At 67.4% G+C, this 57,671-nt stretch carries 46 protein-coding genes and 1 pseudogene (2 of these 47 running past the window's edge); 19 read left to right on the forward strand and 28 right to left on the reverse strand.

What is annotated here, in order from left to right:
• Positions 1–817: the 5' portion of a phosphoenolpyruvate carboxykinase (GTP) gene (locus VVS03_RS05885; protein ID WP_368534167.1), read on the reverse strand. 1,013 nt of this gene lie to the left of the window's left edge; the window shows 817 of its 1,830 coding nt (coding positions 1–817); the start codon lies at positions 815–817; the stop codon falls past the left edge of the window.
• A 439-nt stretch (positions 818–1,256) separates the two neighbouring features.
• Between VVS03_RS05885 and trmB the strand changes: the two genes are divergently transcribed.
• Genes trmB through VVS03_RS05910 form a run of 5 tightly spaced genes read left to right on the forward strand, consistent with a single transcriptional unit; the run spans position 1,257 to position 6,444 of the window.
• Entirely contained in the window at positions 1,257–2,024 is a 768-nt protein-coding gene (gene trmB / locus VVS03_RS05890) for a tRNA (guanosine(46)-N7)-methyltransferase TrmB (protein ID WP_368519985.1), read from the forward strand.
• On the forward strand, positions 2,024–2,623 hold the full coding sequence (locus tag VVS03_RS05895; RefSeq protein WP_368519986.1) for an NYN domain-containing protein: 600 nt from the start codon (positions 2,024–2,026) through the stop codon (positions 2,621–2,623). Before trmB ends, VVS03_RS05895 begins: the two co-directional genes overlap by 1 nt.
• Positions 2,624–2,630: 7 nt before the next feature.
• Positions 2,631–5,006, forward strand: coding sequence for an MMPL family transporter (locus VVS03_RS05900; RefSeq protein ID WP_368534166.1), 2,376 nt, complete (start codon positions 2,631–2,633; stop codon positions 5,004–5,006).
• A gap of 3 nt (positions 5,007–5,009) precedes the next feature.
• On the forward strand, positions 5,010–6,047 hold the full coding sequence (locus tag VVS03_RS05905; protein ID WP_368534165.1) for a YbhN family protein: 1,038 nt from the start codon (positions 5,010–5,012) through the stop codon (positions 6,045–6,047).
• On the forward strand, positions 6,025–6,444 hold the full coding sequence (locus VVS03_RS05910) for a DUF3054 domain-containing protein (RefSeq protein ID WP_368534164.1): 420 nt from the start codon (positions 6,025–6,027) through the stop codon (positions 6,442–6,444). Before VVS03_RS05905 ends, VVS03_RS05910 begins: the two co-directional genes overlap by 23 nt.
• 253 nt (positions 6,445–6,697) lie before the next feature.
• Here the strand turns inward: VVS03_RS05910 and VVS03_RS05915 are convergent, their stop codons facing one another.
• The 14 genes from VVS03_RS05915 to VVS03_RS05980 all read right to left on the reverse strand — a co-directional run bounded on the left by VVS03_RS05915 (position 6,698) and on the right by VVS03_RS05980 (position 29,669).
• Positions 6,698–8,245 (reverse strand): acyl-CoA carboxylase subunit beta, encoded by a 1,548-nt coding sequence (locus VVS03_RS05915; RefSeq protein WP_368534163.1) that lies wholly within the window; start codon positions 8,243–8,245, stop codon positions 6,698–6,700.
• Positions 8,229–13,028 (reverse strand): polyketide synthase Pks13, encoded by a 4,800-nt coding sequence (gene pks13, locus VVS03_RS05920; protein WP_368534162.1) that lies wholly within the window; start codon positions 13,026–13,028, stop codon positions 8,229–8,231. The genes VVS03_RS05915 and pks13 overlap by 17 nt, the downstream gene beginning before the upstream one ends.
• Positions 13,029–13,190: 162 nt before the next feature.
• On the reverse strand, positions 13,191–15,047 hold the full coding sequence (locus VVS03_RS05925) for a FadD32-like long-chain-fatty-acid--AMP ligase (protein ID WP_368534161.1): 1,857 nt from the start codon (positions 15,045–15,047) through the stop codon (positions 13,191–13,193).
• Positions 15,048–15,166: 119 nt separating this feature from the next.
• A complete protein-coding gene (locus tag VVS03_RS05930) occupies positions 15,167–16,096 on the reverse strand; it encodes a cutinase family protein (protein WP_368521311.1) in 930 nt (309 codons plus the stop codon).
• A gap of 18 nt (positions 16,097–16,114) precedes the next feature.
• Positions 16,115–16,612, reverse strand: coding sequence for a hypothetical protein (locus VVS03_RS05935; RefSeq protein ID WP_368534160.1), 498 nt, complete (start codon positions 16,610–16,612; stop codon positions 16,115–16,117).
• A gap of 30 nt (positions 16,613–16,642) precedes the next feature.
• Positions 16,643–18,613, reverse strand: a complete 1,971-nt coding sequence (locus VVS03_RS05940; RefSeq protein ID WP_368521313.1) for an alpha/beta hydrolase-fold protein — start codon at positions 18,611–18,613, stop codon at positions 16,643–16,645.
• Between the two features lie 297 nt (positions 18,614–18,910).
• Positions 18,911–19,939 (reverse strand): alpha/beta hydrolase, encoded by a 1,029-nt coding sequence (locus tag VVS03_RS05945; RefSeq protein ID WP_368519996.1) that lies wholly within the window; start codon positions 19,937–19,939, stop codon positions 18,911–18,913.
• A 165-nt stretch (positions 19,940–20,104) separates the two neighbouring features.
• The gene (gene zomB, locus VVS03_RS05950; protein WP_368519997.1) at positions 20,105–21,841 is read right to left on the reverse strand and encodes a flagellar motor control protein ZomB; all 1,737 of its coding nucleotides are present in this window, start codon (positions 21,839–21,841) and stop codon (positions 20,105–20,107) included.
• Positions 21,842–21,871: 30 nt separating this feature from the next.
• A complete protein-coding gene (locus tag VVS03_RS05955) occupies positions 21,872–22,867 on the reverse strand; it encodes a decaprenyl-phosphate phosphoribosyltransferase (RefSeq protein ID WP_296203425.1) in 996 nt (331 codons plus the stop codon).
• Positions 22,864–23,388: a phosphatase PAP2 family protein gene (locus VVS03_RS05960; RefSeq protein ID WP_368519998.1), complete on the reverse strand. Its 525-nt coding sequence runs from the start codon at positions 23,386–23,388 to the stop codon at positions 22,864–22,866. Before VVS03_RS05960 ends, VVS03_RS05955 begins: the two co-directional genes overlap by 4 nt.
• Positions 23,381–25,321 carry a glycosyltransferase gene (locus VVS03_RS05965; protein ID WP_368519999.1) on the reverse strand — a complete coding sequence of 647 codons (1,941 nt, stop codon included), beginning with the start codon at positions 25,319–25,321 and terminating at the stop codon, positions 23,381–23,383. Before VVS03_RS05965 ends, VVS03_RS05960 begins: the two co-directional genes overlap by 8 nt.
• 201 nt (positions 25,322–25,522) lie before the next feature.
• Complete coding sequence (locus VVS03_RS05970; RefSeq protein ID WP_368534247.1) at positions 25,523–26,125, reverse strand: three-helix bundle dimerization domain-containing protein; 603 nt, start codon at positions 26,123–26,125, stop codon at positions 25,523–25,525.
• 223 nt (positions 26,126–26,348) lie between these two features.
• The gene (gene ppsA / locus VVS03_RS05975) at positions 26,349–28,715 is read right to left on the reverse strand and encodes a phosphoenolpyruvate synthase (RefSeq protein ID WP_368520000.1); all 2,367 of its coding nucleotides are present in this window, start codon (positions 28,713–28,715) and stop codon (positions 26,349–26,351) included.
• A gap of 99 nt (positions 28,716–28,814) precedes the next feature.
• On the reverse strand, positions 28,815–29,669 hold the full coding sequence (locus VVS03_RS05980) for a pyruvate, water dikinase regulatory protein (protein ID WP_368534159.1): 855 nt from the start codon (positions 29,667–29,669) through the stop codon (positions 28,815–28,817).
• Between the two features lie 54 nt (positions 29,670–29,723).
• Between VVS03_RS05980 and VVS03_RS05985 the strand changes: the two genes are divergently transcribed.
• Entirely contained in the window at positions 29,724–31,130 is a 1,407-nt protein-coding gene (locus VVS03_RS05985) for an NAD-dependent succinate-semialdehyde dehydrogenase (protein WP_368534158.1), read from the forward strand.
• A 14-nt stretch (positions 31,131–31,144) separates the two neighbouring features.
• Here the strand turns inward: VVS03_RS05985 and glf are convergent, their stop codons facing one another.
• Positions 31,145–32,341: a UDP-galactopyranose mutase gene (gene glf / locus VVS03_RS05990; RefSeq protein WP_368520003.1), complete on the reverse strand. Its 1,197-nt coding sequence runs from the start codon at positions 32,339–32,341 to the stop codon at positions 31,145–31,147.
• 279 nt (positions 32,342–32,620) lie between these two features.
• Between glf and VVS03_RS05995 the strand changes: the two genes are divergently transcribed.
• Entirely contained in the window at positions 32,621–34,576 is a 1,956-nt protein-coding gene (locus VVS03_RS05995) for an N-acetylmuramoyl-L-alanine amidase (protein WP_368534157.1), read from the forward strand.
• A gap of 122 nt (positions 34,577–34,698) precedes the next feature.
• Here VVS03_RS05995 and VVS03_RS06000 read toward each other — a convergent pair whose 3' ends face one another.
• From VVS03_RS06000 to serS, 5 genes are all read right to left on the reverse strand, one after another.
• Positions 34,699–35,703: an HNH endonuclease signature motif containing protein gene (locus tag VVS03_RS06000; RefSeq protein ID WP_368520005.1), complete on the reverse strand. Its 1,005-nt coding sequence runs from the start codon at positions 35,701–35,703 to the stop codon at positions 34,699–34,701.
• Between the two features lie 84 nt (positions 35,704–35,787).
• Positions 35,788–37,254: a glycerol kinase GlpK gene (gene glpK / locus VVS03_RS06005; RefSeq protein WP_368520006.1), complete on the reverse strand. Its 1,467-nt coding sequence runs from the start codon at positions 37,252–37,254 to the stop codon at positions 35,788–35,790.
• A 3-nt stretch (positions 37,255–37,257) separates the two neighbouring features.
• Positions 37,258–38,076 (reverse strand): HAD family hydrolase, encoded by an 819-nt coding sequence (locus VVS03_RS06010; protein ID WP_368534156.1) that lies wholly within the window; start codon positions 38,074–38,076, stop codon positions 37,258–37,260.
• Between the two features lie 2 nt (positions 38,077–38,078).
• The gene (locus tag VVS03_RS06015; protein WP_368534155.1) at positions 38,079–39,026 is read right to left on the reverse strand and encodes a lysophospholipid acyltransferase family protein; all 948 of its coding nucleotides are present in this window, start codon (positions 39,024–39,026) and stop codon (positions 38,079–38,081) included.
• Positions 39,027–39,048: 22 nt separating this feature from the next.
• Positions 39,049–40,308 (reverse strand): serine--tRNA ligase, encoded by a 1,260-nt coding sequence (gene serS, locus VVS03_RS06020; protein WP_368520009.1) that lies wholly within the window; start codon positions 40,306–40,308, stop codon positions 39,049–39,051.
• 102 nt (positions 40,309–40,410) lie between these two features.
• Here serS and VVS03_RS06025 point away from each other — a divergent pair, with 102 nt between their 5' ends.
• From VVS03_RS06025 to VVS03_RS06035, 3 genes are read left to right on the forward strand one after another with little or no spacing between them, the layout of a single operon-like run.
• Positions 40,411–41,163 carry a GntR family transcriptional regulator gene (locus tag VVS03_RS06025; RefSeq protein ID WP_368520010.1) on the forward strand — a complete coding sequence of 251 codons (753 nt, stop codon included), beginning with the start codon at positions 40,411–40,413 and terminating at the stop codon, positions 41,161–41,163.
• A gap of 24 nt (positions 41,164–41,187) precedes the next feature.
• Positions 41,188–42,243, forward strand: coding sequence for a septum formation family protein (locus VVS03_RS06030; protein WP_368534154.1), 1,056 nt, complete (start codon positions 41,188–41,190; stop codon positions 42,241–42,243).
• Between the two features lie 11 nt (positions 42,244–42,254).
• Positions 42,255–42,602 (forward strand): metallopeptidase family protein, encoded by a 348-nt coding sequence (locus VVS03_RS06035; protein ID WP_368520012.1) that lies wholly within the window; start codon positions 42,255–42,257, stop codon positions 42,600–42,602.
• Here the strand turns inward: VVS03_RS06035 and VVS03_RS06040 are convergent.
• Together VVS03_RS06040 and pheA are read right to left on the reverse strand one after the other, a co-directional pair.
• On the reverse strand, positions 42,599–43,276 hold the full coding sequence (locus VVS03_RS06040) for a histidine phosphatase family protein (protein ID WP_368520013.1): 678 nt from the start codon (positions 43,274–43,276) through the stop codon (positions 42,599–42,601). The genes VVS03_RS06035 and VVS03_RS06040 overlap by 4 nt on opposite strands.
• A 19-nt stretch (positions 43,277–43,295) precedes the next feature.
• The gene (pheA, locus tag VVS03_RS06045; protein WP_368520014.1) at positions 43,296–44,201 is read right to left on the reverse strand and encodes a prephenate dehydratase; all 906 of its coding nucleotides are present in this window, start codon (positions 44,199–44,201) and stop codon (positions 43,296–43,298) included.
• Between the two features lie 33 nt (positions 44,202–44,234).
• Here pheA and VVS03_RS06050 point away from each other — a divergent pair, with 33 nt between their 5' ends.
• From VVS03_RS06050 to VVS03_RS06060, 3 genes are read left to right on the forward strand one after another with little or no spacing between them, the layout of a single operon-like run.
• The gene (locus VVS03_RS06050; RefSeq protein WP_368520015.1) at positions 44,235–45,386 is read left to right on the forward strand and encodes an amidase; all 1,152 of its coding nucleotides are present in this window, start codon (positions 44,235–44,237) and stop codon (positions 45,384–45,386) included.
• Positions 45,383–46,153 carry a CPBP family intramembrane glutamic endopeptidase gene (locus VVS03_RS06055; RefSeq protein WP_368520016.1) on the forward strand — a complete coding sequence of 257 codons (771 nt, stop codon included), beginning with the start codon at positions 45,383–45,385 and terminating at the stop codon, positions 46,151–46,153. The genes VVS03_RS06050 and VVS03_RS06055 overlap by 4 nt, the downstream gene beginning before the upstream one ends.
• 33 nt (positions 46,154–46,186) lie before the next feature.
• Positions 46,187–47,500 (forward strand): LCP family protein, encoded by a 1,314-nt coding sequence (locus tag VVS03_RS06060; RefSeq protein WP_368520017.1) that lies wholly within the window; start codon positions 46,187–46,189, stop codon positions 47,498–47,500.
• On the opposite strand, the gene VVS03_RS06065 is transcribed toward VVS03_RS06060, so the two are convergent.
• Together VVS03_RS06065 and VVS03_RS06070 are read right to left on the reverse strand one after the other, a co-directional pair.
• Positions 47,497–48,414, reverse strand: a complete 918-nt coding sequence (locus tag VVS03_RS06065) for a DUF5926 family protein (protein ID WP_368520018.1) — start codon at positions 48,412–48,414, stop codon at positions 47,497–47,499. The two genes, VVS03_RS06060 and VVS03_RS06065, sit on opposite strands and share 4 nt — an antisense overlap.
• 21 nt (positions 48,415–48,435) lie before the next feature.
• Positions 48,436–49,140, reverse strand: a complete 705-nt coding sequence (locus VVS03_RS06070; protein WP_368520019.1) for a glycerophosphodiester phosphodiesterase family protein — start codon at positions 49,138–49,140, stop codon at positions 48,436–48,438.
• A gap of 110 nt (positions 49,141–49,250) precedes the next feature.
• Here VVS03_RS06070 and VVS03_RS06075 point away from each other — a divergent pair, with 110 nt between their 5' ends.
• A complete protein-coding gene (locus VVS03_RS06075; RefSeq protein ID WP_368520020.1) occupies positions 49,251–51,050 on the forward strand; it encodes an alpha/beta-hydrolase family protein in 1,800 nt (599 codons plus the stop codon).
• 14 nt (positions 51,051–51,064) lie between these two features.
• On the opposite strand, the gene msrA is transcribed toward VVS03_RS06075, so the two are convergent.
• Positions 51,065–51,718, reverse strand: a complete 654-nt coding sequence (msrA, locus tag VVS03_RS06080) for a peptide-methionine (S)-S-oxide reductase MsrA (protein WP_368520021.1) — start codon at positions 51,716–51,718, stop codon at positions 51,065–51,067.
• Between the two features lie 151 nt (positions 51,719–51,869).
• Between msrA and VVS03_RS06085 the strand changes: the two genes are divergently transcribed.
• The 3 genes from VVS03_RS06085 to VVS03_RS06095 all read left to right on the forward strand — a co-directional run bounded on the left by VVS03_RS06085 (position 51,870) and on the right by VVS03_RS06095 (position 53,438).
• The gene (locus VVS03_RS06085) at positions 51,870–52,472 is read left to right on the forward strand and encodes a superoxide dismutase (RefSeq protein ID WP_368520022.1); all 603 of its coding nucleotides are present in this window, start codon (positions 51,870–51,872) and stop codon (positions 52,470–52,472) included.
• A 310-nt stretch (positions 52,473–52,782) separates the two neighbouring features.
• On the forward strand, positions 52,783–53,241 hold the full coding sequence (locus VVS03_RS06090; protein ID WP_368520023.1) for a hypothetical protein: 459 nt from the start codon (positions 52,783–52,785) through the stop codon (positions 53,239–53,241).
• Positions 53,242–53,246: 5 nt separating this feature from the next.
• Complete coding sequence (locus VVS03_RS06095; protein WP_368520024.1) at positions 53,247–53,438, forward strand: helix-turn-helix transcriptional regulator; 192 nt, start codon at positions 53,247–53,249, stop codon at positions 53,436–53,438.
• A gap of 7 nt (positions 53,439–53,445) precedes the next feature.
• On the opposite strand, the pseudogene VVS03_RS06100 reads toward VVS03_RS06095, so the two are convergent.
• A pseudogene (locus VVS03_RS06100) lies at positions 53,446–54,353 on the reverse strand (LysR family transcriptional regulator).
• Between the two features lie 82 nt (positions 54,354–54,435).
• Between VVS03_RS06100 and VVS03_RS06105 the strand changes: the two are divergent.
• Together VVS03_RS06105 and VVS03_RS06110 are read left to right on the forward strand one after the other, a co-directional pair.
• Complete coding sequence (locus VVS03_RS06105; protein ID WP_368520025.1) at positions 54,436–55,593, forward strand: MFS transporter; 1,158 nt, start codon at positions 54,436–54,438, stop codon at positions 55,591–55,593.
• A 12-nt stretch (positions 55,594–55,605) separates the two neighbouring features.
• On the forward strand, positions 55,606–56,937 hold the full coding sequence (locus tag VVS03_RS06110) for a copper oxidase (RefSeq protein ID WP_368534153.1): 1,332 nt from the start codon (positions 55,606–55,608) through the stop codon (positions 56,935–56,937).
• On the opposite strand, the gene VVS03_RS06115 is transcribed toward VVS03_RS06110, so the two are convergent.
• Positions 56,882–57,671 carry the 3' portion of a TM0106 family RecB-like putative nuclease gene (locus VVS03_RS06115; protein ID WP_368520027.1) on the reverse strand. 695 nt of this gene lie beyond the right edge of the window, so only the last 790 of its 1,485 coding nucleotides appear in the window; its start codon lies off the right edge, out of view; the stop codon is at positions 56,882–56,884. The genes VVS03_RS06110 and VVS03_RS06115 overlap by 56 nt on opposite strands.

Below are 57,671 nucleotides of genomic sequence, written 5' to 3' on the forward strand. Positions count from 1 at the left end.
AGGCCGACGGGAAGGCGGCCGCGATGTGGTAGTTCTTGCCTTCCGGGTTGGTCAGCTTCAGGATGAGCATGTGCTCGGCCATCCAGCCCTCTTCGCGGGCCATGACGGAGGCGATACGCAGCGCGTAGCACTTCTTCGCCAGGATGGCGTTGCCGCCGTAGCCGGAGCCGTAGGACCAGATCTCCTTGGTCTCCGGGAAGTGGGTGATGTACTTGGTCTCGTTGCACGGCCAGGCGACGTCCTCCTCGCCCTCGGCCAGCGGGGCGCCGACGGAGTGCAGGGCCTGCACGAAGGCTCCATCGGTGCCGATCTTCTCCAGCGCTTCCGCGCCCATGCGGGTCATGATGCGCATGGACAGGACCACGTAGGCCGAGTCGGTCAGCTGCACGCCGAGCTTCGGGTCCGGGTCGCTAATGGGGCCCATGCAGAAAGGCACGACGTACATCGTGCGGCCGCGCATGGCGCCGCGGAAGGCGTCGGTCATCTCTTCCTTCATCGCGGCCGGCGGGGCCCAGTTGTTGGTCGGGCCGGCGTCTTCCTCGTTCTCCGAGCAGATGAAGGTGCGGGACTCGACGCGGGCGACGTCCGAGGGGTTGGAGCGGGCCAGGTAGGAGTTCGGGCGCTTTTCCTCGTTGAGCTTGAGCAGGGTCCCCTTCTCCACCAGCTCGCCGGCGAGCCGGTCGGCTTCTTCCTGAGAGCCGTCTACAAAGACCACTTGGTCCGGCTGAAAGAGCTCCACGTTCTCATTGATCCACGCGATAAGCTCCGGGTTGTCAGTCGGAAGTTGTCCAACAAGGCCTTTAATTTCGGCGGTCATCTAAAGTCTCCTGGGGTTATTTCTTCACGTTGTCAGACTTAAGCCATGACTTATGTCTTAGAGGGCATTCCACCTCCAGCGTAACGCGCCGGCCGGCGCAAGTACCGACAATTCGCCGGGCACTGGATATATCCACACTGTTTACCACAACTTAACCGAGGGTACGCCATACCGTCACCGGCAATCTCATAGTTTTCGTACCCCCGTCCGGGGGATCGACCCGGCGGGCCGAGCCGCCGCCCTACTCACGGCGCCACCCCCAAGCAGCCCGCCTTCGCCCGGCTGGTCATAACCGGCTCCCCTCCGCGCCCGGATCCGGCCGCAGCGTGCGGCCTATTCCTTATGTTCTTTCCCCACTGCCGGCTCTGGAGCCGGCATTGCCGCCGCCGGCGGCGCGGCAAATTGCCAACTGCGCTGGCTAAGTGAACAATAGACCACGATGGATAACTCTAGTAACACCCCTACCGCCGTGGGCGAGATGCCGCCGGGCCGCCCGCTGCAGACCGAGTTTAACGACGGGCTGGACTACCCGCGCCTGGGTAACGTGACCTTCCGTCGTGGCAGCCTGACCGACAACCAGCAGGCGCTTTTCGCCGAGCACTGGCCCCGCCTGGGCCGGGTGCTGGCCGACGAGCGGATCGATATAGAGGAATGGTTCGGGCGCAGCGGCGCCAAGACCGTGGTGGAGATCGGCTCGGGTACCGGCACCTCGACCGCGGCGATGGCCCCGTTGGAGCAGGACACCAACATCGTCGCCGTGGAGCTCTACAAGCCGGGCCTGGCCAAGTTGCTGGGCCAGGTGGTGCGCCAGGACATCGACAACATCCGCATGGTGCGCGGCGACGGCATCGAGGTGCTCGCCCGCATGTTCGCGCCGGAGTCCCTGGACGGCATCCGCGTCTTCTTCCCGGATCCGTGGCCCAAGGCCCGCCACCACAAGCGCCGGATCATCCAGTCCGGGCCGCTCAACCTGTTCGCCTCCCGCCTCAAGCCGGGCGGCGTGCTGCACGTGGCCACGGACCACGCCGGCTACGCCGAGTGGATCGACGAGCTCGTCGAGGTCGAGCCCATCCTGCGCTACCGCGGCTGGCCGTGGCCCGAATGCCCGCAGCTGACCGACCGCCAGGTCATCACCAAGTTCGAGGGCAAGGGCCTGGATAAGGACCACGTTATTAAGGAATACCTCTGGGAAAAGAGGCCGCAGTAATGACTACCCGCAAGCTGCTGCTCGTCTGGGACGCGCCCAACATGGACATGGGCCTGGGCGCCATCCTGGGCGGGCGCCCGACCGCCGCCTTCCGCCCGCGCTTCGACGCCATCGGCCGCTGGACCGTGCGCGAGGCCTGGGACCTAGACGCCCAGCCGCACGCCGCGGTCTTTACCAACGTCACCCCGGGCGGGGCGGACGTCATCCGCCCCTGGGTCGAGGCCATCCGCAACGTCGGTTTCGCCGTCTTCGCCAAGCCCAAGGTCCACGACGACACGGACGTGGACCCGGACATGCTCGACTACATCGCCGCAAACCGCGACGAGCTCGCCGGGCTGGTGGTCGCCTCCGCCGACGGCCAGAATTTCCAGGAGACCCTGGAGGAGCTGGCAAACGAGGGCGTGCCGGTCACGGTGGTTGGCTTCCAGGAGCACGCCTCCTGGGCCGTGACCCACCCGGTCATCGACTTCGTGGACTTGGAGGACATCGACGGCGTCTTCCGCGAGCCGCTGCCCCGAGTCAACCTGGACAACCTGCCCGACGGCGGCGCCTGGCTGCAGCCTTTCCGCCCGCTTTCTGCCTTGCTCGACGAACGCTAGGAGCCGCATGTTTTATAGCTGGGGCCGTTTTTCTTATGCCCACCGCAAGCTCATCCCCGTTATCCTGATCGCGCTGATCCTGGCTCTGTTCGCTATCTTCGGCACCCGCCTGGAAGACCGCATGAGCCAGGAAGGCTGGGAGGATCCGGGCGCGGCCTCCACCGTGGCCGCCGAGCTCGAGCAAACCACCTTCGGGCGCGACAACAACGGCGACGTCATCGTCATGGTGGAAAACCCGGACGAGAACTTCGACGCCGCCCAGCAGTACTTCGCCGACATCAAGGCGCAGTACCCGGACCAGATTTCCCACCTCAACGGCTACTTCGACAAGAAGAACCCGAATTTCATCAACGAGGACGGGACCTACGCCTTCACAGCCATCGGGCTCAAAGGCGACGCGGAGCAAACGCTCAAGGACTTCCGCACCATCGAGCCGGCGCTGCACGAAACCGACCTGCCCGTGCAGGTCGCCGGCGCGACCGCGGTGGCCGATGCCCTGGACGACGGCATGTCCAACGACATCTCCCGCGCGGAGAAGGCCGCCCTGCCGCTGGTCGGCCTGTTGCTGCTGGTGGTCTTCGGCTCCGTCGTGGCAGCGTTCATGCCGCTTATCGTCGGCGGCCTGTCCATCCTCGGCTCGCTGGGCATTTTGTCGATCCTGGCCGGTTTCCTGCAGGTCAACGTCTTCGCCCAGGCCGTCGTCACGCTGCTGGGCCTGGGCCTGGCCATCGACTACGGCCTGTTTATGGTCTCCCGCTTCCGCGAGGAGCTCGACCGCGGCCGCAGCACCCAAGACGCCGTGGCGATTACCACCGCCACCGCCGGCCAGACGGTGGTCTTCTCCGCGGCCATGGTGGCCGTGGCCCTGTCCGGCCTCTTCATCTTCCCGCAGGCCTTCCTGAAATCCGTGGCCTACGGCTCGATTTCCGCCGTGGGCCTGGCCGCGCTGCTGTCCGTGACCGTGCTGCCGTCGCTGTTCGGCCTGCTGGGCAAGAACATCGACAAGTGGTCCATCCGGCGCACCAAGCGCACCGCCCGCCGCCTGGAAGACACCTGGTGGTACAAGCTGCCGGCGTGGGCCATGGGCCGGGCCAAGCTGATGACCGTGGGTATCTGCGCCCTGCTCATCGCGCTGACCATCCCGCTGATCAACATCGCCTTCGGCGGCATCAACGAGACCTACCTGCCGCCCAGCCAGGACACCCGCGTCGCCCAGGACACCTTCAACGAGGAATTCCCCACCTTCCGCACCGAGCCGGTCAAGCTGGTGGTGGAGGGCGCCGATAACCAGCAGCTGGCCGACGTCTACCTCCAGGTGCGCGACATGGACGGCCTGACCGAGCCGATGAGCCCGTCCACGGCCACCAAGGACGGCATCACGGTGCTCTCCGCCGGCATCCAGGACCGCGACGACTATGCGGACATCGTCCACCAGCTCGAGGCCGTCGACGCCCCGGAGGGCGTGAACCTGTACGTCGGCGGCACACCGGCGATGGAGGTCGAGTCCCTCGACGCCCTCTTCGACAAGCTGCCGTGGATGGCCATCTACATCGTCGTGGCCACCTTCATCCTCATGGCGCTGGTCTTCGGCTCGGTGGTCCTGCCCGCCAAGGCCATCATCATGACGCTGCTGACCCTGGGCGCGACCCTGGGCATCCTGACGGCCATGTTCGTCAGCGGCGTCGGCGCGGACCTGCTCAACTTCACGCCGGGCCCGCTGATGAGCCCGATCCTGGTGCTCATCATCGCCATCATCTACGGCCTGTCCACCGACTACGAGGTCTTCCTGGTCTCCCGCATGGTCGAGGCCCGCAAGAAGGGCGCAACCACGGACGAGGCCATCTCCTACGGCACCGCGCACACCGGCGGCATCATCACCGCCGCCGCGCTGATCATGATCGTGGTGGCCGGCGCGTTCGGCTTCTCCGACATCGTGATGATGAAGTACATCGCCTTCGGCATGATCTTCGCCCTGTTCATCGACGCGACCATCGTGCGCATGCTCCTGGTGCCGGCCGTCATGCACCTGCTGCGCGAGGACAACTGGTGGGCCCCGCAGTTCATCCACCGCGCCTACGAGAAGCTCGGCCACGACAAGGAGCCGGCCGCTGCACCCGCAGCTGCCCCGCAGCGCACCCCGCGGGAGGAAGGGCACTGGGAGGAGATGCCGGCCCAGTCCGAGGCCGTCCTGGCTACCGATGCCGATGATTCCACCGACTACGAGCGCGAATCCGCCCCGCAAGAGGAGCCCGCGGCCCAGCCGGTCGTGGAAGATGACCGCGATTATCCGGCGCGGGGCAACCGCAACACGTCCACCGATGATTCCCTGGTACCGTTTAGCGAGCTAATGAAAAGACTAAACAAGGACCAGGGAAGGGACTAGGCGTTGAAAAAATGGCTGCAGTGGGTCGCCGCGCTTGTGATTCTCGCGGTGCTCATCTGGGTCTTTCGCGATGAGCTGGACTTCCTCCAGGACGGTTTCCGGCGGCTGCGCACCGCCGACCCCTTTGCCGTGGGGCTGGTGGTAGTCGCCTCCCTCGGCGCCATCGTCGCCATGGCGGAGGTCATGCGCCTGCTCATCCGGGCCGGCGGCGTGCCCGTCCCGCTGAAGGAGACCACCGCCATCACGCTGGCCTCCAACGCCTGGTCCACTACCCTGCCGGCCGGGCCGGCGTTTTCCGCCATCCTCACCTTCCACGTCCAGCGCGGCTGGGGCGCCTCCGTCGCCCTGGCCGGCTGGTTCTTCGTGCTCTCCTCGGCCGTGTCCACCATGTGGCTGGTGCTCATCGGTCTGGGCGGGGTGGTCTTCCTCAACGCCCAGATGCAGGTGCTCTCCCTGCTGCTGACCCTCACCGCGGTGGTGGCGCTGTGCGGTCTAGTCTTCTGGGTATCCAACCACCCGCGCACGATTGAGCGCTGGCTGTCCCGGCAAAAACTCCTGCGCGGCGGCAAGCGCGACGCGCTCATCAAGCAGGTGCGCAATCTCTCCGAGGTCCACCTGAACCGCTGGCAGTTCGCGCAGGTCGCCGGTTATTCCCTGGCCAACCGGCTGCTGGACATGGCCTCCCTGTGGGCGTGCGTGTGGGCTATAACCGGGGACGTCCCAGCCCTGCACGCCGGGGAGGACCAGACCACCCTGGCCGGCGTCGCCCTGGCCTACCTGACCGCCAAGCTGGCCGGCTCCGCACAGGTCACCCCGGCCGGCCTTGGCACGGTCGAGGCCGCCATCATCGCCACGCTGGTGGCCACCGGCATGACGGCTATCGATGCCACCGGCGCCGCCGTCGTCTACCGCCTGATTTCTTTTGCCCTCATCACCGTCATCGGCTGGATCGTCTACTTCTGGCACTATGCTCGAAATGGACTGACCTATGCCGCCCTCAACCGAAAGGATCACGCCGATGCGTCCCGCACCGCTGCTTGATATCGTCGCCATCATGCTCTTCGCGCTCTTCGCGCGAATCGCCCACCCGCCTTTCACCTTCACCGGGCTGCTGGCCGCCTTCTGGCCCTGGGCCGTGGGCGCGCTGCTGGGCTGGGTCTTCATCACCAGCATCAAGGCCTCACCCGGCCGTTGGGTCGAGGGTGCCATCGTGTGGTGCTCCACCATCGTCGGCGGCATGATCCTGTGGTCCATCGTCAACAGCCAGCTGCCGCACTACAGCTTCCTGCTGGTCGCCTCCATCATGTCCGCCCTGCTGATGTTCGGCTGGCGCGCCATCGCCGCCTTCCGCGCCCGCCGCGCCGAGGTCGCCGAGATCAACGCCCAGCGGGCACAGCGCGCCCGCACTCGGACCGCTACCCGCCCGCCGCGCCGCTAACCGGGCGTTAATACGAAAAATCGGCCGGCGCTGCGAACCCTGGGAAGGGCGCAGCGCCGGCCTTTGGCCTTTCGGCGGGAAATTAGCCGAAGATGTGTGCCAGCTGGTTGCCGATGGCAATGACCAGACCGACGATCTCGCTGACGATGTCCAAAGCGCTGCTCAGAAGCATGTTTCCTCCACTATTACTCGGCGAGCCGGCCACGGGTGCCGGAGATTACTTTAGACATATCGTCCCCGGCGCCCGGTTTCGTTACATCGGGGCGATGGTGTGCTTCTTCGGCAGGTCCCGCACGTCCTTGGTGGCCAGCTGGCGCAGGGCCTGGCGCAGGGCCAGCCGCGACTGGTTCGGCTGGATCATCGCGTCCAGGTAGCCGCGCTCGGCGGCCACGTAAGGCGCGGTCATGGTCTCGTCGTAGAAGTCCATGAACATCTTCTTGGTCATCGCGCGCTGCTCCGGGGTCTCGGCGGCCTCCAGCTGCTTGCCGGCGATCATGACCACGGCCGCGGCCGAACCCATCACGGCGATCTGCGCGGTCGGCCACGCCAGGTTGATATCGCCGGTCAGGTTCTTCGAGCCCATGACGGCGTAGGCGCCGCCGTAGGCCTTGCGGACAATCAGCGAGACCTTCGGGACGGTTGCCTCCACCACGGCGAAGGCGAACTTCGCGCCGCGGTGAATCAGGCCGGCCTTTTCCTGGTCCACGCCCGGCAGGTAGCCGGGGGTGTCGACCACGAAGACCAGCGGGATGTTGTAGGCGTCGCAGATGCGGATGAAACGCGCGCCCTTGTCCGCGGCATCGGCGTCGATGCAGCCGGCCAAGTGCATGGGGTTGTTCGCCACGAACCCGACGGCCTGGCCGTCGATCCGCCCGAAGGCGGTGATCATGTTCGGCGCGAAGTTCTCCTGCAGCTCGATGATCTCGTCATCGTCGCCCAGCTGGCGCAGGAGCTCCTCCATGTCGTAGCCGGCGTTCGTGTCATCGGGCATAAATGCGTTGAGCTCGTCGTCCTCGGCGACCTCCTCGTCGCTGGGGGCGGCGAAGACGGGCGCCGGGTCGTAGCAGGTCAGCGGCAGGTGGTCCAGCAGGTCGCGGACCAGGTCGAAGGCCTCGTCCTCCGACTCGACCACGGCGGAGACGTTGCCGTTTTGCTCCTGCTGGCGGGCGCTGCCCAGCTCCGCGGAGGTCACGTCCTCACCGGTGACCTCCCGGATGACGTTGGGGCCGGTGACATACATTTCCGCCTCGCCGTCGACGGCGATGACGAAGTCGGTGGTCACCGGGGCGTAGACCGCGCCGCCGGCGGACTTGCCCAGCATGATGGAGATTTGCGGGCTGCGGCCGGACAGCGGCAGCTGGCGGCGGGCGATCTCCGAGTACATGGCCAGGGAGGTCACCGCGTCCTGGATGCGGGCGCCGCCCGAGTCCTGGATGCCGATGACCGGGCAGCCGATCTTGATGGCCATGTCCATGACCTCGGTGACCTTCTTACCGAAGGTCACGCCCACCGAGCCGCCGTAGACGGTCTTGTCGTGCGCGTAGATGCACACCTGCCGGCCGTTGATGCGGCCGTAGCCGGTGACCACGCCGTCGGAGTAGATGGCCTTCGGATCCCCCGGGGTCTTGCCCAGGGCGCCGGTCTCCACGAAGGAGCCGTCGTCGAGCAGTTCCTCGATGCGCTGGCGCGGGGTGGTGCGGCCGGCCTCATCGCGGCGGGCGCGGGAGCGTTCGCTGCCCGGGTCCTGGGCCTTGTCCAGCCGGGCGCGCAGATCCGCGAGTTTCTCAGCGGTGGTTGCCACGAATCTTTACCTCGATCCAATCCTCGATGTGCTTGCCCACAATGCCGATTGCGGGCTCGTCCGGCACGGCCAGGTGGTCGCCGGGCAGCTGGACGATCTCTAGATCCTCCACGATAGCGCCCCAACCGCCGTCCGGGTCAATCTCCGCGTAGCGCGGCTCGAGCTCGATCGCGCCGTCGTGCATGCGCTCCGAGCGGAACAGCAGCACCGGCACGTCGACGTCCGCCCAGCGGCGCATGTCCAGCTTGCCCAGGATCTGGTTGTCCACGAAGGAGGCGCGCTGGTGCTCCAGCACGCCGGCCGCCAGGCCGTGCTCCGAGGCGTCCGTGGTGGCCAGGAACTGCGCGAGCATATCCATCACTGCGTCCTCGCCGGCGGTCTCCAGCAGCTCGTAGGGCACCGGGAACTCCAGCCCGTAGGTCTTTTCCGCAAAAGCGGCGTAGCGCTCCCAGCGGGCCTTGGTCTCTTCCAGGGTGTCCGGCGCCGGATCGGAGGGCTGGGTGGTATCCAGCAGCGCGATGAACGCGACCTCGAGGTCCTTGTCACGCAGCTGGTGCGCGACCTCGTAGGCCAGCGCACCGCCGAACGACCAGCCGCCGAGGACGACCTTGCGGCCGCGGGCGTGCTTGACGATGTCGTCGATGTAGGCCTGCGCGCGGTCTTCCAGGCTGCCCTCGAGGCGCTCGACGCCGTAGACGGCGACGTCGTCGGGCAGGCGGCGCACCAGCGGCTGGTAGACCACCGTGGTCCCGCCGGCCGGGTGGAACATGAACACGGCCGGGCCGTCGGCCTCCCGCAGCACGCGGATGTTGCCCTCGACCTCGGTCTCCAGGCCCTCGCGGACCAGGTCCGCCAGCGGCTCCAGCGTTTCTGCCTCGCGCACGGCCGCGGTGGTGACCTCGACGCCGGCGCGCTCGGAAAGCCGCTCGGCAATCTGGGTGGCCTGTTCCTCGGTCAGCTCCGGCAGCGGGCTGGTCACGCCAGCCGCCGCCTTCCCGGTGATCGAGGCCCAGGTGCCGAAGACCATGCGCTCGGAGGCGTCGCGCGGGGCCACGCCCACGCCGGTGCCAGTGGTGGCCTCGGCGTCTGCGGCCTCGTCGGCCTCAGCGTTCTTTTCCGTCTTTTCGGCGTTGCCGGTTGCGGCTGCGGCGGTCTCCACGCCGTCGGTCTCGCGGCCTTCCACGGCGGCGGTGACCATGTCGATGACGTCGGCCAGGGAGGCATCGCGCAGCGCCTGGACCTGCAGCGGCGGGATCTGGAAGTCGTTTTCCACGCGGTTCTTGATGCGCATGCCCATCAGCGAGTCCAGGCCGAGATCGATTAGCGGCAGCTCGCGCGGCAGGTCGGTCACGTCGTAGCCCATAGATTCCGAGACGATAGCCGCCAGGCGGTCCTCCACGGTCTCCGTGGCCGGGTCCCAGCGCACGGCCTCAATGTCCGCGTCGGCGGACTGGTCCGGGGTCGCCTTCAGCGAGGCGGAGTCCGGCAGGTCGGCCACGCCGGGCACGGCCTTGGTCCCTAGGTCCAGGGAGGTGGCGAAGCCTTCCGCGACCAGGGTCGTCGCGCCGTCGCTGACGGCATAGGCGGCGACGGCCACGCCGCCGAGCGACTTGGTCACCACGGTGGTGACCTCGCCCTGGGCGGGCAGCGTGCCGGGTTCTTCCACGGCGACGAGGTGGGCGCCCGGGGACACGGCATCGATAGCCGCTTCCAGCAGCGCCAGGGCGCTCGGGGCCTGGTCGGCGTTGGTGGAAAAGGCGGTCTTGCCCTCCGGCAGGTTCACGCGCGTGCCCGGCAGGCCGGTAACCCCGGAGGACGGGCGGGCGTGGGTCCAGTAGCGCTGGCGCTTGAAGTGGGTGTGCGGCGCGTCGCGCACGGGCCCGTCGCCGAAGACGGCGCGGTAGTCCACCGGCGCGCCGGCGACGTAGAGCTTGGCCAGCAGGTCCAGCAGGGACACGCTCGGATCGACCTTGCGCTTGAGCGCGTAGAGCAGCTGCGCGTCCGCCTTGCCGACGGCGAAGGCGGTGGACATCATGCCCATCAGCGCCACCGGGTTCGGGGCGATCTCCACCAGCTGGGTGTGGCCGGCGGCAAAGGTCGCGCGGGTGGCGTCCTCCAGGAAGACCGGCTGGCGGGTCATGCGCAGCCAGTAGTCCTCGTCGTGGACGGTGGCGCCCGGGCGGTAGACCTCGCCGCGGTCGACGGAGCTAAACAGCGTGGTGTGCAGCGGGCGGGCGGTAATGCCCGCGATGTCGCCGGCGAGCTCGCCGAGGATCGGGTCCACGGCCGAGGTGTGCCCGGCGCCCTTGACGTTGAGCGCGCGGGCGAACTTGCCCTCGCCCTCGAGCTTCTCCACCAGGTCCAGGACCTCCTGGCGCGGCCCACCCACGGTGGTCATGCCCGGGCCGGTGTAGACGGCCGGCTCGATGTTGCCGTCCAGGGCCGCGATGTCGTCCGCGGTCAGCTCGACGACGGCCATCGCGCCCTGGGTTTCCTCGGTCAGCTGGGCCTCGCCCTCGCCCATGAGGCGGGCGCGGTGGCAGGCGATCAGCATGGCGTCGTCAGCGCTGATGCCGCCGGCGGCATAAGCCGCGGCGATTTCGCCCATCGACATGCCAATAACGCCGGCCGGGCGGGCGCCGAAGCTGGCCAGCAGATCCGTCAGCGCGATCTGGATCGCGGTGATGGCCACCTGGGCGGTCTCGGTGTTGTAGGTCTGCTCGTCGTCGCGGACGATATCTAGGATGGACCAGCCGGACTCGAAGTCCACGATCTGGTCCAGCTCCTCCAGGCGGGCCAGGAAATCCGGGGAGACGGCGATGAGGTCCTTGACCATCTTGCGGTGCTGGGAGCCGAAGCCGGAGTAGACGAAGACCGGGCCCGGCACCGACGGGGAATCCGCGGCGGTGACCCCGACCGAGATCTTGCCGGCGGCGACCTGGCGCAGGCGGGAGATGGCCTCCTCCGGGTTGGTGGCGTGGACCACCGCGCGGGAGCGGGCGTGGTTGCGGCCGGCCAGGGAACGGGCCAGCGCGAAGAGATCCGCGGTGCCCAGCTGCTGGTCCTCGATGAAATCGGCCAGCGTGCCAGCCGCCTGGGCCCGGCGCGACGGCAGCAGGCCGGAGACCGGCAGGCTGACGGTGGCAGCGGTGGCATCGTCAGCGGTGTCGGTGGTGGTGTCGGTGGCGACCTGGGCGGCGCGGGCGTGGGTGGTGCCCTGGTAGTCGCTGAGCACGACGTGGGCGTTGGTGCCGCCGAAGCCGAAGCCGGACACGCCGGCCAGCTTGTGGCCGGAGTACTCGGGCCACTCGCGGGGATCCTCGACGACCTCGAGCTTTTCCGCGTCGAAGTCGATGTAGCGGTTCGGCGCGGAGAAGTTGATGCTCGGCGGCAGGGTGTCGTGGCGCATGGCCTGGATGACCTTGATAAGGCCCACCACGCCGGCGGCGGACTCGGAGTGGCCGATATTGGACTTGGCCGAGCCCAGCAGCGTCGGGTTTTCCGCGCCGCGGTTGGCCCCTAGGACCTCACCCAGGGCGGTGGCCTCGATGGGATCTCCCAGGATGGTGCCCGTGCCGTGGGCCTCGACGTAGTCGACCGTGGCCGGATCGACCTCGGCGTCGGCGTAGGCGCGGTGCAGCACGTCGACCTGCGCCTCCGGGTTCGGGGCGGTCAGGCCGTTGGAGTGGCCGTCGGAGTTGATGGCCGAGCCCTTGATGACGGCGAGGATGTTGTCGCCGGCGGCCTCGGCGTCGCTGAGCCGCTTGAGCACCAGCACGCCGCCGGCGTCCGCGCGCACGAAGCCGTCCGCGTCGTCGGAGAAGGCGTGGATGCAGCCCGTGGGCGAGATGACGCCGAGTTCGCCGAAGGCGGTGGACACGAACGGGGAGGCCATGATGTTGATGCCGCCGGCCACGGCGACGTCGGCGTCGCCCTCGCGCAGGCCGCGCACGGCCTGGTGGACGGATACCAGCGAGGACGAGCAGGCGGTGTCCACGTTGACCGAGGGCCCGCGCAGGTCCAACGCGTAGGAGATCCGGTTGGAGATGATCGCCGAGGAGGTGCCGGTCAGCGCGTACGGGTGCGCCTCCGCCGGGTCGGCGGTGATCAGCATCCCGTAGTCGTTGTTCGACGAGCCCATGTAGACGCCGGTGGCGGTCCCGCGCAGCTCGTTGGCCGGCAGGTGGGCGTCCTCGAGCGCCTCCCAGACCAGCTCCAGCAGGATGCGCTGCTGCGGGTCCATGTTGGTGGCCTCCACCGGGGACAGGCCGAAGAATTCCGCGTCGAAGCTGGCGATGTCGTCCAGGTAGCCGCCGGCGAGGTTCTGCTCGGCCATCTTCTGGGTCATCACCGGATCGGCGGCGTAGTCGGACCAGCGGCCAATGGGCAGCGGCCCCGTCGCGCCGCGGCCTTCGACCAGCATGTCCCAGAACTCGTCCGCGTTGTTGGCGCCCGGGAAGCGGCCGGCCAGGCCGATGACGGCGATGTCCTCGTGGCCGCCGGCCGGGGTGATCCGGCGCGGGGCGGACGCCGGCGCCGACTGCTGGGCCGGGCCGTTAATCAGGCGGTCGGCCAGCTGGGCGATGGTCGGGTATTCGTAGGCGACCGTGGGGTCGAGATCCACGCCCACCAGGTTTTCCAGCTCGCCTGACAGCACCACGGCGTCGCGGGAGGACAGGCCGAAGTTTTCCAGCGGCTTAGAGTCGGTAATTTCCTCCGCGGGAACGCCCGTGGTCTGGGCTACCCAATGACGGATCCAATCACGCAACTGCTCTACGGTCATACGCCATGCTTTCTTTCGCTTACGTTCATTAAGGGGATCACAAAGAATAATCGTCTTTGGTGAAAATGCTCCACCTTAGGCTATCGAACTCGGGCCCCAAAACGTTAGTAGCAAGCGCCGGCCAGGCGGATGCGCAGGGCTTTGGCCAAGCCCTGCCGGGGATTAACCGCGCTGGGCCAGGTAGTGCTTCTTGGCCACGCGGCGGGCGATCTTGCCCGAGGAGGTCCGGTTGATCTCGTGGGCCTGCTTGAAGACGATGTCGTCCGGGGTCAGGCCGTGGTGGGCGGAGACCGCCGAGCGGATGGCCTCGGCCGCGGCGGCGTCGCCGGAGGGCTCAGCCGTATCGGCGCGCTCGACCAGCAGCACCAGCTGCTCGGTGTCCGCGCCCTCGACGGAGAACGCCGCCACGGAGTCCGGGCGCACGTGCTCGCTGGCCTCCTGGACGGTGGACTCGATGTCCTGCGGGTAGTGGTTGCGGCCGGCCACGACGATGAGGTCCTTCAGGCGGCCGGTGATGTAGAGGTGGCCGTCCAGGATGGTGCCCAGGTCGCCGGAGGCCATCCAGCGATCATCATCAGGGGCGCCGGCCACGCGGCTATCCGCCAGGCGCTCGCCCAGGGTGTTGTGGAAGGTCGCGGCGGTGTCCTCGTCGCGCTCCAGGTAGCCGGCGGCCATGTTCTCGCCGTGGGCCCATAGCTCGCCGATGACGCCGTCGGCGACCTCGGCCCGGGTCTCCGGGTCGACGATGGTCAGGTACTGCGGCTGCACCACCTGGCCGACGGAGGCAAAAGCCACGGTGTTCTCGGAGGCCTCGGCCACCTCGGCGCGACCCTCGGCCAGGGCGGCGCGGTCGAAGTGGGTAATCAGCGGGCGCTCGTCGGTCTGCGGGGTGCTCACCAGGAGGGAGGCCTCCGCCAGGCCGTAGGACGGGCGCAGCGCGGTGCGCTTGAAGCCGTAGGGCTCGAAGGTGTTCAGGAAGCTGTCCACGGCGGACTCGGTGACCGGCTCGGAGCCGACGATGAGGCCGTCGATGTGGGACAGGTCCAGCTCCTCGCCGTCGGCCGGGGCTCCGTAGCGGGCGGCCAGCTCGAGCGCGAAGTTCGGGACCACGCCGTAGGTGGCCTGCAGCTTGTCATCGATCGGCTTGCGGTTGAGCTGGCCCACCCAGCGCTCCGGCTGCTGGATGAAATCGCGCGGGGACATCAGCTCGAAAGGCAGGCCCAGGATGGTCACGAACACCGTGAGGATAATGCCCATGTCGTGGTGCAGCGGCAGCCAGGTGACCAGGCGCAGCGGCATCTTCAGCTGCGCGGCGCGGAAGATCTGCAGCACGTTGGTCAGAATGGAGCGGTTGGTCAGGATCACGCCGGCCGGGGTGCGGGTCGAGCCGGAGGTGTACTGCAGGAAAGCGGGCTGGTCCAGGGGCATGACCGTGGACATCGCCAGCTGCTGCTGGCCCTCCAGGGTCGTCGCCGGGTTCTGGTAGGACGCCGCCAGGCTGTCCGGCAGGGAGTCGACGGAGAGCACGCGCGGGCGCTCCCGGGAGGGCAGGTCGGCGAAGTGCTTGCGCACCGCGGCCGCCGATGCCCGGTTGGTCAGCACCAGCTTCGGCTGGGCGTCGGCGAAGACCGCCTTCAGGTGGTCCGCGTGGCCCGGCTCGTTCGGATCGTAGAGCGGGATGGGCGTCATGCCGGCGTACAGGCCGCCCAGGAAGCCGAAGAGGTACTCCGGGGAGTTGCCGGCCAGGATGGCCACCCGGTCGCCCAGCTTGCCGACCTGCTGCAGGCGGGCCGCCACGGACTTGATGCGGGTGTTTACCTCCTGGCGCGAGTAGGTCACCAGCTGGCCCTCCCGGCTCTCGGAGTAGTCCCAGAAGCGCAGGACCTTTCGGTCACCGCCGCCGGTCTGCAGATCGCCCTGGTAGAGCAATTCCGCGAGCCCGGCGAGGGTCAGCTGCGGCGCGAGGGTGATCTCCCCTTGGTCGTTGAAGAACTGGCCCATGACGGCGTGCAAATCCATGACAGTAACGCTCCTTGAAATCCGATTCGGTTTATTTTGCTACTAAAATTATCAGACTAGGCGGCCGCCGTGTTACACCAAAGGCGGCCGGTTGCCCGCAGCATTGCCGCGGGCCGTTCTTAGATGCCGTCGATGATTCCGCGGGCCCAGCCGACCACCCAGTCGTTGGCGGTGGTCCCCTCCACCACGTGCGGGTTGGAGGCGTACTGGGCGTGCACGCCGTTGGCGGCGATGAGATCGCGGGCGCGATCCAGGCCGTTGGCGGCATCGCGCGGCGCGTCGCAGATGGAGTCGTCCGGCGCGCAGATCTGGAAGGTGCGGTCCGCCAGCTCGCCGAAGCCGTTGGGGCGCGCGCCGCGCATGGTCGCGCCCGGCACGATGGGCTGGACCAGCTTGCTGATCGGCTCCAGGGCGATCTCCGCGCCGATTCCGTGAACCTCGACGCCTGGGTTGATACCCACGCCGGGCTCGCGACGCCCGTCGGCGATAAGCGCCACGCCGGCCACCGACTCGGCCGGGACCGCGCCCGTGCCCGCGCCGATCTGGTCGGCGACATCGCCCAGGATGACCGCGCCCTGCGAGAAACCGGCCATGACGAACTTCGTCGCCGGGCAGGTCTCGTGCATATAGCGCAGCTCGCCCTCCAGGGTGGAGGTGCCCTCCTGGCGGGAGTCGTCGTAGGACATCTCCTCCTGGGAGTTGATGTTCTTAAACTGCGCGGTGTACGGCAGGGTCCACACCTTCACGTCCTGCGGGGCGTAGGCCTGCTGCAGCGGCTGGGAGATCGAGAGCATGAACGAGCGCGGGTTGGCGGTCGGGTTGATGGGATCGTCGTCCGCCTTGGATTCCCAGGTGCCGGGGGCGGAGATGACCTCGACCCGCGGGCACCAGTCCGGCTGTTCCGAGGCGGCCGGCTCGTCCTCGCCGGGCTGCGTGGCCGGCGGCTCCGACAGGTTGCTCGAGGAGGTGCTGTTGAAATAGTGCACCGCGGAGGCGCCCAGGATCACCAGCAGGATCACTACTGCCACCGCAGTAAGGGTCTTTTTCATGTGTTGTGCCTGTCTCGTCTAGCAGTAGACGGAGCGCGCTTCGTCCGTCAGGAACCGGGTCAGCTCTTCGTAGTCCAGCTCCGTGCGGCCCTGCTCGATGAGCTGGCCGGCAATCGCGTTCAGGGTGATGGGTTCTTCCTCCACGCAGACCCGTTGCGCGGCGGAGACCAGCTGCGTTTCCACGCCGGCCGCGTCGATATCGCGCTCGCCGACCGCGCCGAGGAAGTCGGCATCGCCCGCAGAGGCGTCGGCCTCCGGGGAGGGGATTTCGGAGATCTCTTCGGCCCCGCGGTCCTCCGCGGCGCGGTCGCCGGCCGGCGCGGCGGCGGAAGGCTTCGAGCTGCTTTCGGCCGACTCCGACTCGGAGGCGGATGCCGACTCGGTCTCCGAGCCGCGCTCCAACGGCGCCACCGAGGTCGGCCCCGCGGCCTCGTTATCGTTGTCGACGGTGGCGGAACCGCAGGCCGCCAGGCCCAACGATGCCGCGACGGCCAGACCCGCAATCAATTTTCGCATGGCGCTGATGGTACTCCTTCCGGCTGGCGTTTAGGACTTCTGCACGCGGCCGAAGATCTCGCTCAGGGTGCCCTTCTGGAACTTCTGGGTCAGGCCGCCGGCCGGGATCTGCTCCGTGTCCGAGGTCGGGTAGCCCATCTCGCCCTGCTCGTAGCCGCGCTTGCCCCAGTCCTCGAAGATCTTGCCGTGCATGATGAAGTGCGCTCCGGTCTTCGGGGACCAGTAGATGTTGCCGTGCTCGAACTCCTGGAAGGCGCCGCCCTTGATCTTGATCTCGTCGCTGGTCGGGAAGCCCAGGCCGGTGGTCGCGCCACCCATCTCCTTGTACTTGGCGCCGATGGCACCGTGGACGATGTGGTGGGAGTTGTCCGGGTTACGGGTCAGGATGCCGTTCTCGAACTCCTGCTGGAAGCCGCCGTTGACTTCATGCGGCGCGGAGGTCGGGTACTTGAGATCCCCGCCTTCCCAGCCGTTCTTGCCCCAGGCCTCGACCATGTCCTTCGGGATGGCATAGGCGCCGGTCTGGGCGGTCCAGTAGATGGAACCGTTCTCGAAGTGGACGAAGCGTCCGCGCTGGTCCGGGGTCTTTTCCTCGTTGGTCAGCGGGAAGCCCAGCCAGGAGCCCGGCCCACCCATCTCGCTGTAGCGAGCGTTGATGCGCCCGACCAGCGCCTTGGCGCCGGTCTCCGGGGACCAGTACGCGGTGCCTGCGCTGAAGTCTTGGGCCTTGCCGTTGTCGCCGGCGTCGTATTCGTTGTTGACGCACTCGCCGATGGTGCCGGACTTGGTGGCCGCGCCGATGGCGCCGATGGCCTGGCAGTCCGCCCCGCGGTCTTCCTTGGGGATGGCCAGGGCGTCCGCGATGGACGGCCAGGCCTGCTGCATCTCGAACTGCCAGTATTCCCAGCTGTGGACGCCGGACGGGCGGAAGTGCGCCTCCGGCTCCACGCCGGCGCGCTTGGCGTAGCTCATGAAGGTCTCGCCGGACATGCGCGAGATGGCCTCCAGACCAATGCCGGCCATGTTGGCCGGGCCCTTGGCGACGGACTCGGGGTTGCCGAAGTCGTCCTTGCCGGAGCCGGCGGAGATGTAGACCTTCATGTCCTTCAGGTTTTCGATGCCCAGCTTCGGGTCGTGGTCGATCCAGTCCTGGGAGCCCGGCGGGCCCCACATGGCGTCCGAGTTGTACCCGCCGGCGTCCATCTGCGCGGCGCGGATGGCGGCCGGCATGCCGCTGCTGGTGGTGTCCAGGTAGCCGGAGAAGGAGCCCACGAAGTCGAACAGGTGCGGGTTGCGCTCGGCCAGGTTGACCGCGGCGGTACCGCCCATGGAGATACCGGTCACGCCGCGCTTGTGGTTGGAGCGGTACTCGTTGTCCAGGATCGGCACCAATTCCTGGGTCAGGAAGGTCTCCCACTGGTAGTGGGTGCCGTTGTCCGGGCGCTGCCAGTCGGCGTAGAAGGAGGACTCGCCGCCCACCGGCATGATCAGGTTGACGTTGCGGTCGGCGTACTGGTTCAGGATGTTGGTCTCGATGGTCCAGCCGGACTCGTCGTCGCGGGCGCGCAGGCCGTCCAGGGCCCAGACCTCCGGGAAGGTGGCCTCCGGGTTGGAGTACCAGTCACGCGCCAGCTGGATCTGGACCTTCTGCAGCTTGTCCGGCATGGCCGCGGACTTGATGTAGACCATCAGGTGGCGGTTGGTCAGGTATTCCACGCGCTCGATGTCCACGCCCTCCGGCAGGCCTTCGACGTCCGGGTAGGTGGTATCAATCGGGGTGCGCTCCGGCGGGGCCGACGGCGCAAAGGAATCCGACAGGCTCGACCCGGACGAGGAGGAGCTGAGATCCCCCAGTCCCTGCTGGGCGGTGGCGTTAGGCAGCAGGGCGATGCCGACGGCCAGCGCCGTGGGCAGGGCCGCGGCGGCTAGCCCGCGGCGGGTACGAGTCTGGTACGTGTTGCGCGCCTGGCGCGGGGAGGGCTTCGGAGCGGATGTGCGCATGGAGGTATCCTTGACGTTCGACTAGTAGACAGACAGCGATGGAGTCCCAGCCAAAAGAGCCAACGAGGCAGCGCCCGCCGAAAACACGGCTAGCGCACCCGGAAACTCACGCAATCCGAAGGTTCCCCTCCTCCGGAGCACGTACCTGGGTTGTTGTGCGCTCAAGTTTAAGTTCAACTTGAGACTTTTCCTAGCCGACACGCCCGAAGTCACATTCTTATCCCGAAATAGAAAAATCCCCGCGCTAGGGCTAGCGCGGGGATTTTGGTTTAGTTCTGGTGCGGGTCTAGGACCGGCTTACCAAGCGTTCATCACGTTGAGGACGCGCGGCTTGGTCTTGTCCAGCTGGCGGCCGAACTGGTTCCAGTTGTGCAGGCCGACGTTCGGGTAGTCCGTGGTCAGGTTGACGCCGTCGGCGCGGGCCTTGAGCTCGTACAGGCGGGTCGAGACCATCGCGAAGGCCTCCAGGGCCGCACCCGATGCCTGGTGCTGCGGCAGGTACTTCTCATCGCCCGGGCCCGGGATACCGGAGGCCGCGGAGACGTAGACGTCCTTGCCGCGCAGGCCGGAGGTCAGGTGGAACGGGTCGTTCGCGAAGCGGCGCGGGCTGATCAGGGTGCCGTACATGGCGTTGATGTTAAACCCGCCGGCGTCCAGCATGGCCAGGCGCATGAAGGTCTGGGCGCCCGGCAGCGTGGTGGTCAGGTAGCCGGAGAAGGACATGGCCTGACGGAACTGGTTCGGGTGCTTGCTGGCCAGGACCATGGCCGAGGTAGCGCCCATGGACAGGCCCGCGATGGAGTTGTTGTTGCGGGCAACGCCGAAGTTGCGCTCCAGGTAGCCCGGCAGCTCCTGGGTCAGGAAGGTCTCCCACTTGTAGTTGACCGGGTTGGTCAGGTCGTAGGTGGCCGGGCCTTCCCAGTCCGCGTAGAAGGAGGACTCGCCGCCGACCGGCATGACCAAGGTGATGTTGTGCGGCTCGTAGGTGGCCGCGGCGTTCACGTCGTTGACCCAGGCGTTGGTGCGGTCGGTCGCGCGCAGGCCGTCCAGCAGGTAGAGGCCGGCGTTGCCGCCGCGCTTGGCCGGCTGGATCTGGACCGGGATGTTGCGGCCCATGGACTGGGACCACACGTCGCAGCGCTGGACCCACCAGCCCACACGGTCCCAGTCGCAGTGGCCGGTGGCGTCGGCACGCAGGTAGTCACGCGGGGCGGCTTCGGCCCGCTGCGGGCCAGCCACGGCGAGCATGGTGACGACCATGAGGATGGCCGCGACCACTGCGGTGACCCGGCGGGACGCGCGGGAGGCGAAAGACGTCAGTGTCATGTCTCTCCTTGCTTGTGTACTTTTTTGTTTCAGTTTTTACCGAAGGGTTCCTTCAGTACGTATCGAACGCAAGCGAAGTTGCGTTAACAATCACGAATTTATAACAGTGCCTGAGATTCTAGACGATTGCTGTCAATTTGTCTCATTCCGGCAGCTGCCTGGGGACTACTTGAGGTAGTCCTGAGCGTTGTCTGTAAACTGCAGCGTCCGCCCGTCGGTCAGCGAGAATTTGATGTTTTCGAAGAACCGCCCCGTGTCCAGCGGGTCGCGGTAGGTCGCGAAAAGCTTCTGGAAATCCGGGTGCTCAAGGGCCCGGCGGTTCTCAGCCACCTCGTCCTTGTCGTACCACGCCGGCAGCTCCTCGATGTCCACGGCGGAGTCCGCGGCCTGCCAGGTAAGCGGCAGGGACTTGTCGTGGCCGATTCGCCCGTCCTCGATCCGCGGCTGCCGCGCCGCCAGCGGCGTGGCCAGCCCGATGTTGTCCAGCACGCGCACGTTCAGCGGCGAATGCATCGAGGACATGCCCATATTGATGAGGTACAGCGTCGGCGGGTCGTTGCGACTGTCATCGCGCCCCGCGGTCGTCCAGGCGTTGTCTTCGATGGAGTCGCCGTCGAGGTAGCGGATGGCCAGCGCGTCGCCGCGCTCCAGCCCGTCGATCGCGTCATCGAAGCCGCGCAGCAGGCGCATCTTCTTAAAGTCCTCCGCGTCCTTCGGCGGGTTTCCGGGTTCCCGCTTGGTGGCGTAGGTCCAGTAGTCGCGCTCGTCGACGATGGAGATCTCGCCCTCGTAGACTTTCCAATCCACCGGGTGCCCACGCCAGGCCGCCACCGCGGCCCAGACCGCAATCCCGGCCACGCCGGCGGCGACCCAGTAATCCCGCACCGGCAGCACGAAGACCGGCAGCAGCAGCGCGAAAAGCGGCAGCAGGAGCATGCGCCCGTGCATGAAGTCGCCGCCCACCCGCAGCACGTAGAGCAGGTGGATCAGCGCGCAGATAACCAGGAGCACAACGACGACGGGCTGGCTGCGCACCGCGGAAAAGTGCGCGTCGCCGCGGAACTGGTAGACCGCCAGCGCCGCCAGCACCAGCAGGGGCAGCCAGAGCCAGTAGGGGCCGACGAAGTCGCCGAGGTAGTTGAAGCCGGCGCCCCAGGCGGAATCGGCAGCCGACTTGGCCACGGCCGTGTGCGGGGTCAGCAGGCCGTAGTAGCCCATGCGGAAAACCTGGTAGGCCAGCGGCAGCGGCAGCGCCGCGCCCAGGATGCCCGCCCAGTGCGCCGGGCGGCGGTGGGCCACCAGCAGGACGATGCCGGTCAGCCCGCCGTAGAGCGCCAGCTCCGGGCGCACCAGCCAGGACAGGCCGGCCCAGAAGGCCACCAGGTAGGGGTTCGCCCCGCGCACCCAGCGGGTCAGCAGCCACCACAAGACCGCCAGGTAGAAGATGGACAGGCCCCACTCCAGGCCGGAGGTGAAAAAGTCCCGGGCCGGCGGCAACGCCAGGTAGACCAGCGCGCCGGCGGGCAGGACCACCGCGCGCGTGGCGTGCCGGCCGCCGGTGTTATGTACCTGGGCGGTGGCCCACGTGCCGACCACCAGGGCGGCCACGGACAGCGCGATGGCCAGCCACATTGCGATGGCTTCCAGCTGGGCGCCGGTGACCAGACGGCCCAGGTAAATCAGGTACTGCCACAGGGTGGAGGTGTTGGCCTCCACCCGCTCCCCCGCGTTGAAGACCGGGCCGTTGCCGGCCAAGAGGTTGCGGACGGTGCGCAGCACGATGAGGCCGTCGTCGGCCATCCACCGGCGCTGCCACGCCGCGAAGAAGGTAATCGCCCCGATAGCTACACTGCTGGCAACCACCGAGAGGTGGGCCGCGCGGGGACTACCGATTTTTTGCATAACAGAGCAGGTTACCAGTTGTCCCCCGAATTAGATCATCGGGAAAACGTAGACCGCCATGGCAATACAAGCCAGCCACAGCAGCGCCAGAATCTGCAGGACGCGGTCCTCCAGCGCGATCTCGTCCGGCGCCCCGCCGTGGCCGCGGTCGACGTCCGCAGCGTAGCGCAGGATAGCGATGGTAAACGGCACCATCGAAACCTGGTACCAGATGCCGGCCACGCCCTCGGCCTGGCTGGACAGCTCGAAGCCCCACAGCGTGTAAGACATCACAACGGCGGTGGCCGCCAGGGTCCACACGAAACGCAGGTAGGTAGGTGTATAGCCTTCCAGCGACTTGCGGATCTTCGCCCCGGTGCTCTCCGCCAGCAGGATCTCCGAGTAGCGCTTGCCGGAGGCCATGAACAGGGAGCCGAACGCGGCGACCAGCAGGAACCACTGGGACAGCTCGATGCCCGCGGCCACACCGCCGGCCATGGTACGCAGCATGAAGCCGGAGGAGACCAGCGCGATGTCGATCACCGGCATGTGCTTCCAGCCGAAGCAGTAGCCCAGCTGCAGCGCGATATAGACCGCGATGACCAGCGCCAGCTCCACGCCCGCGGTGGCCAGCAGCGACAGGCCAATGGCGCCGACGATGAGCACCGCCGCCATGACGTAGGCCAGCTGCACCGGCAGCACGCCGGCGGCAATGGGCCGGAAGCGCTTGGTCGGGTGCGCGCGGTCGGCCTCGACGTCGCGGGCGTCGTTGATGAGGTAGATGGACGACGCGCCCATGCAAAAGACCACGAAGGCCAGCAGGACGTCCAGCAGCACGCGGCCGTGGAACAGCGCGTCCGCGCCCGCGGCGGCCGGGGCGGCCAGCACGAGCACGTTCTTGACCCACTGCTTGGGGCGCAGGGCCTTGACCATGCCGTCGGCGAGGTTCTTCGGCGGCTTGCGCTTCCGACCCGTGTCTACGCCGGAGGTGTGAGGCTCCGAGTGAAAGAAGCTCTGGTTGCCGTCATCGTGCGGATGGGCGCTCATGCGGTTTTCCTTTCCAGCCGGCTTACAACCTGCGCCGTGGTGGCGCCCAACAGGGCGCCCACGGCAGTATCAGAGGGATAATGCACCCCCAGCACCATACGCGACGCCATCATCACCGGCACGCCCAGCCAGAAGCTGCGGTTACCGGTCACGCGGGCGGCCGCCACGAGGAAGGCCGTCGTCGACGTCGAGTGCGAGGACGGGAAGGACAGGCGCGAGGGCGTTTTCACCCCGACCCGCACGTAGCTGTAGTCCGGGCGGCGCCGGCGCACCACGCGCTTAATGACTACCGATGCCGCGTGCGCGCCAAAGGCCGCCACGCCCACCCCGGCCCACTGGCGGCGCCGGGGCTTATCGATGCCCGCCGCCAGCGCCGACAGCGCCATCCAGCCGAGCGCGTGCTCACCGAAGTGGCTCAGGCCCCGCGCGGTCGGCAAAACGCAGGGCACGTCGAAGGCGACGTCCTGGATGGCCTTGAGGACGTGCGACTCGGCATCGTTGAGCTGAGAAATGCTACTCAAAGATCTTCCTCCAGGATTCGCGGCTGGTCAGCGTCGGCAGGGCGGCGCGGTAGGTGGCGCGCAGCTCGTCGAAGTTGTTTTCAATCTCCTTGAGCAGCTCGCGGGTCTGCCCCACCAGATCCTGGGCCAGCTCGCGGTCGCGCTTGCGGAAGGCCACGCCGGTGCCGCCGGCGGTCGAGACCGTCGCCGAGTCCAGGCGCGAGAGCGTGAACCAGCGCGCCTCCTCCGGCGTCAGGTTCAGCTGCGGGGCCGCGTGGTGGGCCGGGTCTTCCTTGCTGGCCAGGTGCTTGATGCTCTTAAACAGCCAGGGCAGCTTCTTGATCTTGCCCAGGCGGCCGCCGATGTTGCGGGTCGGCACGCCCGGCGCGCCCGTCGGGGCCGGCAGCTCCGCCGCCGAGGGCAGGATCTGCGCGTCGGAGTACTGCGAGCGGATCTTGTTGATCCGCGGCAGGGAGGACTCCAGGATGTCGAAGAGCTGGTCCGGGCCGGCCAAAAAGTCCCGCATGGCCTCCAGCTGGATGGCCATGGTGGAGTACTCCATGCACATGGTGTGCTTGAGCGTGGACTTGAAGATGGAGCGGGTGATCCCGCGCGGGTCGCCGTCGTGGTAGATGGCGGCCACGATCAGTCGGTTGCGCAGGTGGAAATAGGCCTGCCAGTCGATGGCGTCGTCCTTGTCCGCCCAGGCCATGTGCCAGATTGCCGCGCCCGGCCAGGTCACGGTCGGGAAGCCGGCGCGCCCGGCGCGCAGGGAGTACTCGGTGTCGTCCCACTTGATAAACAGCGGCAGCGGCTGGCCCATCTTTTCGGCCACCACGCGCGGGAACAGGCACATCCACCAGCCGTTGTATTCGACGTCGACGCGGCGGTGCAGGGCACGCGAGTCGTATTTGTTGGGGTCCTTGTGCGACTGGGCATCGCCAATAGCTGACAGCGGGTACTTGGCGAAGTCGTGGTCGTAGACCGCGTGCGGGGCCGGGCCCCACATGAAGTCGGACTTGTTGACCTGCTCGCCGGTGGTGCGCAGCTGGCTGCGCTCCTGCAGGTTGAGCATCTGGCCGCCGACGATGATGGGGCGGGCGGCGTAGCGGGCCGCCTGCACCGCGCGCAGGATGGAGTCCGGCTCGATGGCGATGTCGTCGTCCATGTAGAGGATGAACGGCGAGTCGGTGTTCTCGATGGCCTCGAACATGATGCGGGAATACCCGCCGGAGCCGCCCAGGTTGCCCTGGCGGAACTCGCGGAAGCGCTCGCCGAAGTGGGCGACGGCGGCGTCGTAGCCCGGCTCATCCGCCGGGTGCTGGTTGCCCTGGTCCGGCATGAGCACGTAGTCGATGATGCCGTCGACGACCGGGTCCTCCGCCAGCGCCTGCAGCGCTGCCACCGCGTCGGTCGGGCGGTTGAAGGTCGGGATGCCGACGGCCACGCGCTTGTCCGCGGCCGGCTGGGTGGTGCCGTCGGGCAGCACCTGCTCGCCCGGGGCGTGCGGGGCGCACCAGGCGACCTGGGAGAGCTCGGTTTCGGTCTCGGCGGTGACGTCGAACCACAGCCAGCCGCCGTCCTCGAAGTTCTTCAGCGGTAGCTCGAAGTGGTGCTCGCCGTCCTCGACCAGGTGGTTGGCCACGCCGATGCGCTGCCCGTTTTCCTTGGAGCGGTACACCGAGACGTTTGCCTGGCCGTTCACGTGCAGCGACAGCACGATGGAGTCCAGCTGCGACCAGCGGCGCCAGTAGGACGCCGGGAAGGCGTTGAAGTAGGTCTCGAAGGAGACCTCTTCGCCGGCCGGGATGGTCAGGGTGGTGCGGTCGTGCCAGCTCAGGCGCTGGCGGTTCTGCGGAGACTCAATGAGGTAGAGCATGCGCACGTCGTTCGGCTCGCCGCGCTTGGGCAGCAAGACGCGTTGCACTGCTTCATATTCCTGGGGGTAAGTCACGATGGCTTCTTTTTCTCCAAACGTTTTTTACACTCTTCTAGCGAGTAAGGGTAGTGCCCCCAGGCGCCCAGCACGTTCTCACACACGGTCATGGGTCCGAATTCACAGCCGCCCGCCCGGATGCGGCAGGCACACAAAAACCCCGCCGCCACCCCGGGATAACCGGGATGGAGCAGGGTTTTGATCGGTTTCGGGTGCACCTTAGGCCTCGACGGCAACCTTTTCGTCCACCGGGTCGATGCCCAGCTTGCCCAGCATGTAGAGCACGCGGGCTTCCAGGTCGTCGGCCAGCTCACGGGTCTGCTCGACCGTTTCGGCCGGCAGGATGTCCCAGATCTTGACGTCCTTGCCCGCCTCGTCGCGGTGAACGTCGCGGCCCAGGTAGACGATGAAGTCCGGCATGGTGACCGTCCGGGCATCGTCGAAGTGGCGCGGCTGGCCCTCGGTGAGGCCCCGCTCGGCCAAGACGTGGCTCATGTGGCTGGCGTCCTCGTTTTCCGGGTGGGACACGGCCGCATCCACCAGCAGGGCGTCGCCGGCGTGCTTCTTGGTCAGCTCCACGGCGGCCTCCGCCAGGGCGTGGTCGGTACCGGCGGCAAAGCGCACGTGAATGCGGTGCTCGCCGAAGTATTCCATCACTTCCCGCTCCACCAGGACTGGGACGAACTCTTCCAAGACCGCGCGTGCGGAGTGCTTGGCGATGACCTCGTCCAGCTTGGCATCAATCGCCTCGGCGCTGTGCGCATGCCCGAAAGCCGCGTGCAGATCCTCGCGCAGGGTGTCAAAAACTCGGTTGTTATTCATCATCGCTATTCACCTGATTTCTTGTTATTACGGCGAAGTTTCATTGTCTTCAACCACTCGAGTGAACCTTTTGTTCCCTCAAAGTTAACCTGCCGTTAACCTTATCAGATCGCTGGGCAATTGCAAATGATGGGCCTGAACCAAGTGTTTAGCGCGGGGTGGGATCGCGAAAGCGCCGCCGCTTCCCTGTGGAAACGACGGCGCTCACGATGCCGCGTGCCGGCTACTTCTTGTCCGCCAGGCGCAGCCAGGTATCGACCACGGTGTCCGGGTTCAGCGACAGCGAGCTAATCCCCTGCTCGACCAGCCAGTCCGCCAGGTCCGGGTGGTCGCTGGGGCCTTGGCCGCAGATGCCGACGTACTTGCCCTGCTTCCGGCAGGCCTCGATGGCCCGGCCCAGCAGCACCTTGACCGCCGGGTTGCGCTCGTCGAAATCGTGGGAGACCACGCCCGAGTCGCGGTCCAGACCCAGCGTGAGCTGGGTCAGGTCGTTCGAGCCAATGGAGAAGCCGTCGAAGTACTCCAGGAACTGCTCCGGGATAAGCGCGTTGGACGGGACCTCACACATCATGATGAGCTCCAGGCCGTTCTCGCCGCGGCGCAGGCCGTTGGCGGCCAGGGCCTCGGTCACCCGGCGCGCCTCATCCGGCGTGCGCACGAACGGGATCATGATCTTGACGTTTTCCAGGCCCATCTCCTCGCGCACGATCTTCATCGCCTCACACTCCATGGCGAAGCACTCCGCGAACTCCTCGGAGACGTACCGGGAGGCGCCGCGGTAACCCAGCATCGGGTTTTCCTCGTGCGGCTCGTAGAGGTTGCCGCCCAGCAGGTTGGCGTACTCGTTGGACTTGAAGTCGGACATGCGCAGGATGACCGGGTTCGGGGCGAACGCCGCCGCGATGGTGGCCACGCCCTCGGCCACGCGCTGGACGAAGAAGTCGCGCGGCGAATCATATGCGCCGGTCAGAAGCTCCACCTCGGACTTCAGTTCCTCGTCCAGGTTGGGGTAGTCCAGCAGCGCGCGCGGGTGGATGCCGATCTGCCGGTTGACGATGAACTCCAAGCGCGCCAGGCCCACGCCGTCGTTGGGCAGGCGGGAGAAGGCGAAGGCCTGCTCCGGCGTGCCGACGTTCATCATGATCTTCGGGCCGATCTCCGGGACCTGGTCGACGTCGGTCTCGGTGACCTCGAAGTCCAGGGAGCCGTCGTAGACGTAGCCGGTATCGCCCTCCGCGCAGGAGACGGTGACCTCGCTGCCCTCGGCCAGGACCTCGGTGGCATCGCCGGTGCCGACGACGGCCGGGATACCCAGCTCGCGGGCGATGATCGCCGCGTGGCAGGTGCGACCGCCGCGGTTGGTGACAATCGCCGAGGCGCGCTTCATGATCGGCTCCCAGTCCGGGTCCGTCATGTCCGCGACCAGGACCTCGCCCGGGTTGAAGCCGTGCATCTGCTCCAGCGAGTCGAAGACGCGCACCTTGCCGGCGCCGATCTTCTGGCCGATGGCGCGGCCCTCCGCCACGACGGTGCCGCGCTTGTCCAGGCTGAAGCTCTGCAGCACGGAGCCGCGGCGGGACTGCACGGTCTCCGGGCGGGCCTGCAGGATGTAGAGCTGGCCGTCCTCACCGTCCAGGCCCCACTCGATGTCCATCGGGCGGCCGTAGTGGTCCTCGATGATAAGCGCCTGACGGGCCAGCTCCTCCACCTGCTCGTCTTGCAGGGAAAAGCGCGCGCGGTCGGCCTCGGGGGCGTCGACGAACTCGGTGGTGCGCCCGACGCTGGCGTCGTCGGTGTAGACCATCTTGGTCGCCTTCGCGCCCAGCGAGCGGGAAATGACGGCACGCTTGCCGTCGCGCAGGGCCGGCTTGTAGGCGTAGAACTCGTCCGGGTTGACCGCGCCCTGAACCACGCCCTCGCCCAGGCCGTAGGCGCTGGTGACGAAGACGACCTGGTCGAAGCCGGACTCGGTGTCCATGGTGAACATGACGCCGGAGCTACCGATGTCCGAGCGCACCATCTTCTGCACGCCCGCGCTGAGTGCTACCGCGTCGTGGTCGAAGCCGTGGTGGACGCGGTAGGCAATCGCGCGGTCGTTGTAGAGGCTGGCGAAGACCTCGCGGATGGCCACCAGGACCGCGTCGATGCCCTGGATGTTCAGGAAGGTCTCCTGCTGGCCCGCGAAGCTGGCCTCCGGCAGGTCCTCCGCCGTAGCCGAGGAGCGCACGGCGAAGCTGGCCTTATCGCCGGACTCGGCGGCCAGCTTGTCGTAGGCAGCGCGGATATCGCTCTCGATGCCCTCCGGCAGCGGGGTGTCCAGAATCTCCGCGCGGATCGCCTTGCCGGCGGCCTCCAGCTGGCGCGTATCCTCCGTGTCCAGGCCCTCGAGCAGCTTCGAGATCCGCTCGTCCAGGTGCGTTTCCGTCAGGAAGGCGCGGTAGGCGTCCGCCGTGGTGGCAAAGCCGTCGGGGACGTTGACGTTGAGGCGGGCGAGGTTGGAGACCATCTCTCCCAGGGAGGCGTTCTTGCCGCCTACCTGCTCGACGTCGTTCATTCCGAGTTCGGAGAACCAGCGAATATTATCGCTCATATTCAGGCATCCTTAGTATTAAACGGGGTAAGTGATGGCAAGCATTGTAGTCGCCGGGTGGGCCCGCGCGGGCGGAAATCGCGTGGGCAAAAAATCACACTAGCGACCACTCGTTATGGATAGGTGCTGCAGAATCATCGCGGACATCTCTTCCACAGACTTTGTCGAAGAATCCACGTAAGGAATCCCATTGGCCTTCATCATCGCTTTCGCGCCGCGCAGCTCGAAGCTGACCTGCTGACGGGAGGCGTAGCGCGAATTCGGCCGGCGCTCGTTGCGCACCTGGCACAGGCGCTCCGTGCTGGTGACGATCCCGAAGAGCCGGTCCTGGTACTTGCGCACCGGCCGCGGCAGGGTGGTCGACTCGAAGTCCTCGTCCACCAGGGGGTAGTTCGCCGCGAACAGGCCGTGCTGCAGCGCTAGGTACATAGACGTCGGCGTCTTACCGCAGCGCGACGGCGCCAGCAGGATGATGTCGGCCTGCTCCAGCGCGCGCAGGGACTGCCCGTCGTCGTGCTCGATGGCGAACTCGATGGCCTGCATACGGCTGTTGTAGCGCTGGCTGTCGGCCAGGGTGTGCAGCTGCTTGGCCCGCCGCACGCTGGTCGTGCCCAGGGCCCGCTCGACGCTGCCCAGGTAGGCGCTCAGCAGGTCGATGACCGTGGCCTTCGAGCTCAAAATGCAGTCGCGGATCTCGTCGTCGACCGCGGTCGAAAAGACCAGCGGCGTGCGCCCGGCGGCGACCTGCCGATCCAGCCGGGCTACCAGCTCGCGCGCGGCCTCCAGGCTGCCCAGAAACGGCACCGTGGTGCGCGTAAACGTCAGGTGCGGGAACTGCACGAGCAGCGCGTTACCCATGGCCTCCGAGGTGATACCCGTCGAGTCCGAAACGAAGAAAACGGGCACCACCGGCTTGTCCTCGCCGTTGACGGGAGGGTGATTAATCGCATCCATGATCCCATCCTAGTCCCCTTGAAGAAGCCTGCGGCCCGCGCTATACAGGGCCATATGAGCACTTTTGCATTAGAGAACCCGAACACCGGACGTTCCGAAGAAGAATTCCCCCGGCTCGACGATGCCGCCCGCGACGACATCCTCGACCGCTCCACCGCCGCTTTTAACGAGTGGCGCACGACCAGCATCGACGAGCGCGCCGCCATCCTGGCGCGGACTGCGGACCTGTACGAAGAGCGCATCGATAAGCTGGCCGAGCACATCGGCCGCGAGATGGGCAAGCTGACCCGCTGGGCCAAGGCCGAAATCCAGATCGTGGCAGATATCTACCGCTGGTACGCCGAGCACGCCCACGAGCTGCTGGCCGACGAGCACCTGCCGGCCCAGGGCGCGCACCACACCTTCGTGCGCAAGGAGCCGCTCGGCCCGCTGCTGGGCATCATGCCGTGGAACTTCCCCTACTACCAGGTCGCGCGCTTCGCCGCACCGAACCTGCTGCTGGGGAACACTATCGTGCTCAAGCACGCCTCCATCTGCCCGCTGTCCTCCCAGGCCTGCCAGGACCTGCTCGAGGAGGCCGGCCTGCCGCAGGACGTCTACCTCAACGTCTATGCCTCCGGCTCCCAGATGGACGCGTTTGTCGCCGATGACCGCATCAAGGGCGTGTCCCTGACCGGTTCCGAGGCCGCCGGCGCCGCCGTGGCCAAGACCGCCGGCGAGAACTACAAGAAGTCCGTCCTCGAGCTCGGCGGCAACGACCCGTTCCTCGTGCTTGACGATGCCAACCTCGACTGGGTCCTCGACCAGTTCGCCCTCATCCGCATGTACAACACCGGCCAGGCCTGCAACGCGCCGAAGCGGCTAATCGTGCTGGAGGACTTCTACGACCACGCCGTCGAGTACCTGACCGAGAAGATCGGCGCCATGACCGTCGGACCTTACGACGACGAAAGCGCCGACATCGGGCCGCTGAGCTCCATCGGCGCCCGCGACGAGATCGTCGAGCGGCTGGACAAGGCCGCCGCCGACGGCACCGCCACCATCCGCGTGGGCGGCGGCAAGGTCGACCGCGACGGCGCCTACATGGAGCCGACCCTGCTGACCGACGTCGACCGCCACGCCGACATCGGCTGCAACGAGATCTTCGGCCCGGTGGCCGTCATTTACAAGGCCCGCGACGTCGAAGAGGCCATCGCGATCGCCAACGACTCCGACTACGGCCTGTCCAGCTCCGTGTGGTCCACCGACCTAGAGCAGGCCAGCGCCGTGGCCGCCCGGCTTAACGACGGCATGACCTTCGTCAACGAGCACGCCGTGACCGCCGCGGGTCTGCCCTTCGGCGGCATCAACCGCTCCGGCTACGGCCGCGAGCTGGCCCGCTGGGGTGTGGGCGAATTCGTCAACGAGCACCTCTACCGCGTCAGCGGGCAGGACGATGCCGGCCAGTCCCCCGCCCTCTAACCGCCGCTAGTCTCCTAGTGGCCGCGCTCCTGCTCCAACGGCTTGCCGTCGTTGAAGTAGGGCGCGATTTTATTGTCGAACATCGACAGCGCCGAGCCGATGGCCATGTGCATGTCCAGGTACTGGTAGGTGCCTAGGCGCCCGCCGAAGAGCACCTTGTTCTCGCGGGCCTCGGCCGCGGCGAGCTTGCGGTAGGCCTCCAGCTTGCTCCGATCCTCGGGGGTGTTGATCGGGTAGTAGGGCTCGTCGCCCTTGTCGGCGAAGCGCGAGTATTCCTTCATGATGACGGTCTTGTCCTTGGGGTAGGCATCGCCGCGCTCGGGGTGGAAGTGACGGAACTCGTGGATGCGGGTGTAGTCCACGTCGGCATCGTTGTAGTTCATCACCGGGGTGCCCTGGAAGTCGCCGGTGTTCAGGACCTCCATGTCGAAGTCCAGGGTGCGCCAGCCCAGATCGCCCTCGACGTAGTCGAAGTAGCGGTCCAGCGGGCCGGTGTAGACCACCGGCGCGTCCGGGTTGGCCGCGCGCAGCTCGTCGCGCACGTCAAACCAGTCGGTGTCCAGGCGGACCTCGATGAGCTCGTGGGAGGCCATGTTCTCCAGCCAGGCGGTGTAGCCGTCGACCGGCAGGCCCTCGTAGGTGTCGTTGAAGTAGCGGTTGTTGAAGGTGTAGCGCACCGGCAGGCGGGTGATATTCGCCGCCGGCAGATTCTTCGGGTCGGTCTGCCACTGCTTGGCCGTGTAGTTCTTGATGAAGGCCTCGTAGAGCGGGCGGCCGATGAGCGAGATCGCCTTCTCCTCGAGGTTCTTCGCTTCCTTCGGGTCGAACTCGCCGGCCTGGTCCTGGATGAGCTGGCGGGCCTCGTCCGGGCTGTAGTAGCGGCCGAAGAACTGGTTGATAAGGCCCAGGCCCATCGGGAACTGGTAGGCGGTGCCGTCGTGCATGGCGAACACGCGGTGCTGGTAGTCCGTGAAGTCGGTGAACTGGTTGACGTAGTCCCACACGCGCTTGTTGGAGGTGTGGAACAGGTGGGCGCCGTACTTATGCACCTCGATGCCGGTCTCCGGCTCCCGCTCCGAGTAGGCGTTGCCGCCCAGGTGGTTGCGGCGTTCGACGATGAGCACCTTCTTGCCCAGCTGCGAGGCCGCTCGTTCCGCGATTGTCAGGCCAAAGAAGCCGGATCCAACGATAATGAGGTCATAGTCAGTCATGCCTCCTAGCCTAAAGGAGCCCCGCCGGCCCGGCAGGTCTGCCACACGGGAAAACGGCGCGCCGCACTGTTCCCACTCGTCACATTTGTCACTCGGGTATCATTTTTCTCAATTGTTTACTATGCTTTACTGCGGACTCAGATCTGACTGATGCTTGCCGCCACCCCCTAGGCCCGGCAGGCACCACAATTTTAGGGAGAATTACCAGTGCAACTACGACGTCGACTTGTCCCCACGCAGTCGAAGTGGGCCACCCCGGTGGTGGCTATCATCGCTTCGGTGTCTGTGGTTGCCGCCGCAGTTTTCGCCGGCAACGACATCCTGAATACCCAATCTGCGGGTAACGGGCTCATCGAGACCACCACCAGCCAGGCGAACTTCGGCGACGGCGAGACCGTCGTCGTCGACGACCCGGCCATTGCCGCCCAAGGCGGCGAAGGTGGCCCCCGCGCCGTGAAGGAATTCCACCAGGACGAGCCCTTCTCCCAGTTCGCGCTGACCTGGGAAGGCGGCGACAAGGATCTTGCGGCCTTTGTGCGCCCGCAGCTTGCCGACGGCACCTGGGGCGAGTGGTACGACGCCGAGCCGCTGGGCATCGAGACCGGCGGCACCAACGGCACGGAGCTCATCTTCATCGGTGAGACCCAGGCCGTCCAGGTCTCCGTGGGCAACGTCAACCTCGGCGCCCCGTCCGAGGCAGAAGTCGCCGAGACCGGCGGCCAGGCCAACCCCGACCGCGACTCCGACGCCGCCCCGGCCGAGGAGAAGCCTGCGGACAACTCCCGCGACAATTCTGCCGAGGCCCCGACAAAGGAAACCACGAGCCCGCTGCCGACCAACTATGGCGATATCGCTCCCGTCGCCGAATCCGTCGACCAGTCCGCGGGCATCGATGCCGCAGATCTGAACGCCGTCTTCATCGACGGCAACGCGCAGGAAGGCGGCATCGAGCCGACCGCCTTCGCCTCCAACGGGGCGCCGCAGGTGGTTTCCCGCGCCGGCTGGGGCGCCAACGAGGGCATCCGCTGCCAGGGCCCGACCTACGACGATCGCGTCAAGGCGCTGACCCTGCACCACACCGCGGGTAGCAACAACTACACCCGTGCACAGGCAGCCGCCCAGGTCCGCGGCATCTTCAGCTACCACGCCCAGACGCTGGGCTGGTGCGATATCGGATACAACGCACTCGTCGACAAGTACGGCACCATCTACGAGGGCCGCTACGGCGGACTAGACAAGGCCGTCCAGGGCGCCCACGTCGGCGGCTTCAACTCGAATACCTGGGGCATTTCGATGATCGGCAACTACTCCACCGCCGAGCCCACCCAGGCGATGCTTAACTCCGTCTCCGAGATCGGCGGCTGGAAGGCTGCTATCTCCGGCTTCGATCCGGCCGGCAAGTCCGTTGGCCTGTACTCCGGCGGCTTCCGCGGCTCCAAGTTCCCCGCGGGCTCTACCGCCTACGTGCCGGCCTTCCACGGCCACAACGATCTGCACAACACCGCGTGCCCGGGCAACAACACCATGAAGTACTGGTCCCAGATCCGCTCCAACGCGCACAAGAAGTACGAGGCCGTCAAGAGCGGCGGCAGCTACCAGCCGTCGACGCCGGCCCCGTCCACCGACAACTCCGGCGATTCGGGTAATTCCGGCAACGGCGATAACGCCGGCACGGCCGGAAACACGGGCGGCGCCGGCACCCCGGTCGAGTCCTCCGTGGGCGGGTCCTCCATGTCGACAGCCGACATCCAGGCCGCCGCCACCATCGCCGCCGCCGTCGCCGGCCTGGCGATTACCGCCGGCGCCCTGACGGTGCCGAACAAGGACCAGGAAGTCGTCGAGGGCCTGACCCTGGGCCAGGTGCCCGAGATTATCTCGAAGGTCGTCAGCTTCCTGGGCGACCCGGCACTGCAGCAGTCGTGGGGTTCCATCCTCAACGCCTTCGGGCCTCTCCTGGGCCTGCCGCAGGGCGGACTCGAGGTGCTGGATCAGGACACGTTCTACCAGCTCTTCGAGAACGGCGTCGTGCTCTCCTCCGGCGATAACTCGCAGGCCTACGCTCTGGTCGGCGAAATCGCCAAGGTCTGGGCCGAGGGCGACAACGCCCAGCAGCTGGGTATGCCGACGACGAACCAGTACTCGGTCGGTGGCAAGGCCGTCCGCGTGGACTTCGAAGGCGGCTACATCACCTACGACCCGGATACCCAGCAGGTGCAGCTCCACACCAACGATTAGCCTCCGGCGGGCACGCTGAATGGGCGTTCACGGTCTGTTCCGTGGACGCCTCTTCGCGTGTTCTTGTCGCGGTGTTCTTGCTGCTTTGCTGCGCGTCTGCCGCTGGGTGGGCCGCCGGCGCGCTAGGCCGGCACGCGTTCGGGTGGTATCCACACCACCCGGCCACCGACCCTCGCCATCCGGCCCCGAGTCTGCGCCGGGCCGGGCCCGTCCTCGTTGGCACCGTTATGGTGCGGACACAACGTCGCCAGGTTCGCCGCATTCGTCGGACCACCCGAGTCCCACGACTGCAGGTGATGGACCTGGCACTCATCGGCACCGGCCAAACACTCCGGCCAGGCACACACCGGGTGCTCCATCAACGCCAAACGCCGCTGCTTCCACGACGCCAAACGCTCATCTCGGTAACAATTAACGGGCCCTGCTACCGGGTCAAAGACCCCGACGTAGCCGACCTGCTCAAACGCCCGGGTCACCAACTCCGCACCACTAATCACCGCCCCGTTGGTTAGCTGCACCGTAATATCCGCGGCGTCCTGACCGCCGACCAAGTGCCCGAAAGCCTGAAGGTTTAACACCACGTTGGTCGTCACCGACGCGCGCACCCCAGCACCCTTGGCACCGTCGCCGTCACCATCGCCGCCGGTGAAGACCGCGCGGGCATCCTCGACGGTGCGTACTTGGGCTTTGATATCGGCGACGAGGCCGGCGTCGGCGATAAGGCGCATCGACCATAAGCCCTCGGCCGAGCGGCGGTAGATCACCCCCGGCTGCGGCGTCGGGGCGGGGCGGGCCTCCTGGATCTTGCGGCGGGCTGTGGCGGCCATTTGCTTGGCGTCAACCGGCTGGGCGGAAAGCTCTTCCATGATGCGCCAGGCATCGTTTTTGTTTTTGACCCGCCGCAGCACCCCGCGCAGTACGTCGAGCACGGGTAGGCAGTGCCCGTGGCGGGCGGCGTTCGCGCGCACTCGGCGCTGGCGGCCGGCGTGCTTGACCGGGCCGAAAAACACGCCGGCCAGGTCGAAAAGGCGCTCCAGCTCGTCGCGGCCGGAGCCGGCGGCCGCGCGCTCGGCATCCCAGTCGGCGTGCCAGGCGCCCTCCACGATGTCGATTCCGGGCTGGGTCACGGCAGCCACGAACCTAGAAAAACAATCCCCCGATGTCATGCCCCACACCCTAAGGCAGGACCCACCACCCCGCAACCGGAACGGCTAGTCCTCCCAGCCCAGGGTGCGCTCGACGGCCTCGTTCCAGCGGGAAAAGAGCTGGTCGCGGGTGCCGGCATCCATCTGCGGCTCCCAGCAGGTATCCACGCGCACCAGCGATTCGAGCTCGTCCAAGCTGGACCACGTCCCGCAGCCCAGGCCGGCGGCGAAGGCGGCACCCAGCGCGGTGGTCTCGATTTCCTGTGGCCGCACCACGGTCGCGCCGAGGATGTCGGACTGCAGCTGCATGAGCAGCTCGTTTTCCACCATCCCGCCGTCGACGCGCAGCTCCTCGATGGCCACCCCGGAGTCCTGGACCATCGCCTCGACGACCTCGCGGGTCTGGAAACACGTCGCCTCCAAGGCGGCGCGAGTGATGTGGGTCCGGTCGGCGAAACGGGTGAGCCCCACGATGACGCCGCGGGCATCGGGGCGCCAGCGCGGCGCGAACAGCCCCGAAAACGCCGGCACGATATAGACCCCGCCGTTGTCCTCGGCCGCGATCTCCTCCGAGCTGGCCGCGTCCGGGATAATCCCCAGCTGGTCCCGCAGCCACTGGATGAGCGAACCGCCCACCGCGACCGAGCCTTCCAACGCATAGACCGGATCCCTGCCGGCGCACTGGTAGGCCACGGTGGTCAGCATCCCGTGCTGGGAGTATTTGCGCTCCGCGCCGGTGTTGAGCAGCAGAAAAAGCCCGGTCCCGTAGGTATTTTTCGCGTGCCCGGCGGAAAACCCGGCCTGCCCGAACAGGGCGGATTGCTGGTCGCCGAGTACGCCCGTAATCGGCACGTCCATGAGCGTGCCACGGTGGCGAACGGTGCCGAAATCCCCGATGGAGGGCCGAATCTCCGGCAGGATGCAGCGCGGGACACCGACCGCATCGCACAGCTCGTCGTCCCAGTCCAGGGTGTCCAAATCCATCAGCAGGGTACGCGAGGCGTTGGTCACGTCGGTCGCGTGCACGCGCCCGGCGGTCAGGTTCCACAGCAACCAGCTATCGATGGTCCCGGCCAGCAGCTCCCCCGCCTCGGCCCGCTCGCGCGCCCCGTCGACGTGGTCCAGAATCCACGCGATCTTCGGCCCGGCCGGGTAGGAATTGGCCAGCACGCCGGTCTTGCGCAGCCACTTGTCGGGCTCGTCGAAGCGGTTCGCGTTGCGGGTGTCCTGCCAGACGATGGCCCGGCAGATGGGCTGCCCGGTCTCTTTCTCCCAGACCACGGCGGTCTCGCGCTGGTTGGTGATCCCCAGGGCATCGATGTCGCTGGCGGCGATGTCGACGTCGACCAGCGCCGCCGAGACCGCCCGGCGCGTGTTGCGCCAGATCTCCCGGGCGTCGTGCTCGACCCAGCCCTGCTGGGGCATCAGCTGCCGATGCTCGTACTGCGCCGACCCACAAATCCGGCCCGTGGCATCGACGATGACGCACCGGGTGGAGGTGGTCCCCTGGTCGATGGCGGCGATATACGTCATGGGCTAGAACCACCTTTCCAGAACGCGGGCAACACCAGCCTGACCGTTGGTTTCGGTAATCATGTCGGCGGCTTCCTTGACGTCGTCGTGCGCGTTGCCCATGGCCACCCCGCAGCCGGCCCAGCGCAGCATCTCGATGTCGTTGGGCATGTCCCCGAAGGCGATGACCTCGCTAGCCGCCACTCCGTAGTGATCGGCCAGGTAGGACACCCCGCGTTCCTTGGTCACGCCGGGGGCGGCGATCTCGAGGAGCCCATCGGGCATGGAATAGGTGACGTGGGCGTCGGTGGCATCGACAAGCGGGGCCAGACGCGCGTACATCTGCGCCGAGGTCATGTCCAGGTTGCGGACGATGAGCTTGACCGCGGGCTCGGCGACGACCTCGGCCCGGTCGGCCACGCCGAAGCCGGGGTAGTCGGTGCGGGCGGCAAACGGGACGTCGACGACGTACATGTCCTCGGTCGGGTCGGCCGCCGAGGTCCCAGCGCGCTCGGCCGCCACGGCGATAGATCCCAGTACTTCCTCGGCGCGCTCGACGATGCCCGCCATCACCGCCGGCGACAACTCCTCGGCGCGCACCACGCGGTCGTCCAGGGAGTCGTAGACCACGGCGCCGTTGGAGGTTACGCACAGGGGCCGGACGGGCAGCTGCTCGAGGACCGGCGCTATCCAGCGGTAGGGCCGGCCGGTGGCCAGGGCGAAGTGGGCGCCGGACTCGATAGCGCGGACGACGACGTCGCGGGTGCGGGCGGTCACCCGGTGCGCGGGATCGATGAAGGTGCCGTCAATGTCGCTGGCGATAAAACGCGGGGCGGGAACCACTACTAGGCCTGTTCCTTGCGGCCCATCCGGGACAGGCGCCGCAGCTGTCGGTTGGCTTTCTTGGCCAGCTTGTCGTCGGCCTTGCGCAGTTCCTTGGCGGTTTTGCGCTCGGCCTTCTGCTTGCGCTTGCGGGCCTTTTCGGCCTTGTCGGCGGCGTCCATGCGGTTGGCCTCGTCCAGGGTGGGTGCCACCCCGCCGCCGGCGGCCGGCCGCCACGCCAGGCCGTCCTCGAAGGGGCCGTGGTCGCGGTCGTAGTCGGCGCGTACCTCCTCCAGCAGGGCCTGCATGGCGGATTTGAGCCGGTCCATGTCGGCGGCGACGTCACCGGTGACCTCGATGGGCGCGCCGACCTTGACGTGCACCGGCAGGTGGTTGCGGCCCAGGTTCTTCTTCCCGCCCTTGGTCCAGATGCGCTGGGAACCCCAGCAGATCATCGGGATGAGCGGGACCTCGGCGGCCGCGGCGATGCGGGCCGCGCCGTTTTTGAACTCCTTGAGCTCGAACGAGCGCGAGATGGTCGCCTCCGGGAAAATGCCGACCAAGTGGCCGGCGTTGAGGTGCTCGACGGCGGCATCGACGGCGCCGGCGCCGCGGGCGCGGTCGACGGGCACGTGTTTCATCGTGCGCATGAACCGCCCGACGACGGGCACGTCGAAGATTTCCTTCTTCGCCATGAAGCGCACCAGGCGGCGTCCGCGCAGGTGGGCCGGCATGGAGCCGAAGATGAAATCGTAGTAGCCGGTGTGGTTCATCGCCAGCAGGGCGCCGCCGTAGGCCGGGATGTGTTCCATGCCTTCCACGGTGGTGACCACGCCCTGCCAGTGCAGGACGCGGCGGGCCAGGCTGACGATGCCCTGATACATCGCCTCCGCGGCTTCGGCGTGCAGCCGGGTGTGCTCGGTGCCTTCCGGGATCCGGAACAGCCCGGAGCGCAGTTCGTACTTGGTCATCGGGTGGCGTCTCTCCGGGACTCTACTTCTTGGGCTCGAGAACGTCCTTGCCCACGAACGGGCGCAGGGCCTCGGGCACGACGACGGAGCCGTCGGCCTGCTGGTGGTTTTCCAGGATGGCCACGAGCCAGCGGGTGGTAGCCAGCGTGCCGTTGAGCGTCGCGGCGATGCGGGCCTTGCCGCTGTCGTCACGGTAGCGGGTCTGCAGGCGACGGCCCTGGAAGGTGGTGCAGTTCGAGGTCGAGGTCAGCTCACGGAAGGTGTCCTGGGTGGGGATCCAGGCCTCGGTGTCGAACTTGCGGGCGGCCGAGGAGCCCAGGTCGCCGCCGGCGACGTCGATGATGCGGTAGGGCACCTCGACGGCCGCGAGCATCTCGCGCTCCATGTTCAGCAGCTTCTGGTGCTGCTCTTCGGCCTCTTCCGGCTTGCAGTAGACGAACATCTCCAGCTTGTCGAACTGGTGCACGCGCAGGATGCCGCGGGTGTCCTTGCCGTAGGAGCCGGCCTCGCGGCGGAAGCAGGACGACCAGCCGGCATAGCGGATGGGGCCGTCGGAAAGGTCGATGATCTCGTCCTTGTGGTAGCCGGCCAGGGCCACCTCGGAGGTGCCGACCAGGTAGAGGTCGTCGCGCTCGAGGTAGTAGATCTCGTCCGAGTGCGCACCCAAGAAGCCGGTGCCGGCCATGATTTCGGGGCGGACCAGAACCGGCGGGATCATCAGCTGGAAGCCGTGCTCGCGGGCCTTCTGGGCCGCCAGCATCATCATGCCCAGCTGCAGGAAGGCGCCATCACCGGTGAGGTAGTAGAAGCGGGCGCCGCCGACCTTGGTGCCGCGGGTGGTGTCGATGAGGCCGAGGGACTCGCCCAGATCCAGGTGATCCTTGGGCTCGAAGTCGAAGGTCGGGACCTCGCCGACGTGCTCGAGCACCACGAAGTCGTCCTCGCCGCCGGCGGGAGCGCCCTCGACGACGTTGGACAGCTGGTACTGCAGCTCGTTGACCTTCTCCTCGGCCGCCTTCTGCTCGTCTTCTGCGGCCTTGACCTTGGCCTTGAGCTCGTTGGAGCCTTCCAGCAGCGCGGGGCGCTCCTCCGGGGAAGCCTGGCCGATCTTCTTGCCGAAGGCCTTCTGCTCGGAGCGCAGGTCATCGGCCTGGGAGATGGCGGAGCGGCGGCGCTCGTCGGCGGCCAGGAGGGCATCGACAAGCGCGGGATCCTCACCTCGGGTGACCTGAGAGGCACGGACGACGTCTGGGTTTTCGCGGAGGAATTTTAGATCAATCACGCATTTGATCCTACCCCACGACCCTATGGTTTGTATCCCCAACTCGACACCAAAATCCCATTTGCTTGCGGTGGTAATAACCAGGGCCTTACGATGGGAAATATGACCAGCCATCCGCACCTGCCACCGCGGGACATCGTGGACGGGCCCATCCCCAAGCACGCGCAGCTGCGCGACATCCTGGACGAGGTCTGCCGGACCACGCTAAAACCGGGGGATTTACTCCCCGGCGAGCGCCTGCTCGAAGAGACCTACGGGGTCTCCCGCATCACCGTGCGGCGGGCCATCGGCGACCTAGTAGCCGCCGGCCGGCTGCGCCGCGTCCGCGGCAAGGGCACCTTCGTCGCCCCCAACCCGCTGGTCTCCCGGCTGCACCTGGCGTCTTTTTCCGACGAGATGGGCGCCCAGGACGTGACGGCCTCGTCGAAGATCCTTTTGTCCGGGCGCACCGCCGCCCCCGAGGAGGTGGCCAAATTCTTCGGCACCGAACCAAACGTGCCGCACACCCACCTGCGCCGCCTGCGGCTGGGCGACGGCGAGCCCTATTCCATCGACGACGGCTGGTACAACTCGGCCTACGTGCCAAACCTGCTAGAAAACGACGTCTACAACTCCGTCTACAACATCCTCGACACCGACTTCGACGTCCCTATCACCGAGGCCGACCAGACCGTCACCGCCATTGCCGCCGATGCCGAGGTCGCCGACCTCCTCGAAGTCGATCCCGGCACCCCGCTGCTGCACATCATCCGGCAGTCGCGCTCGCGGGAAAAGCCCGTCGAGTGGTGTTCCTCGGTCTACCGCACCGACCGCTATCGGCTGACCACCCGCGTGGTTCGTGCGCTCGAACCTTAATGGGAAGGTAAACTGGCAATCCTTATGAGCACTGTGAAGACTTGGCGTTCCGCCGCCGCCATCCAGATTGCGCTGTGTGCTGCGCTCATCGCGGCGGTTTTCGTGGGCTCCTACGAGGTCGTAAGCAATTCCCAGGACTCTGCGACCCAGGCCGGTGGCGGCGGGACCGGCGGCGAGGCCGGCTCCGAAACCGAGGGCCCCGCCCCGACCTTTACCACCGTCGACAAGGGCTCCTGCGTGACGTGGGACTTCAGCGGCTCCGGCGAGGTCACCAACTTCGAGCAGACCGATTGCGGCGAGGAGCACCGCTTCGAGGTCGCCTCCCGCGAGGACCTGAGCATCTACCCGACCAGCGAGTTCGGCGAGTCGGCCCCGCGGCCTGACATCGAGCGCCAGGCCAAGCTGCGCGAGGAGCTCTGCCACGGCGCCGTGCTCCAGTACCTGGAAGGCCAGTACGACCCGTCCGGGCGCTTTTCCATCGCCCCCATCCTGCCGCCGAAGGCCGCGTGGGACGAGGGCGACCGCACCATGCTCTGCGGCCTGCAGACCACCGACGAGCGGGGCACCCCGCTGGAGACCAAGGGCAAGGTCGCCGAGGTGGATCAGGCCAACATCGCTAAGCCGGGCGAGTGCCGCTACATCGACGACAACCAGGTGCTGCACACCGTCGACTGCGCGGATCCGCACCAGCTGGAGACCACCCGGATCGTGGACCTGTCCGCCCAGTTCCCGGACTCCTACCCCGCCGACGAGGACCAGAACAGCTTCCTCGAAAAGACCTGTACCGACGCCGCCATCGAGTACCTGGGCAGCGAGGAGGCCCTCTACCAGTCCACGCTGCAGCCGTACTGGGGTTCCATCTCGGAGGCCTCCTGGAACGGCGGGACCTCCTCGGTCAACTGCGCGCTGATGCACCCCAATGACCAGGCCGGCTTCTCGGAGATCACCGGTTCCGCCCGCGACGGCCGCGACGCCATGCTCATCGATGGCCAGCCGCCCAAGGAACAGCCCAAGCGCAACCCGCGCCGCGAGGACGCCGGCGCCTCTACCCCGGCTCCCGCACCGGCGCCGGCTCAGTAAGATCAGCAAAGATGTACGCCGTCAGCGAGGAGCGCTTCGACGAACTAGTCGACGACGCGCTGGATAAAATCCCCGAGGAATTCGCGCGTCGCATGCGCAACCTGGCCATCCTCGTGCGCGATTACCACGAGGACGACCCCTACACGCTGGGCCTCTACGAGGGCGTGGCCCTGACCGAGCGCACCCATGACCACACCGGCTTCCTGCCGGACGCCATCTTCATCTACCGCGGCGCGCTCCAGGACTACTGCAACAGCGAGGAAGAGCTAGCCCACGAGGTGGAGGTCACCGTTTTCCACGAGCTGGGCCACTATTTCGGCATCGAGGAAGAAGACCTCCACCGCCTCGGCTGGGGCTAGCCCAGGTCGGTGTCCGCCCACTGGGTGGCGGTCCAGTGGCCGAAGTCCTCGCCGCGCGGCTCGAGGACGGTGTAGCGGCAGTTCGGCAGGTAGCCGGTGAAGGCGAAGTCGGCATCGATGCCGGCGGCGTGCCGGGTCATCACGCGGATGGCCGCGCCGTGGGAGACGACGATGGCGTCTTTTTCGGCGCCGGCGGATTCGGCATCGGCCAGCTGGGCGGCCAGGTGTTCGAGGACCGGGCGGTAGCGGCCGTCGACGTCGGGGTAGGTCTCGCCGCTGGGCAGGCAGGCCGCGGGATCGCCGTCGATCCAGCCGCGCAGGGCGACCTGGAAGCTGCGGTGGGCGTCCTCGCTGTTGTCCATCTCGAAGTCGCCGACGAAAATCTCGTGCAGCCCGGGCACCACGTCCACGGCGACGGAGAACTCGGGCAGGCCGGCCTCCACCTCGAAGGCGCGCATGGCCAGCTGCGCGGTCTGCTGGGCGCGCAGAGCCACGGAGCAATACACCGGGCCCAGGCGCTCCGCGCCGACGATGCCCGCCAGCGCCCGGCCGGCGTCCTGGGCCTGGTAGCGGCCCCGTTCGGACAGCTCCGCGCCCGGCGGGCGGGTGTCGAGGCGCCGGTTGATATTAGATAAGGTCTGGCCGTGCCGAAGCAGGATGATTCTACCGCTCATACCTGCCTACTTTAGGGTCTTATGCGCCGGATTGCAGGGCGCGGACCCAGGCATCGGCGGCGGCGAGATCCGGCATCGTGGGCGCGGGGGCATCGGCCTGCCCGGCGGGCCAGGATCCGAGGAAGATGATCTCCTCGCAGCGCAGCCACAGCGCGCGCAGGGCCTCGGCGACGGGGCGGTCGTCGATGTGGCCGTACAGGTCCACGTAGAAGCGGTAGGTGCCCATCTTCCGGCGGGTCGGCCGCGACTCGATGCGCGTCATGTCCACCCCGCGGTGCGCGAACTCCTGCAGGGCGCCGACCAGGGTGCCGGGCTGGTTGGGCAGGGTGAAAATGACGCTGGTCCGGTCGTGCCCGGTGCGCGGCGTGGGCCGCCCCGGCGGGCCGACCAGTACGAAGCGGGTGGCGGCCCCGGCCACGTCCGCGACCCCGGCGGCGTGGGTGTGCAGGCCGAAGAGCTCGGCGGCCCGGGCGGGCACGGCCGCGCAGTCGACGTCGCCGGCGGCCACGGCCTGCGCCGCCGCGGCGTTCGAGCTCGCGGGGTGGAAGTCCACCTCCGGCAGGTTCTCGCGCAGCCAGCCGCGCACCTGCTGATAGGCCACCGGGTGGGTGCTAAACGTGCGGCACGCGGCCAGCTCCACCCCGGGCCGCGTCACGACGGAAAAGACCACCGGGATATCGACCTCGCGGTAGATCTGCAGCGGGGAGCCCTCGACGACGGCGTCGAAGGTCGCGGTCACCGCGCCGTCCACGGAATTCTCGATGGCCACGCAGGCGCGCTCGGCCCCGCCGGCGCGCACTAAGGCGCAGGCGGCGTGGGGGGAATCGACGGCGACGGGCTCAACGTCGCTGCCGGCCGTGAGCTCGCCCAGCGCGGCCTCGGTAAAGGTACCCGCCGGTCCTAGGAATGCAACCTTCATCGTCATGCGCTCTAGCCTAGCCGGTTAGGCTGTAGACCTATGGAATTCTCCCACGCGCAATTGGCCGCGGATTTGGCCGGGCTCGACCCCCGCGAGCACGGCTTTACCTATATCGACCACGAGCGGCTGGCCCACCCGGGCCCGCCGCGGCCCGGTCGGTTGAGCGGCTGGGTGTTAAGCGCGAAGGACCTCAACGACGTGGCCGGGATGCCCACCACGCTGGGCTCGGCTAAGCGCGCCTACTTGGCCACCGAGACCGATCCCTTCATCGCGGAGCTGGAGGCGGCCGGCGCCGACATCGTGGGCAAGTCCGCCGCCCCCGAGCTGGGCCTGCGCGTGGACACGGAGCCGGTGGATCTGCCGCACCCGGACAACCCCCGCTACCCCGGCTGCACCCCGGGCGGGTCTTCCGGCGGGGCGGCCATCCAGGTCGCCCGCGGGCTGGTGCGCGCGGCCCAGGCCAGCGATGGCGGCGGGTCTATCCGCGTGCCGGCCGCCGCGTGCGGGGTCGTCGGCTTCAAGCAATCCGGCAGGGAGCTGGGCGTGCCCGGGTTTATCACCCGCTCGGTCGCCGATACCGCCCTACTGCACGACCTGCCGTTGAAAACGCCCGGCCGGTGGCGTATCGGCGTGCTGACCCAGCCGCTGTTCGCCGGCGTGCGGGTGGCCGACCACATCCTGCGCGCCGTCGCCGAGGCCGCCGCGGCGCTCAAGGCCGCCGGCTTTGAGGTCATCGAGGTCTCGCCCTACCCGCATTCGGAGGAGACCTTCGCCGCCTTCACCCGCATCTTCTCCTCCCGGATGGCGGGGCTGGGCCCGCAGGAGGGCTACGCCGAGTGGGTCCGACAGCTGGGGCGCGGCTTCAGCGACGCGGAGGTCGACCGCGCCCACCAGCACGCCGCCCAGCTGCCGCAGCTGTTGTCCGGCTACTGGGCCGTCGATGCCCTGCTCACGCCCATGCTGGCCTTCGATCCGCCGCGCATCGGCGCGTTTAACCGCCTGCCGCACGCGGAGAATTTCGCGGAGCAGACCCGCTGGTCGCCGTGGGGTTCGCTGTTTAACGTCGCGCACCTGCCGGCGATTAGCCTGCCCTGGCAGGTCCCCAACCACCCGCCCGTCGGCGTGCAGCTGGGCGGCATCACGCTTGCCGATGCCGAACTCCTCGCCCTAGCCCACCTCCTCCACCCATGACGCCGGAATCCCCGACCCCGGCGGTCACGGCCCGGCGCACGCTGGTGGCCGAGGTCATCATCGTCCTGTCGCTGTCTTTTGGCGTATCCGGCGTGCGCTCGCTGCTGCGCCTGGTGGATTCGCTACTGGATCCGGCGCCCCTTTCCGAGCAGTCGGTGACGCTGAATTCCTCCCAGTCCGCCATCGCGTGGCTGGACGTCGGCCTGCAGCTGTGCTCGGCCGGCGTGCTCTTTGCCTATGGCGCCCTGGCGCTCTACCTGCTGCGGGTGGGGCCGGCGCCGGTGCGGCGGGCATCGCTGAGCGTAGGCGGGGACAGCCTGCGCGGGGCGGGGCTGGCCGCGCTGATTGGCCTGCCGGGCCTGGCCCTCTACGTCGGCGCCGTGCACCTCGGGCTGTCCAAGGTGGTTGTGCCCGCGGAGTTTTCCCACCCGCTGGTCGAGGCGCCGGTGCTGCTGCTGTGGTCGGCGGCGAACGCCTTCGGCGAGGAAACCGTCGTGGTGGCCTGGCTGATGACCCGGCTGAAACAGCTGGGCTGGAAGCTGCCCGCCGTGCTGGCCGCGACTTCTATTCTGCGCGGTTCCTACCACCTCTACCAGGGGATTTCCGCCGGTTTCGGGAACCTGCTCATGGGCGTGGTCTTTGGCTATTATTACCACCGCACCGGCAAGGTCGCGCCCCTTATCATCGCGCATTTTCTCATCGATGCCGTGGCGTTTATCGGTTATTCCCTACTCAGGGATCCGTCGCTTTTCGGTTTGTTGGGCTAGGTCTGGGCGCGGGCGCCTTGTAGGCTATAGCGCATGAATTATTCAGGACGCGACCATGACCGGGAATCCCGCCGCGCCGGCGATGACTTCGTGCGCGGGGCGGACGGTCGCATCCTGAAAGACCGCTACGGCCGGCCCATCCGCAAGCGGCCCACAGGCTCGCAGGCCGCGTCACATGCCGCCCCGCCGCGGCAAACGCCTCCCCGGCAAACGCCACCGCGGCAGACGCCGCCGCGGCAGGTTCCCCCGGCGCAGCCCCAGCAGCAGGCACAGCAGCAGCCGCCGCGCCAGAAACCGCTGCCGGCCTACGCGCAGCCGCACTACCAGCAGCAGTACCGCCAAGAACACCGCCAGGACTACCCGCCGCAGCCGGAGGCCCCGCGCCGCTACCGGGTGCCGGCGCCGCCGGAGGGGCATCGTCCGCACCGGCGCCGCAAGCGCACCAGCCCGGTCAAGGGCTGCCTGGGCTGCGCCGGCTGGGTGCTGGCCATCGTGGTGGTCGCCAGCCTGGTGCTGATGCTCTGGGCCGATACGCGGCTGACCCGCGTGGAAGCCATGCCCGAACAGCAGGTGGCCAAGACCGCCGGCACCAACTGGCTGCTGGTCGGCTCGGATTCGCGCCAAGGCCTCACCGAGGAACAGCAGGCGGAGCTGGGCACCGGCGGCGACGTCGGGGTGGGGCGCACGGACACCATCATGCTGCTGCACATCCCGTCCAGCGGGAAGGCGCAGCTGATCTCCATCCCGCGCGACTCTTATGTCTCCGTGCCGGGCTTCGGCCAGGACAAGGTCAACGCCGCCTTCACTTACGGCGGCCCGCAGCTGCTGACCGAAACCGTCGAGGGCGCCACGGGCCTGCACATCGACCACTACGCCGAGATCGGCATGGGCGGGCTGGCCAACGTGGTCGACTCCGTCGGCGGCGTCGACATCTGCGTGGCCGAGCCCATCAACGACCCGCTGGCCAACCTGGACGTCCAGCCCGGCTGCCAGAAGCTTGACGGCCCGACCGCCCTGGGTTACGTGCGCACCCGCGCCACCGCCATGGGCGACTTGGACCGCGTGGCCCGCCAGCGCGAATTCTTCGCCGCGCTGCTGGACAAGATCACCTCGCCGGCCACGCTGATTAACCCGTTTAGGACGGTCTCGCTGGTCAACCACGCGGCCTCGTCCTTCATCGTGGGCGAGCACGAGCACGTCTGGCACCTGGCCCGCGTGGCGCTGGCCATGGGTACCGGCGTGGAGACCCAGACCATCCCCATCGGCGGTTTCATGGACACCGAGGTCGGCAACGTGGTCCTGTGGGACGACGCGCAGGCTCAGCAGCTCTTCGATTCGCTGCGTTAGCGTAGGGTGACCTGGCGGGACTTCAGGTTCTGCAGCTGCTTGCGCTCGTCGGCGCTCAGCTGCGCATCGTTAGCGATTTCGGATTCCAGGGCGGCGTCGACGCGCTGGAGTTCGGACTCGAAGGAGGCCGGGTCGGCATCGGCCGGCAGGTCGAAGACTGGGGCGATGACGCCGTGGGTGCGGAAGACACCGGCGAACTTGGTGCCCTCGCCGAGGTTCATCTCCTCGCGGGCGGCCACGCGGGCAATCGCGTTGAGGAAAGGGGACTCGTCGTCGGTGGGGCGGACCCAGCGGATATAAGACTTGTCGCCGCCGGCGGCCCAGAAGGCGGTGCCGCTGATATCGGCGCCGACCGGGTGGGTCTCCACCACGGACTGGTTGGCGGCCTGCAGGGACTGCTGGACGGCCGGGTTGCTGGGAGCGCCCTCGGGCACCCACCAGGAAAAGTCCTGGAAGACCTCGACGTCGAGGTCTACGGAGGCATCGATAAGCTCGCTGAGCTGCGGCTCCGAACCGTCCGCGGCCGTGGACTCGAGGGTCTCGCCCGCGCCGTGGTTTTTCACCCAGTTCAGGGCGAAGGCCAGGTCGCGACCCGGGTTGTGGGTGTGCGACTGGACCTGCAGGGCCACGAAGGCGGCCCCGCCGTACTCGTCGTCCCGGATGAGCGCCGCCGATGCACCCGGCAGCACCGTGGCCAGGTACACGTCGCGGTCGATGCCCTTGACCGGCAGCTTCGCGTACGCCGAGGGGACGAACTCCTGCATGGCCACCAAGGTGGATTCCGCTTGCAGTCCGCCGAAGGGGCGCGGGTCCTTTTCTAGGGCAGCGCGCTCGGCCGCGCGGGCGGCGAGCTTGGCCTGCCGGCGGGACATGCCCTCCGGCAGATCTTCCTTTTTCTTCTTCTTTTTAGCCATGCCCCCTAAGATACCTGGCGTTTAATACTTAATGGCGTGGAGGGCGACTTCCGGCTGGTTCGTGGCCAGCACGTCGACGCCGTTGGCCCACGCCCACTTGATGTCGGCCTGCCGGTCCACGGTCCACAGGTAGGTCGGCAGCCCGTGCGCGCCGATGGCCGAGGGCTGTATCTTGGCGCGCATGAGCGACATGCCCAGGCCCGTCGCGTCCGGCAGCAGCATGTCCCGCCGGTTGACGTGGCGCTCCCAGTCGCGGCGCAGGTAGATGCGGTCCACCTGCGGCGCCAGCTGCCGCATGCGGCGGATGGCCCGGCGCGAGAAAGAAATGACGTGGATGCGCGGATCATTCAGCATGCCCGCATACCGTAGGCGCAGCACGACCTGCTCTTCCAGCACGTCGCCCGGGGTGCCGGGGTGCTTGGTCTCGATGTAGAGGTGCCGGTCGGTGGCGCGGACGAGTTCGAGCAGCTCGTCGAGGAGCAGCGGCCGCTGCCCGCCGCCGATGTCCGCGCGGGCGACCTCCGCCCACTTCATGCGGGAAATCACGCCGGTGCGGTCCGCGGTCCGGTCCAGCTTGGCGTCGTGGATGACCACCACGTAGCCGTCCTGGGTCAGGCGGACGTCGCATTCGATGCCCCAGATGTCCAACCGCAGCGCCGCCGCGAAAGATGCCTCGGAGTTTTCCGGGTATTTGCCGGAATATCCGCGGTGAGCCACGATATCCACGCGCGCAAGCCACCTCTTTTCTTCTGCCGCCCGGTTAGGTCTCTGGAGCCGACCTTTCACACTCTAACCCCGTTCCGGCTGTCCTGCAGAGGGGCCGAGGTTCTGCAATGATGGCAGGCATGAAACGCTTCCTCCGGCGCACGGGCTACCGCTTCGCTAGCGGTGCGCTGCGCGCGGGCATCTTCTCGCTCGAGGTCTTAAGCGATCTCACGCCGGGGGTGCGCATGACCGGGCGGCGCCGGCTGCCACAGAACATGGCCGGCGGGATCCTGGGCGCGGAGCTGGCCACGTGGGCGGCCATCTCGCCCTCGCTGCTGCCGCGGCCGTGGTGGGTGACCGCCGCGAACGTGGCCATCGGGCAGGCGGCCGGCCACTGGGCGGGCGCGACCGCGGCCTATGTGGCGAAGGAATTCCTGCGTTCTATCGGCAAGCGCCCGCAGGACCGGCTGACCTACCAGTACCGGCACCGGATCGCGCTGGGGCTGGCGGCAGTGACGGCGGGCATGACCGCGCTGTCGGTGCGCAACCAGCGCAAGCAGGCGCAGCTGGTGGACAAGGACAACGACCGCGGCCCGGCCCAGGCCCTGGCCGGTACCGTCGTGGGCACCCTGGGATATGGCAGCCTGCTGCTGCTGGGCGAGGCGGTGCAGGCCTCCGTCGACCAGCTGTCGAAGGGGCTGCGGCGCTGGCTGCCGGCGCTGGTGGCCTGGCCACTGGGCGCGGCCGGCCTGGCGGCGGTGGTCTTCGTCTTGTCCAACCGCGTGCTGTTTAGGACCTGGATCCGCAACGTGACCGCCCGCGCCCAAGAGCTCAACCGGACGGTTTTCCCGGGGTCCACCATGCCCTGGGAGCCGGAGCGCTCCGGCTCGCCGTGGTCCTACGAGCCGTGGACAGCCGTCGGGTTGCAGGGGCGCTCCTTCCTATCCAGCGGGCCGCGCGCGGACGACATCAAGGCAGCGATGGACTGCGAGCGCGCCCACGAGCCGATCCGCATCTATGCCGGGCTGGTGCCGGGCCGCTCCATCCGCAACGCCGCCCGCCAAGTCATCGCGGAGATGGAGCGCACCGGCGCGTTCTGGCGCAACACGATTGTCATCCAGATGCCCGCCGGCTCCGGCTGGCTCAACAACTGGTCCACCTGCTCCTACGAGTTCCTCACCCGCGGCAACTGCGCCACGGTCACGCTCCAGTACGACGTTCTGGCCAGCGTGTTTTCCTACGTGGTGGATCCGGACGGGCCCGTGCGGGCCGCTTGGGAGCTCATCACGGCGGTCAAGCACCGCCTGGAAGACTTGCCGGAGGGCGACCGCCCGCGGCTCTACTTCGCCGGCGAGTCCCTGGGGGCCTACGCCATCCTGGACAACTACGAGTCCGTGGACGACCTGCTCGCTGCCTGCGAAGGCGCCGTGTTTTCCGGCCCGCCCCGCATGAGCCGTTTTACTTCCGAGCTCCAGCGCGATCCCGGCTCCCTGGAGCGCGTGCCGGTCATCGATGGTGGCAAGCACATCCGCTTCGCCGCAGCCACCCCGCACACCCGGCACGACGCTTTCGGCCACAGCTACCCGCAGACCTGGCAGCGCCCGCGCGTGCTGATTGCCCAGCACGCCTCCGATGCCATCGTGTGGTGGGACAAGGCGCTGGCCTTCCGGCGGCCGGGCTGGATTCACGAGCCACAGCCCGACACGGCGTACGCCGACACCTTCAAGGAGATGTTCTGGGCTCCGTTTATCACCTTCTGGCAGATCGGGCTCGACCAAGTCAACTCCCTCAACGTGCCCGGCGGGCACGGGCACAACTACTTCTCCGAGATGTTCTGGTACTGGGACAGCGTTCTCGGCTCGCAGTCCCGCGTGGCGCTGACCCCTAGCCGGGCGCGCCGGATGGAGGAGTTCATCCGCCGCGACGCCTAGGCGCTCCTACCGCCCTATCCGCACTTGACGCCGGTGCTGTGGTGCGGGCAGTAGCCGTGCGGGTTCTTGGCCAGGTACTGCTGGTGCTCGTCCTCGGCTAGGTAGTACTCGCCGGACGGGGTATCGCCGAGCAGCTTTACCTCGGTGGTGGTCTCGCCGAAGCCGTGGTCGGCCAGCTTGTCCGCGTAACGCTCGACCAGCTTCTCGATGACCTCTTTGTCCTCCTGCGTGCGCGGGTAGAACGCCGAGCGGTACTGGGTGCCGACGTCGTTGCCCTGGCGGTAGCCCTGGGTCGGGTCGTGGGCCTCCAAGGCCTTGACCACCAGCTCTTCCAGGCTGATCTGCTGCGGGTCGTAGGTGACCTCGACGACCTCGGCGTGGTTGGTCAGGCCGCGGCAGACCTCGTAGTAGGTCGGGTTCGGGGTATTACCGCCGGCGTAACCGACCGAGGTGGACTCCACCCCGCCAGTTTCCCAGTACATCTTTTCTACGCCCCAGAAGCAGCCGATGCCCAGCAGGAGGGAGCGCTGCCCCTCCTTCCACGGGCCGGTAATCGGCGTACCGAGGACGGCATGCGTTTGTGGCTCGGGAAGCACCGGCTCTGCGCGACCCGGCAGGGTTTCTTGTGCGTCGACAATCTTCGGCGCCGGTCCAAACAACCACGACATGGTTTAGTTCCTTTCCGGATTAATTTCGGGACAATCTCAACGAACAATTTTGAAGTTGTACTGCGGGTTTATAGATTTTTGCAAGAATTTCGTTGCGAAATCTACAAACCAGCCTATTATGGGGCCCGTACCCAACGAAAGGATAATAATCATGGCTGTTTACGAACTTCCCGACCTGCCGTACGACTACGACGCCCTAGAGCCGCACATCTCCGCGGAGATTATGCAGCTGCACCACGACAAGCACCACAACACCTACGTGCAGGGTGCTAACGCTGCACTCGAGGCTCTCGAGGCCGAGCGCAACGGCGAGGCTAACGCTGACCGCATCCGCGCCCTGTCCAAGAACCTGGCGTTCAACCTGGGTGGCCACACCAACCACTCCATCTTCTGGAAGAACCTGTCCCCGAACGGTGGCGGCCAGCCGACCGGCGAGCTGGCTGAGGCCATCGACCGCGACTTCGGCTCCTTCGAGAAGTTCCAGGCTCACTTCGCTGGCGCTGCTACCAGCCTGCAGGGCTCCGGCTGGGCCGTGCTGGGTTACGACCACATCGCCGGCAAGCTCATCATCGAGCAGCTGACCGACCAGCAGGGCAACGTTTCCGTTAACTTCACCCCGCTGCTGATGCTGGATATGTGGGAGCACGCATACTACCTGCAGTACAAGAACGTGAAGGCTGACTACGTCAAGGCCTTCTGGAACGTCGTCAACTGGGACGACGTTGCCGAGCGCCTGGCTGCCGCTGAGAAGTAAGAAAAGCAACTCAGCGCCTTCCAGCGTTTCCAGCTAAAGGGCCGGCCCCCGCGCGGGGGTCGGCCCTTTTTCGATCCTGTAGGATGCGCGGAAAATCGGCTTCTACCACCAGGTCTGCGCGTATCCCCAGGACACCGTTCGCCTTCAGGCGCAAAGGCCGATGGATTGACATAGCAAAGCCCCCTTGACGGTAAAGCACGCTTAACATATACTCGTATACGTAAAGCACACTTGACTAAAACGCGGCCAGAGTAAGGCCAAAAGCCGAAGCAAGCCGGCGATGTCACTCAGGCCAGGAAAGGGGTAAACCATGGAAACGAAAACACGCCTCGGCCGGATGCGTTCCGGCGGCAGCCAGCGCAAGCTGATGTTGACCTCCGCTGCGGCAGGTGCGATGACCGCGGTCATAGTTGGCGCGGTTCTGACCACACTGACGGGCCACACGGGAGTATCCGCCGGGTTGACCGTCATGATATACGCCGCGTGCCTGTTCCCGGTGGGGTTCGTCGCATGGTGGGCTGTGTTGGTAGACCGCTCAACCATCGCGGGGGCGCCGGCCCAGCCGGAGAAATCAATCGAGTCTCGCTGGTACGACCAGGCAGCCCAAAGCACTTTCCACGTCTGCCTGTGGGCAGTAGGCGCGCTCGGAGTGGTCTCGGTATTCTGGGACTTCCAGGTCTCCGCCCACTGGTTAACCATCGGTCTAGGCACGTTCCTAGCGGTCGTTTTCTGGGGTTCGTACCTGCTCCACAAGCGGCGCGAGTCCTAAGCGCTATGAACAACCGGCTACGCGAGTACCGCGCTACACACAACCTGTCCCAACAAAAACTGGCCGACACCTTAGGCGTATCCCGCCAGACGGTCATCAGCCTGGAAAAAGGTCGCTACGATCCGTCGCTGCCGTTAGCGTTCCAGCTGGCAGCCTTCTTCGACTGCACGATCGAGGACCTTTTCATCCCGGATTAGCCCCCTGTTAGCCTCCGCTAACACCCGGCCTGGCAGCCGGGCGCCCCTCAGCCTGGCAGGCGAAGTCGCGGAACTGGGCGACGGCCGGGGCGTCGTCGCCGGGGCGCCAGACCAGGCCGAGCTCGCGGTAGGCTGGCGGGTCTAGCGGGATGACGTTGCGGGCCTGCAGGTACGGGTCTTCCAGCGGCAAAAGGGCGCTGCCCAGGCCGGCTTCGACGAGCCCCGCGACGGTGGTCAGCTCCATCGACTCGAAGACGAAGCGCGGGGTGATGTCGGCCGCGGCGACGAGGTCGTCCAGGAACATACGGGTCCCGTAGCCCGGCAGCATGCCGATGAAGGGCTCGCCGTCGAACTGCGCCATCGTGACGGTATCGGCGTTGCCCACCCAGTGCTCGGCGGGCACGGCAATGCCAAGGCGCTGGCGTTCCAGCAGCGCCCAGCTCAGCGCGTGCGGGGCGGCATCGAGCGGGCGCGGGCCCACGAGCGCGAGGTCGGCCTCGCCGGCCAGGACGCGGTCGACCAGCTCTTGGGCTGCGCCTTGGTGGAGTTGGAACTCGACGTGCGGGTAGCGGGCGCGGTAAGTGCGCAAGAGGTCGGGGACCATCCAGGTGCCCAGCGAGTGCATGAAATCCAGGCGCACCGTGCCCCGGTCGGGGTCCATCAGGCGGGCGACCTCCGCGGTCCCGCGGGAAAGCTCCGCCACGGCTGTGCGCGCGTGGGCAGAAAACCCGCGCCGCGACTGTTGAGCACCACGCGGTGGCCAACACGGTCGAAGAGGCTCGCGCCGGCGGCCTTTTCCACGCGTTGGATGCGCCGGCTGAGGGTGGGTTGGCTGATGCCGAGGCTGTCGGCGGCCGCCCCGACGGCGCCGGTCTCCGCGGTGGCAATGAAACCGCGCAGGTCATCCACATTCATGCAGGAAGTGTATCAACTCTTGCTATTTTCCACATTTTACACATAGACCCCGCGCGGGCATGCTGAGAATATGCCGAGAGCCATGCCCCGAAATACCCGCGCCACCGTCGCCATGCTCTGCGTCGGGTTGGCGGTCTTTTCCTGCCTGTATTCCACCCAGGCCATCCTGCCGGAGCTGGTCAGCGAGGTGGGCTTGAGCTCCACGGCGGCCGCGCTGACGGTCTCCGCGGCGACGGGCGCGCTGGCGGTCTGCGTGGTACCCGCCTCCATCCTCTCCGAGCGCTTCGGCCGCGGGCGGATCCTTTTGGTCTCCTGCCTGGCGGCCACGCTGGTTGGCTTCGCGGTGCCGTGGGCGTCCAGCCCCGCGCTACTCATCGGGCTGCGCGCCGTCCAGGGCGCCCTCATGGCGGGCGCGCCCGCGGTGGCGATGGTCTGGCTCTCGGAAGAGCTTAACGCCCGCGCGCTGCCGCGGGCGATGGGCCTGTATATCGCCGGCACCTCCATCGGCGGCCTGATGGGGCGCCTTATCCCCTCTGGCCTGCTGGAGCTGACCTCGTGGCGCTGGGCGCTGGCCGGTTCCGCGCTGGTCTCCTTCCTCTTCGCCGTCGCGGCGGCGTTCCTGCTGCCGAAGCAGCGCAACTTCACGGCCAAAGCTCTTAACCCCCGGCGCGAGTTCGCCGCCATGCTCGAGCACTGGCGGACCAAGGAACTCGGCCTGCTGTTCTTGGTCGCCCTGCTGGCGATGGGCTCTTTCGTCTCCATCTACAACTTCATCTCTTTCCGACTCATCGAGACCTTCGGGCTGCCGCAGGCGCTGGTCAGCTTCGTCTTCCTGCTTTATCTCTTCGGCACCTGGTCGTCTGCCCAAGCCGGCAAGCTGGCCGCCGAGCACGGCCGGGGGACCACCCTGCTGGGCGCGTGCGTGCTCTTCGGCGTGGGCATCGCGCTCACCCTGGGCCCCCTGGTGGCAACGATTGCCGGCATGCTGCTGCTGACCGTGGGCTTTTTCGCCGCCCACTCCACGGCCAGCGGCTGGGTCGGCGCCGTGGCTAAACACGACCGGGCGGAGGCCTCCAGCATGTACGTCTTTTGCTATTACTTCGGCTCCTCGGTGCTGGGCGCTTTCGCGGGAACGCTGTTCGGGGCGTTCAACTGGTCCATCTTCGTGGCCTTCTACGTGCTGGTTTCCGTGATCCTTATCGCCATCGCCGCAACGCTGAAGCGGCGCGCGGTGGGATAAACTAGGGAAATTATGGAGAAAATACCCAACAAGAAGTGGTCGGGGAAGAGCTGGCACCGCCGCGCCAGCAAGCCAATCACGCTGTGGATGATGGTCTTCATCCTGGCCGGGGCGGTGCACACCCTCATCCCTAATTACCGTTGGGTGCTCATCCACCTGTTCACCCTGGGCATGGTGACCAACAACATCGTCGTCTGGTCGCAGTACCTGACCGAGAAATTCGTCCAAGCCCGCCTGCCCGACTCGGCCCGCCCGAACCAGCTGCGGCGGATCTACATCCTCAACGTGGGCGTGGTTCTGGCCATCATCGGCCAGGCCCTCGACGACATCTGGGATCTGCACTTCATCCTCACGCAGCTGGGCGCACTCATCGTCGGCGCCATGCTGCTCTGGCACGGCGCTAGCCTGACCCAGCAGTGGCGCGGGATCGACAGCGCCAAGCGCTTCCGCCCCATCATCCTGGGCTACGTCGGCTCGGCGCTGTGCCTGCCCGTCGGCGCGTTCTTCGGCGCCATCTTGTCCATGGGCCTGTCCGAGCCCTGGTACGGGCGGTTGCTGACCGCCCACGTGGTGGCCAATATCGGCGGTTTCGTCGGCTTGGCCGCCGCGGCCAGCCTGACGGTGCTCTTCCCCACCATGTGGCGGACCAAGGGCATCACCACGCGGATGAACCCGACGCTCATCCTCCTCGCGGTGGGCACCGCCGTGACCATCGCGGGCGCGCTCAGCAGCCTCGCGTGGCTAACCGGCGCGGGCCTGGTGGTCTACGCCGCCGGCTGGCTGGCCAGCCTCCAGCAGTGGCTGCGCAACGTCGGCGCCGTGCTGGCCGAGCCGCGCGACCGGGTCAGCTACCCGGCGGTCTCCGTGCTGGCGGCGGTGACCTGGCTGGCGCTGACCATCGTCTACCTGGCCGTCAAGGTTTTCATCAGCGGCGACCCGGAGCCGCTGCCGACGCTGCCACTGCTCATCGGCTTCGCCGGCCAGCTGCTCATCGGTGTGCTCAGCTACATCATGCCCACGACGATGGGCGGCGGCCCCGCAGCCGTGCGCGCGGGCCTGAAGGAGATGAACCGCGGCGGTCTGTTCCGCTCCACGCTGATTAACGGCGGGCTCATTATCTGGCTGATTACGCAAAAGTCCTGGCTCGCGGTCTTCTCCTCGGTGCTGTGCATCATCCCGCTGGCCGCCTTCCCCATCTTCATGATCCGCGCGGTCAAGGCGCAGAAGGCCGTGCTGATGAAGCAGGCCGAGGGCCCGGAGCCGGGGACCGAGTCCCAGTGGGGGCAGATCACTGCTGGTCTGGTGACCCTGGCGCTGCTGTTGGCGGTTTTTGGAGGTATCTAACGCCCGGCGCGCCCGCGCTCATCCAGTCGCGGACCGCGCGGGTGGCGCGCGTGTCGTCCGCGTTGTACGTCAGCAGTGCCTCGCGCACGGCGGTATCCCCGCGCAGCGCCGCCCGGCGCGCGGTCACGGATTCCTCGCCGGCGAAATCGCCCTGCCGCCAGTGAAAGCCCGCGTGCGGGGCCACGGCCTTGAGCCCTAGCCCGGACGGCCCAAGGAAATGGGCCTTGACGTGGGCGAACAAGTCGACCCACTCGGGCGAGGATAGGAAGCTTTCCACCTCGGCCAACGCGGGCTGACCGAAGCGCTTGGCGGACATGCGCATCCAGTGGTTCTCGCCGTGCGCGGAGTAGCAGTAGGCCGCGAAGGTCTGGCCCGCCGCGTGGGCGCGAGCCCGGATGCCCATCAGCCAGTCCCAGAACGCAGAGAAGTTGTGGGCCTCGGCCCTCCCGCCTAGCGGCTCCCAGGTCACGAAGGGGTGGTATTCGCCGGCATACCACGCACCCCAGAGGTAGGCGCCTTGGTCCAGGTAGGCCTCCATGTCCACGTCGACCTCCACGTCGGCGCGCGGGACGGTCGGCACGTCGCGGGCCAGCAGCGTTATCCCCTCCCGCCACGCGGCGGCGAGCTGGGAGGCCGGGTAGAGATCGGCATCGATAAGCGCCTGGACGCTGTCAATGCCCTGCTCGCGGTACGGGTCGGCCTTATCGCCGGGCAAGAACAGGCTGATGTCGTCG

The organism is Corynebacterium sp. LK2537 (assembly GCF_040946485.1).
In the GTDB taxonomy this organism is placed as follows: domain Bacteria; phylum Actinomycetota; class Actinomycetes; order Mycobacteriales; family Mycobacteriaceae; genus Corynebacterium.

Coding starts and splice junctions, on each gene's coding strand:
- trmB (WP_368519985.1), top strand. CDS start 1,257: ATGGATAACTCTAGTAACACCCCTACCGCCGTGGGCGAGATGCCGCCG.
- VVS03_RS05895 (WP_368519986.1), top strand. CDS start 2,024: ATGACTACCCGCAAGCTGCTGCTCGTCTGGGACGCGCCCAACATGGAC.
- VVS03_RS05900 (WP_368534166.1), top strand. CDS start 2,631: ATGTTTTATAGCTGGGGCCGTTTTTCTTATGCCCACCGCAAGCTCATC.
- VVS03_RS05910 (WP_368534164.1), top strand. CDS start 6,025: ATGCGTCCCGCACCGCTGCTTGATATCGTCGCCATCATGCTCTTCGCG.
- pks13 (WP_368534162.1), bottom strand. CDS start 13,028: ATGACCGTAGAGCAGTTGCGTGATTGGATCCGTCATTGGGTAGCCCAG.
- VVS03_RS05925 (WP_368534161.1), bottom strand. CDS start 15,047: ATGGATTTGCACGCCGTCATGGGCCAGTTCTTCAACGACCAAGGGGAG.
- VVS03_RS05930 (WP_368521311.1), bottom strand. CDS start 16,096: ATGAAAAAGACCCTTACTGCGGTGGCAGTAGTGATCCTGCTGGTGATC.
- VVS03_RS05935 (WP_368534160.1), bottom strand. CDS start 16,612: ATGCGAAAATTGATTGCGGGTCTGGCCGTCGCGGCATCGTTGGGCCTG.
- VVS03_RS05940 (WP_368521313.1), bottom strand. CDS start 18,613: ATGCGCACATCCGCTCCGAAGCCCTCCCCGCGCCAGGCGCGCAACACG.
- VVS03_RS05945 (WP_368519996.1), bottom strand. CDS start 19,939: ATGACACTGACGTCTTTCGCCTCCCGCGCGTCCCGCCGGGTCACCGCA.
- zomB (WP_368519997.1), bottom strand. CDS start 21,841: ATGCAAAAAATCGGTAGTCCCCGCGCGGCCCACCTCTCGGTGGTTGCC.
- VVS03_RS05955 (WP_296203425.1), bottom strand. CDS start 22,867: ATGAGCGCCCATCCGCACGATGACGGCAACCAGAGCTTCTTTCACTCG.
- VVS03_RS05970 (WP_368534247.1), bottom strand. CDS start 26,125: ATGAATAACAACCGAGTTTTTGACACCCTGCGCGAGGATCTGCACGCG.
- ppsA (WP_368520000.1), bottom strand. CDS start 28,715: ATGAGCGATAATATTCGCTGGTTCTCCGAACTCGGAATGAACGACGTC.
- VVS03_RS05980 (WP_368534159.1), bottom strand. CDS start 29,669: ATGGATGCGATTAATCACCCTCCCGTCAACGGCGAGGACAAGCCGGTG.
- VVS03_RS05985 (WP_368534158.1), top strand. CDS start 29,724: ATGAGCACTTTTGCATTAGAGAACCCGAACACCGGACGTTCCGAAGAA.
- glf (WP_368520003.1), bottom strand. CDS start 32,341: ATGACTGACTATGACCTCATTATCGTTGGATCCGGCTTCTTTGGCCTG.
- glpK (WP_368520006.1), bottom strand. CDS start 37,254: ATGACGTATATCGCCGCCATCGACCAGGGGACCACCTCCACCCGGTGC.
- VVS03_RS06015 (WP_368534155.1), bottom strand. CDS start 39,026: ATGACCAAGTACGAACTGCGCTCCGGGCTGTTCCGGATCCCGGAAGGC.
- VVS03_RS06025 (WP_368520010.1), top strand. CDS start 40,411: ATGACCAGCCATCCGCACCTGCCACCGCGGGACATCGTGGACGGGCCC.
- VVS03_RS06030 (WP_368534154.1), top strand. CDS start 41,188: ATGAGCACTGTGAAGACTTGGCGTTCCGCCGCCGCCATCCAGATTGCG.
- VVS03_RS06035 (WP_368520012.1), top strand. CDS start 42,255: ATGTACGCCGTCAGCGAGGAGCGCTTCGACGAACTAGTCGACGACGCG.
- VVS03_RS06040 (WP_368520013.1), bottom strand. CDS start 43,276: ATGAGCGGTAGAATCATCCTGCTTCGGCACGGCCAGACCTTATCTAAT.
- pheA (WP_368520014.1), bottom strand. CDS start 44,201: ATGACGATGAAGGTTGCATTCCTAGGACCGGCGGGTACCTTTACCGAG.
- VVS03_RS06050 (WP_368520015.1), top strand. CDS start 44,235: ATGGAATTCTCCCACGCGCAATTGGCCGCGGATTTGGCCGGGCTCGAC.
- VVS03_RS06055 (WP_368520016.1), top strand. CDS start 45,383: ATGACGCCGGAATCCCCGACCCCGGCGGTCACGGCCCGGCGCACGCTG.
- VVS03_RS06060 (WP_368520017.1), top strand. CDS start 46,187: ATGAATTATTCAGGACGCGACCATGACCGGGAATCCCGCCGCGCCGGC.
- VVS03_RS06065 (WP_368520018.1), bottom strand. CDS start 48,414: ATGGCTAAAAAGAAGAAGAAAAAGGAAGATCTGCCGGAGGGCATGTCC.
- VVS03_RS06075 (WP_368520020.1), top strand. CDS start 49,251: ATGGCAGGCATGAAACGCTTCCTCCGGCGCACGGGCTACCGCTTCGCT.
- msrA (WP_368520021.1), bottom strand. CDS start 51,718: ATGTCGTGGTTGTTTGGACCGGCGCCGAAGATTGTCGACGCACAAGAA.
- VVS03_RS06085 (WP_368520022.1), top strand. CDS start 51,870: ATGGCTGTTTACGAACTTCCCGACCTGCCGTACGACTACGACGCCCTA.
- VVS03_RS06090 (WP_368520023.1), top strand. CDS start 52,783: ATGGAAACGAAAACACGCCTCGGCCGGATGCGTTCCGGCGGCAGCCAG.
- VVS03_RS06095 (WP_368520024.1), top strand. CDS start 53,247: ATGAACAACCGGCTACGCGAGTACCGCGCTACACACAACCTGTCCCAA.
- VVS03_RS06105 (WP_368520025.1), top strand. CDS start 54,436: ATGCCCCGAAATACCCGCGCCACCGTCGCCATGCTCTGCGTCGGGTTG.
- VVS03_RS06110 (WP_368534153.1), top strand. CDS start 55,606: ATGGAGAAAATACCCAACAAGAAGTGGTCGGGGAAGAGCTGGCACCGC.